53 protein-coding genes and 5 tRNA genes (2 of these 58 only partly in view) are annotated in these 57,671 nt (G+C 32.4%); 30 read left to right on the forward strand and 28 right to left on the reverse strand.

Features of this window, described 5'->3' with window-relative positions:
• From VRU49_RS06810 to VRU49_RS06905, 20 genes are all read left to right on the forward strand, one after another.
• Positions 1-307: the 3' portion of an adenine phosphoribosyltransferase gene (locus VRU49_RS06810; RefSeq protein ID WP_330146034.1), read on the forward strand. 224 nt of this gene lie to the left of the window's left edge; 307 of the gene's 531 nt are visible here — the last part of the coding sequence; its start codon lies beyond the left edge, outside the window; its stop codon occupies positions 305-307.
• Positions 308-465: 158 nt separating this feature from the next.
• Positions 466-1,638 carry an acyl-CoA dehydrogenase gene (locus tag VRU49_RS06815; RefSeq protein WP_330146035.1) on the forward strand — a complete coding sequence of 391 codons (1,173 nt, stop codon included), beginning with the start codon at positions 466-468 and terminating at the stop codon, positions 1,636-1,638.
• A gap of 92 nt (positions 1,639-1,730) precedes the next feature.
• Positions 1,731-1,925 carry a 30S ribosomal protein S21 gene (rpsU, locus tag VRU49_RS06820; protein ID WP_330146036.1) on the forward strand — a complete coding sequence of 65 codons (195 nt, stop codon included), beginning with the start codon at positions 1,731-1,733 and terminating at the stop codon, positions 1,923-1,925.
• Between the two features lie 100 nt (positions 1,926-2,025).
• Complete coding sequence (locus VRU49_RS06825; RefSeq protein WP_330146037.1) at positions 2,026-2,910, forward strand: phage lytic cycle repressor MrpR family protein; 885 nt, start codon at positions 2,026-2,028, stop codon at positions 2,908-2,910.
• Positions 2,911-2,923: 13 nt separating this feature from the next.
• Positions 2,924-3,247, forward strand: a complete 324-nt coding sequence (hpf, locus tag VRU49_RS06830; protein ID WP_330146038.1) for a ribosome hibernation-promoting factor, HPF/YfiA family — start codon at positions 2,924-2,926, stop codon at positions 3,245-3,247.
• A 436-nt stretch (positions 3,248-3,683) separates the two neighbouring features.
• A tRNA-Thr gene (locus VRU49_RS06835) sits at positions 3,684-3,756 on the forward strand.
• A 39-nt stretch (positions 3,757-3,795) separates the two neighbouring features.
• A tRNA-Tyr gene (locus tag VRU49_RS06840) sits at positions 3,796-3,878 on the forward strand.
• A gap of 61 nt (positions 3,879-3,939) precedes the next feature.
• Positions 3,940-4,012 (forward strand) — tRNA-Gly (locus tag VRU49_RS06845).
• A gap of 5 nt (positions 4,013-4,017) precedes the next feature.
• Positions 4,018-4,089, forward strand: a tRNA-Thr gene (locus VRU49_RS06850).
• Between the two features lie 100 nt (positions 4,090-4,189).
• Positions 4,190-5,377, forward strand: a complete 1,188-nt coding sequence (tuf, locus tag VRU49_RS06855) for an elongation factor Tu (RefSeq protein ID WP_330146039.1) — start codon at positions 4,190-4,192, stop codon at positions 5,375-5,377.
• 110 nt (positions 5,378-5,487) lie between these two features.
• Positions 5,488-5,558 (forward strand) — tRNA-Trp (locus VRU49_RS06860).
• A 13-nt stretch (positions 5,559-5,571) separates the two neighbouring features.
• Positions 5,572-5,769, forward strand: coding sequence for a preprotein translocase subunit SecE (gene secE, locus VRU49_RS06865; RefSeq protein WP_330146040.1), 198 nt, complete (start codon positions 5,572-5,574; stop codon positions 5,767-5,769).
• 9 nt (positions 5,770-5,778) lie between these two features.
• Entirely contained in the window at positions 5,779-6,321 is a 543-nt protein-coding gene (gene nusG, locus VRU49_RS06870) for a transcription termination/antitermination protein NusG (RefSeq protein WP_330146041.1), read from the forward strand.
• A gap of 279 nt (positions 6,322-6,600) precedes the next feature.
• Entirely contained in the window at positions 6,601-7,044 is a 444-nt protein-coding gene (rplK, locus tag VRU49_RS06875; RefSeq protein WP_330146042.1) for a 50S ribosomal protein L11, read from the forward strand.
• Between the two features lie 22 nt (positions 7,045-7,066).
• Positions 7,067-7,765, forward strand: a complete 699-nt coding sequence (rplA, locus tag VRU49_RS06880; protein ID WP_330146043.1) for a 50S ribosomal protein L1 — start codon at positions 7,067-7,069, stop codon at positions 7,763-7,765.
• A gap of 2 nt (positions 7,766-7,767) precedes the next feature.
• Positions 7,768-8,283 carry a 50S ribosomal protein L10 gene (gene rplJ / locus VRU49_RS06885; RefSeq protein WP_330146044.1) on the forward strand — a complete coding sequence of 172 codons (516 nt, stop codon included), beginning with the start codon at positions 7,768-7,770 and terminating at the stop codon, positions 8,281-8,283.
• A gap of 66 nt (positions 8,284-8,349) precedes the next feature.
• Positions 8,350-8,727 (forward strand): 50S ribosomal protein L7/L12, encoded by a 378-nt coding sequence (gene rplL / locus VRU49_RS06890; protein ID WP_330146045.1) that lies wholly within the window; start codon positions 8,350-8,352, stop codon positions 8,725-8,727.
• Between the two features lie 153 nt (positions 8,728-8,880).
• Positions 8,881-12,684 (forward strand): DNA-directed RNA polymerase subunit beta, encoded by a 3,804-nt coding sequence (rpoB, locus tag VRU49_RS06895; protein WP_330146046.1) that lies wholly within the window; start codon positions 8,881-8,883, stop codon positions 12,682-12,684.
• Positions 12,685-12,780: 96 nt separating this feature from the next.
• Positions 12,781-17,070, forward strand: coding sequence for a DNA-directed RNA polymerase subunit beta' (rpoC, locus tag VRU49_RS06900; RefSeq protein ID WP_330146047.1), 4,290 nt, complete (start codon positions 12,781-12,783; stop codon positions 17,068-17,070).
• Positions 17,071-17,282: 212 nt separating this feature from the next.
• Complete coding sequence (locus VRU49_RS06905; protein WP_330146048.1) at positions 17,283-17,597, forward strand: DUF3467 domain-containing protein; 315 nt, start codon at positions 17,283-17,285, stop codon at positions 17,595-17,597.
• Positions 17,598-17,615: 18 nt separating this feature from the next.
• Here the strand turns inward: VRU49_RS06905 and VRU49_RS06910 are convergent, their stop codons facing one another.
• The 8 genes from VRU49_RS06910 to VRU49_RS06945 all read right to left on the reverse strand — a co-directional run bounded on the left by VRU49_RS06910 (position 17,616) and on the right by VRU49_RS06945 (position 25,343).
• The gene (locus VRU49_RS06910; protein ID WP_330146049.1) at positions 17,616-18,902 is read right to left on the reverse strand and encodes an alkaline phosphatase family protein; all 1,287 of its coding nucleotides are present in this window, start codon (positions 18,900-18,902) and stop codon (positions 17,616-17,618) included.
• Between the two features lie 20 nt (positions 18,903-18,922).
• Positions 18,923-19,828 carry a tRNA (adenosine(37)-N6)-dimethylallyltransferase MiaA gene (gene miaA, locus VRU49_RS06915; protein ID WP_330146050.1) on the reverse strand — a complete coding sequence of 302 codons (906 nt, stop codon included), beginning with the start codon at positions 19,826-19,828 and terminating at the stop codon, positions 18,923-18,925.
• Positions 19,829-19,853: 25 nt separating this feature from the next.
• Positions 19,854-20,507, reverse strand: a complete 654-nt coding sequence (locus VRU49_RS06920) for an IS1096 element passenger TnpR family protein (RefSeq protein WP_330146051.1) — start codon at positions 20,505-20,507, stop codon at positions 19,854-19,856.
• A 20-nt stretch (positions 20,508-20,527) separates the two neighbouring features.
• Positions 20,528-21,937: a CCA tRNA nucleotidyltransferase gene (locus VRU49_RS06925; RefSeq protein WP_330146052.1), complete on the reverse strand. Its 1,410-nt coding sequence runs from the start codon at positions 21,935-21,937 to the stop codon at positions 20,528-20,530.
• Positions 21,938-22,004: 67 nt separating this feature from the next.
• Positions 22,005-22,571: an L-threonylcarbamoyladenylate synthase gene (locus VRU49_RS06930; protein WP_330146918.1), complete on the reverse strand. Its 567-nt coding sequence runs from the start codon at positions 22,569-22,571 to the stop codon at positions 22,005-22,007.
• Positions 22,558-23,349 (reverse strand): DUF5672 family protein, encoded by a 792-nt coding sequence (locus VRU49_RS06935; protein WP_330146053.1) that lies wholly within the window; start codon positions 23,347-23,349, stop codon positions 22,558-22,560. Before VRU49_RS06935 ends, VRU49_RS06930 begins: the two co-directional genes overlap by 14 nt.
• 17 nt (positions 23,350-23,366) lie before the next feature.
• Positions 23,367-24,485: a glycosyltransferase family 4 protein gene (locus tag VRU49_RS06940; RefSeq protein WP_330146054.1), complete on the reverse strand. Its 1,119-nt coding sequence runs from the start codon at positions 24,483-24,485 to the stop codon at positions 23,367-23,369.
• A gap of 39 nt (positions 24,486-24,524) precedes the next feature.
• Complete coding sequence (locus VRU49_RS06945; protein WP_330146055.1) at positions 24,525-25,343, reverse strand: 2,3,4,5-tetrahydropyridine-2,6-dicarboxylate N-succinyltransferase; 819 nt, start codon at positions 25,341-25,343, stop codon at positions 24,525-24,527.
• A 70-nt stretch (positions 25,344-25,413) separates the two neighbouring features.
• Here VRU49_RS06945 and VRU49_RS06950 point away from each other — a divergent pair, with 70 nt between their 5' ends.
• Positions 25,414-25,806 (forward strand): RNA-binding S4 domain-containing protein, encoded by a 393-nt coding sequence (locus tag VRU49_RS06950; protein WP_330146056.1) that lies wholly within the window; start codon positions 25,414-25,416, stop codon positions 25,804-25,806.
• A gap of 1 nt (position 25,807) precedes the next feature.
• On the opposite strand, the gene VRU49_RS06955 is transcribed toward VRU49_RS06950, so the two are convergent.
• Genes VRU49_RS06955 through VRU49_RS06965 form a run of 3 tightly spaced genes read right to left on the reverse strand, consistent with a single transcriptional unit; the run spans position 25,808 to position 27,680 of the window.
• Positions 25,808-26,539: an EcsC family protein gene (locus tag VRU49_RS06955; protein ID WP_330146057.1), complete on the reverse strand. Its 732-nt coding sequence runs from the start codon at positions 26,537-26,539 to the stop codon at positions 25,808-25,810.
• 3 nt (positions 26,540-26,542) lie between these two features.
• A complete protein-coding gene (locus VRU49_RS06960) occupies positions 26,543-27,019 on the reverse strand; it encodes a nucleoside deaminase (protein ID WP_330146058.1) in 477 nt (158 codons plus the stop codon).
• Between the two features lie 58 nt (positions 27,020-27,077).
• Entirely contained in the window at positions 27,078-27,680 is a 603-nt protein-coding gene (locus VRU49_RS06965) for an OmpH/Skp family outer membrane protein (protein ID WP_330146059.1), read from the reverse strand.
• 244 nt (positions 27,681-27,924) lie between these two features.
• Between VRU49_RS06965 and gyrB the strand changes: the two genes are divergently transcribed.
• Positions 27,925-29,883 (forward strand): DNA topoisomerase (ATP-hydrolyzing) subunit B, encoded by a 1,959-nt coding sequence (gene gyrB / locus VRU49_RS06970; RefSeq protein ID WP_330146060.1) that lies wholly within the window; start codon positions 27,925-27,927, stop codon positions 29,881-29,883.
• Between the two features lie 112 nt (positions 29,884-29,995).
• Here gyrB and VRU49_RS06975 read toward each other — a convergent pair whose 3' ends face one another.
• Together VRU49_RS06975 and mdh are read right to left on the reverse strand one after the other, a co-directional pair.
• A complete protein-coding gene (locus tag VRU49_RS06975; protein WP_330146061.1) occupies positions 29,996-30,418 on the reverse strand; it encodes a retropepsin-like aspartic protease in 423 nt (140 codons plus the stop codon).
• Positions 30,419-30,463: 45 nt separating this feature from the next.
• The gene (gene mdh / locus VRU49_RS06980; RefSeq protein ID WP_330146062.1) at positions 30,464-31,402 is read right to left on the reverse strand and encodes a malate dehydrogenase; all 939 of its coding nucleotides are present in this window, start codon (positions 31,400-31,402) and stop codon (positions 30,464-30,466) included.
• Positions 31,403-31,874: 472 nt separating this feature from the next.
• Here mdh and dnaE point away from each other — a divergent pair, with 472 nt between their 5' ends.
• Positions 31,875-36,299, forward strand: coding sequence for a DNA polymerase III subunit alpha (gene dnaE / locus VRU49_RS06985; RefSeq protein ID WP_330146063.1), 4,425 nt, complete (start codon positions 31,875-31,877; stop codon positions 36,297-36,299).
• A gap of 68 nt (positions 36,300-36,367) precedes the next feature.
• Positions 36,368-36,685 carry a thioredoxin gene (gene trxA / locus VRU49_RS06990; RefSeq protein ID WP_330146064.1) on the forward strand — a complete coding sequence of 106 codons (318 nt, stop codon included), beginning with the start codon at positions 36,368-36,370 and terminating at the stop codon, positions 36,683-36,685.
• 73 nt (positions 36,686-36,758) lie between these two features.
• On the opposite strand, the gene VRU49_RS06995 is transcribed toward trxA, so the two are convergent.
• Together VRU49_RS06995 and VRU49_RS07000 are read right to left on the reverse strand one after the other, a co-directional pair.
• Positions 36,759-37,946 carry an aspartate aminotransferase family protein gene (locus VRU49_RS06995; protein WP_330146065.1) on the reverse strand — a complete coding sequence of 396 codons (1,188 nt, stop codon included), beginning with the start codon at positions 37,944-37,946 and terminating at the stop codon, positions 36,759-36,761.
• A gap of 41 nt (positions 37,947-37,987) precedes the next feature.
• Positions 37,988-38,317, reverse strand: a complete 330-nt coding sequence (locus VRU49_RS07000) for a LytR/AlgR family response regulator transcription factor (protein WP_330146066.1) — start codon at positions 38,315-38,317, stop codon at positions 37,988-37,990.
• 128 nt (positions 38,318-38,445) lie between these two features.
• On the opposite strand from VRU49_RS07000, the gene VRU49_RS07005 reads away from it, so the two are divergent.
• Genes VRU49_RS07005 through VRU49_RS07015 form a run of 3 tightly spaced genes read left to right on the forward strand, consistent with a single transcriptional unit; the run spans position 38,446 to position 42,156 of the window.
• Positions 38,446-38,820 (forward strand): hypothetical protein, encoded by a 375-nt coding sequence (locus VRU49_RS07005; protein WP_330146067.1) that lies wholly within the window; start codon positions 38,446-38,448, stop codon positions 38,818-38,820.
• On the forward strand, positions 38,817-39,620 hold the full coding sequence (locus VRU49_RS07010; protein ID WP_330146068.1) for a GLPGLI family protein: 804 nt from the start codon (positions 38,817-38,819) through the stop codon (positions 39,618-39,620). The genes VRU49_RS07005 and VRU49_RS07010 overlap by 4 nt, the downstream gene beginning before the upstream one ends.
• Positions 39,621-39,672: 52 nt before the next feature.
• Positions 39,673-42,156: a hypothetical protein gene (locus tag VRU49_RS07015; protein ID WP_330146069.1), complete on the forward strand. Its 2,484-nt coding sequence runs from the start codon at positions 39,673-39,675 to the stop codon at positions 42,154-42,156.
• Here VRU49_RS07015 and VRU49_RS07020 read toward each other — a convergent pair.
• The 9 genes from VRU49_RS07020 to VRU49_RS07060 are packed head-to-tail and all read right to left on the reverse strand — an operon-like array spanning position 42,153 to position 49,072.
• Positions 42,153-42,590, reverse strand: coding sequence for a hypothetical protein (locus VRU49_RS07020; protein ID WP_330146070.1), 438 nt, complete (start codon positions 42,588-42,590; stop codon positions 42,153-42,155). The genes VRU49_RS07015 and VRU49_RS07020 overlap by 4 nt on opposite strands.
• Positions 42,591-42,618: 28 nt before the next feature.
• Complete coding sequence (locus tag VRU49_RS07025) at positions 42,619-43,251, reverse strand: hypothetical protein (protein WP_330146071.1); 633 nt, start codon at positions 43,249-43,251, stop codon at positions 42,619-42,621.
• A 34-nt stretch (positions 43,252-43,285) separates the two neighbouring features.
• Positions 43,286-43,837 (reverse strand): RNA polymerase sigma factor, encoded by a 552-nt coding sequence (locus tag VRU49_RS07030; RefSeq protein ID WP_330146919.1) that lies wholly within the window; start codon positions 43,835-43,837, stop codon positions 43,286-43,288.
• Positions 43,838-43,859: 22 nt separating this feature from the next.
• On the reverse strand, positions 43,860-44,816 hold the full coding sequence (locus tag VRU49_RS07035) for a transketolase family protein (protein ID WP_330146072.1): 957 nt from the start codon (positions 44,814-44,816) through the stop codon (positions 43,860-43,862).
• 21 nt (positions 44,817-44,837) lie between these two features.
• The gene (locus tag VRU49_RS07040) at positions 44,838-45,683 is read right to left on the reverse strand and encodes a transketolase (protein WP_330146073.1); all 846 of its coding nucleotides are present in this window, start codon (positions 45,681-45,683) and stop codon (positions 44,838-44,840) included.
• 1 nt (position 45,684) lies between these two features.
• Positions 45,685-46,155: a thioredoxin-dependent thiol peroxidase gene (gene bcp, locus VRU49_RS07045; protein ID WP_330146074.1), complete on the reverse strand. Its 471-nt coding sequence runs from the start codon at positions 46,153-46,155 to the stop codon at positions 45,685-45,687.
• 17 nt (positions 46,156-46,172) lie between these two features.
• Positions 46,173-47,897 carry a M23 family metallopeptidase gene (locus tag VRU49_RS07050; RefSeq protein ID WP_330146075.1) on the reverse strand — a complete coding sequence of 575 codons (1,725 nt, stop codon included), beginning with the start codon at positions 47,895-47,897 and terminating at the stop codon, positions 46,173-46,175.
• Positions 47,897-48,508 (reverse strand): fumarylacetoacetate hydrolase family protein, encoded by a 612-nt coding sequence (locus tag VRU49_RS07055; RefSeq protein ID WP_330146076.1) that lies wholly within the window; start codon positions 48,506-48,508, stop codon positions 47,897-47,899. The genes VRU49_RS07050 and VRU49_RS07055 overlap by 1 nt, the downstream gene beginning before the upstream one ends.
• A 51-nt stretch (positions 48,509-48,559) precedes the next feature.
• On the reverse strand, positions 48,560-49,072 hold the full coding sequence (locus VRU49_RS07060; protein ID WP_330146077.1) for a T9SS type A sorting domain-containing protein: 513 nt from the start codon (positions 49,070-49,072) through the stop codon (positions 48,560-48,562).
• 185 nt (positions 49,073-49,257) lie between these two features.
• Here VRU49_RS07060 and VRU49_RS07065 point away from each other — a divergent pair, with 185 nt between their 5' ends.
• Entirely contained in the window at positions 49,258-51,216 is a 1,959-nt protein-coding gene (locus VRU49_RS07065) for a KUP/HAK/KT family potassium transporter (protein ID WP_330146078.1), read from the forward strand.
• A gap of 87 nt (positions 51,217-51,303) precedes the next feature.
• On the opposite strand, the gene VRU49_RS07070 is transcribed toward VRU49_RS07065, so the two are convergent.
• From VRU49_RS07070 to yihA, 4 genes are read right to left on the reverse strand one after another with little or no spacing between them, the layout of a single operon-like run.
• Complete coding sequence (locus tag VRU49_RS07070) at positions 51,304-53,247, reverse strand: amino acid permease (protein WP_330146079.1); 1,944 nt, start codon at positions 53,245-53,247, stop codon at positions 51,304-51,306.
• A gap of 49 nt (positions 53,248-53,296) precedes the next feature.
• Positions 53,297-55,015, reverse strand: coding sequence for a M3 family oligoendopeptidase (locus VRU49_RS07075; RefSeq protein WP_330146080.1), 1,719 nt, complete (start codon positions 55,013-55,015; stop codon positions 53,297-53,299).
• Between the two features lie 2 nt (positions 55,016-55,017).
• Entirely contained in the window at positions 55,018-55,878 is an 861-nt protein-coding gene (locus tag VRU49_RS07080; RefSeq protein ID WP_330146081.1) for a UbiA-like polyprenyltransferase, read from the reverse strand.
• 35 nt (positions 55,879-55,913) lie between these two features.
• Positions 55,914-56,546: a ribosome biogenesis GTP-binding protein YihA/YsxC gene (yihA, locus tag VRU49_RS07085; protein WP_330146082.1), complete on the reverse strand. Its 633-nt coding sequence runs from the start codon at positions 56,544-56,546 to the stop codon at positions 55,914-55,916.
• Positions 56,547-56,635: 89 nt separating this feature from the next.
• Between yihA and ubiE the strand changes: the two genes are divergently transcribed.
• Positions 56,636-57,367 (forward strand): bifunctional demethylmenaquinone methyltransferase/2-methoxy-6-polyprenyl-1,4-benzoquinol methylase UbiE, encoded by a 732-nt coding sequence (gene ubiE / locus VRU49_RS07090; RefSeq protein ID WP_330146083.1) that lies wholly within the window; start codon positions 56,636-56,638, stop codon positions 57,365-57,367.
• Positions 57,364-57,671: the start of a type IX secretion/gliding motility protein PorT/SprT gene (gene porT / locus VRU49_RS07095; RefSeq protein WP_330146084.1), read on the forward strand. It continues 436 nt past the right edge of the window; the window shows 308 of its 744 coding nt (coding positions 1-308); the start codon lies at positions 57,364-57,366; its stop codon lies off the right edge, out of view. Before ubiE ends, porT begins: the two co-directional genes overlap by 4 nt.

The raw sequence follows: 57,671 nt of genomic DNA on the forward strand, positions 1-57,671 counted from the left end.
TCCATTTGTTTTAATTAGGAAAGAAGGCAAACTTCCAGGGAAATGTATTCACGAAACCTACGATTTGGAATATGGAACAGCAACCATAGAAATTCAAGAGAATGCATTGGCTAGTGGTAAAAAAGTAATTATTCACGACGATTTATTAGCTACCGGAGGCACTGTTTTGGCGGCTTCCAATTTATTGCATAAATTAAACATAGAAGTGGTTGGTTATGCATTTATTATTGAATTAAGTGCTTTGTTAGGTCGCGCTAAACTTGAAGAAAATAAAACGCCTGTAATATCTTTAGCTTCTTATACTTAGTTAAAATTGAATTCTTAAAATTTTAATAAAATCTGGTTTAAGTTAAGCAGTCAAATATTTTGTACTAAATACTGAAGTGTTCTATAAAAAAGCTTCTTAATTACTCTAATTCAGATATTTTTATCGGTATCTTTGTGCATAAAAACACTAAACTAATAATGAATTTATCTGAAAATAACACGAATGGTTTTGATTCTAGAATTTCCGAGAATCAAGTAATGATTCGTAAAATGGTTAAGGATTTTGCTGAAAAGAATATTCGCAAAAATGTGATGGAGTGGGATGAAGCCCAAATTTTTCCAATTGAAATTTTTAAAGAATTAGGAAAATTAGGATTAATGGGTGTCTTGGTTCCAGAAGAATATGGAGGTTCTGGATTAGGCTATCAAGAATATGTTGATGTTATAGTTGAAATTTCTAGAGTTTGCGGTTCAATTGGATTATCTGTTGCTGCGCATAATTCGCTATGTACAGGACATATCTTGGCTTTTGGGAATGAAGAACAAAAGAAGAAATGGTTACCTAAATTAGCTACTGCAGAGTGGATAGGTGCTTGGGGTTTAACTGAAGCTAATACCGGATCGGATGCATTAAGAATGATGACAACTGCGGTTAAAGACGGCGATCATTATGTTTTAAATGGAGCGAAAAACTGGATCACCCATGGTAAATCAGGCGATGTGGCTGTAGTGATGGTAAGAACTGGCGAAAGCGGAAGCTCTAAAGGTATATCTGCAATTGTGGTTGAAAGAGGTACACCAGGATTTACTGCAGGAAAAAAGGAAAATAAATTAGGGATGCGTGCTTCTGAAACTACAGAAATGATTTTCGATAATTGTAGAGTACCAGTAGAAAATTTATTGGGACAAGAGGGTGATGGATTTAAGCAAGCAATGAAAATATTAGATGGTGGTAGAATTTCTATTGCAGCCTTATCATTAGGTATAGCAAAGGGTGCATTTGATGCTGCTTTAGCTTATTCTAAAGAAAGAAAACAATTTGGTCAACCAATCTCTAGTTTCCAAGGAATAAGCTTTAAACTTGCAGATATGGCTACTGAAATTGAAGGAGCAGAACTTTTAATTCGTCAAGCAGCGGATTTAAAAAATAGACATCAGCCGGTAACCAAAGTTTCAGCGATGGCTAAATACTTTGCATCTGAAGTATGTGTAAGAGTTTCTACTGAAGCTGTTCAGATATTTGGTGGATATGGTTATACTAAGGATTTTCCGGTTGAGAAATTCTATAGAGATAGTAAACTTTGTACAATTGGAGAAGGGACTTCTGAAATTCAAAAACTGGTAATCTCAAGGGAGTTATTAAAAGAATAATATTTTTCATTCTTTATTGATTTATAATATATTAATTCTTACCTTTGCAATCCCAAATAAGAGGGAAACCACGAAAGGAGGTATTTTTAGCTATGATCATCATCAATATTAAAGAAGGCGAATCACTTGATAAGGCCCTAAAACGTTTCAAAAAGAAATTTGAGAAAACAGGAGTTTTGAGAGAATTACGTAGTCGTCAGGCATACGAGAAAAAATCTGTAGCCAGAAGGATGGAAGTTAAACATGCTAAATACATTCAGACTTTGCAACAAGAAGGAACAATTTAGTCTCAATAAAGTAATATAAAAAACCCTTTCAATTATTTGAAAGGGTTTTTTTGTTTTTATTAAAAATCATTTTGTATATTCACTTTCATACTTGAATACTATGGTGGGAGATGAATTTTTACAATATCTAAAAAATGAAAAGCGATATTCTTCACATACGCTTTTAGCCTATTCAAACGATATTCAGGTATTTAGTAATTACCTACAGGATTTAGGTATTAATGATTTGCTGAAAGCAGATACCTCATCAATAAGGACCTATATTGTCTTTTTAATGGAGCAAGGATTAGATCCTTCATCAACTAGCAGGAAATTATCGGCATTGCGAAGCCTATATAAATTTGCTTTAAAAACTGGTAAAATTAAAAAGGATCCTATTCAAGCTATAAAAGCACCCAAGTTAAAAAAGAAACTACCTGTATTTATTGAAGATGATAAACTTATCTCCTTATTAAATTCTCCAGTAATATTTGCTGAGGATTTTGAAGGGTTAAGGGATCGATTGGTAGTAGAATTACTTTTTGGAACTGGGATGCGTTTATCCGAATTAATAAAATTAAAAGATAGCGACATTGACAATTATCAACAGCAATTAAAAGTAATTGGTAAACGTAACAAAGAGCGTTTAATTCCAATTCCTTTGTCGGTATTAAACTTGGCTAATAATTTTATTAAATATAAATCGTTACACAAAATAAACAATCAAACTGATAAGTTAATTGTTACCTCGAAAGGGGAAGAAGCTTATCCAGGATTAATTTATAGGATTGTGAAGCGCTATTTATCATTAATATCTACGCAGGAAAAGAAGAGTCCGCATGTATTACGACATTCTTATGCTACCAGTTTATTAAATAATGGGGCAGATTTAAATGCGATAAAGGAATTATTGGGGCATGCTAGTTTAGCGGCCACACAGGTTTATGTGCATAATAGTATTGAAAGATTAAAAACAGTTTATAAACAAGCCCATCCAAAGGCATAAAAAAGGAGGAAAAATGAAAATCAGTGTACAGTCTATCCATTTCAATGCAGACAAAAAATTATTAGATTTTATTCAGAAAAAGGTGGATAAATTAGACCAGTTTTTTGATCAAATTATAAGTGGGATGGTTTATTTGAAGTTGGAAAATGTGGAGGATGAAGAAAATAAGATAGTAGAGATTAAATTAAATGTTCCGGGGGTAACGTTATTTGCAAAAGAGCAATGTAAAAGTTTTGAAGAAGCCACAGATTTGGCGATTGATTCATTAAGAAGACAAGTTAATAAGCATAAAGATAAATCGAGAGCACATTTAAGTGAGCATAAATCGTTGCTGTAAAATAGCCAAAACGCTGGTTATTAATAGCAATACAGATATAACGATATAATGGCAGGAAAAATCCTGCCATTTTTTTGCAAAAATATTTTTTTTAGAAAGATAAATATGTAGATTTGCATTCCATTTCAAAAAGGCCTTGCCTAAGTGGAATGAAAGTTCTAATAAAAGCTAGAAAAAATTTAAGTCCTCAAGTTCAATGGATTGGCTCCTAATAAGGGGTTAAGAATGAAAAAGGTGTTAAAAACCTTAAAAAAAACTTGTCGATTTAAATAAATAAAACTAATTTTGGCGCATCGTTAAAAATAACGATCACCTAATGGAAACATTAGAGCTTAAATGAAAACTACTACTCCTTAAATGTCAATTGGCAAAAAAGGGTCATCTTTTAGAGATAAAAATTTCTAAAAAAAGAAAGTAGAAAGATCACATAAAATTAGCCTCCTTAGCTCAGCTGGTAGAGCAACTGACTTGTAATCAGTAGGTCATTGGTTCGATCCCGATAGGAGGCTCTTTTTTTAAATAGAGCTTTTGGTTTTGTTTAAGAAAGGGGGGAGATACCAGAGTGGCCAAATGGGACAGACTGTAACTCTGTTGTCGCAAGACTTCGAAGGTTCGAATCCTTCTCTCCCCACACCAAGCAGTCGGCACAAATATATTTTGTATTTGTCGATTTCAGTTAAAACTGAAAATAAGCGGAAGTAGCTCAGTTGGTAGAGCGATAGCCTTCCAAGCTATAGGTCGCGAGTTCGAACCTCGTCTTCCGCTCAAAAGCCGAAGTAGCTCAGCGGTAGAGCACTTCCTTGGTAAGGAAGAGGTCGTGGGTTCAAGTCCCATCTTTGGCTCTAAGTTACTTTGTTATTGCTGTGAAGGCATTAGCAGGGCTTTTGTATTTAAGAATAAAATAATTAAAATAAAATTTAACCTACTAATAATTAATAAAACATGGCAAAAGAAAAGTTTGACCGCAGTAAGCCGCACTTGAATATCGGCACGATCGGTCACGTTGACCACGGTAAAACAACCTTAACAGCAGCTATCACTAAAGTGTTATCTGATGCTGGTTTATCTGAGGCACGTTCATTTGATTCTATTGACTCTGCTCCAGAGGAAAAAGAAAGAGGTATCACTATCAATACATCTCACGTTGAGTATTCAACAGCTAACCGTCACTACGCACACGTTGACTGTCCAGGTCACGCGGATTACGTAAAGAACATGGTAACTGGTGCTGCTCAGATGGATGGTGCAATTATCGTTGTTGCTGCTACAGATGGTCCGATGCCACAAACTCGCGAGCACATTCTATTAGCTCGTCAGGTAGGTGTACCTTCATTAGTTGTATTCATGAACAAAGTGGATATGGTTGATGATCCTGAATTATTAGAGCTTGTTGAAATGGAAATTCGTGAATTACTATCATTCTATGAGTTCCCAGGTGATGAAATTCCTGTAATTCAAGGTTCTGCATTAGGTGGATTAAACGGTGATCCAAAATGGGTTGCTAAAATTATGGAATTAATGGATGCTGTAGATAACTACGTACCAATTCCTCCACGTTTAACTGACCTTCCATTCTTAATGCCTGTTGAGGACGTATTCTCGATCACTGGTCGTGGTACTGTTGCAACTGGTCGTATTGAGCGTGGTGTAATCAACTCTGGTGATCCAGTTGAGATTCTAGGTATGGGTGCTGAGAACTTAAAATCTACAGTAACTGGTGTAGAGATGTTCCGTAAAATTTTAGATTACGGTGAAGCTGGTGATAACGTAGGTTTATTATTACGTGGTATTGAGAAAACTGATATCCGTCGTGGTATGGTAATCTGTAAACCAGGTTCAGTTACTCCTCACACTGATTTCAAAGCTGAGATCTATGTATTATCAAAAGCAGAAGGTGGTCGTCACACTCCATTCTTCAACAAATATCGTCCTCAATTCTATTTCCGTACCACAGACGTAACTGGAGAAATCTCGTTAGCAGAAGGAACTGAAATGGTTATGCCAGGTGATAACGTTACAATTACTGTTAAATTAATTAACGCTATCGCAATGGAAAAAGGTCTACGTTTTGCTATCCGTGAAGGTGGTAGAACAGTAGGTGCTGGACAGGTAACTGAAATTTTAAAATAATTACTAAATACTTAGTATAAAGTAGTTAGTATTAAGACAAATTGTTTAGTACTTAGAGAAGGTCATACGACTGATACTAAGTACTAAATACTTTATACTAACTACTAATTACGGGAATAGTTCAATGGTAGAATAGAGGTCTCCAAAACCTTTGATCAGGGTTCGAATCCTTGTTCCCGTGCAAATAAATGAATATGGCTAAAGTAGTTCAATTTTTTAAGGAATCGTATGAAGAGATGACCCAAAAGGTTACTTGGCCAACTTGGAAAAGTCTTCAAAATTCAGCGGTTCTAGTGCTAGTAGCTTCTTTGATTATTGCATTTTTAATATTCGCAATGGATCAAGGTTCTACCTTTATAGTAGATCAAATTTACAGAACAATATCTAATTAATACTGTCTTATGAGTAATCAATTAAAATGGTATGTTGTTAGAGCTGTTAGCGGTAAAGAGAAAAAGGTAAAACAATATATCGATTCTGAAATCAGTCGTTTGGGAATTACTCATCTAGTTCCTCAGGTATTAATCCCTATGGAGAAATACTACCAGATGAAAGATGGTAAAAAAATTGCTAAAGAACGTAATTTTTATCCTGGATATGTTTTAATAGAAGCTGTATTAGATGGTGAATTAGAACACGTTATTAAAAATATTAATAGTGTGATTGGTTTCTTAGGTGATAAAGCTGGAAACGCTATTCCAATGCGCCAAGCAGAAGTTAATCGTATTTTAGGTAAAGTGGATGAGATGAGTCAACAAGCAGAAACTATGAGTGTTTCTTATTATGTTGGCGAGAATGTAAAAGTTATGGATGGACCATTCAATGGCTTTACAGGTGTGATTGAAGAGATTAATGAAGAGAAGAAAAAATTAAAAGTAATGGTTAAGATATTTGGTCGTAAGACTCCTTTAGAACTTAACTATATGCAGGTAGAAAAAGAATAATTTCAGCCTCTTAAAAAAATATTAAACCGTGTAATTTCTTAAAATAAATTACACGGTTTTTTTTGTGGGTGATAAATTGTTCTAAAATTAATTAACAATAAAATATTCAATTCATATTTCAGAAATAGGGTATTAAATATTTTTTACAATTATCTTGATTTCAATTATTTTATTGCTTATCTTTGCAATCCTTTTAGCTATGTATATAGTGAAAAGGGATCTTAAATGTTACATGCTTCCAATATTTAACATTAAGTATTACAATTAATATAACAGAAAATGGCAAAAGAAGTCAGTGCACTTGTTAAATTACAAATCAAAGGTGGTGCTGCAAATCCATCTCCTCCTGTAGGGCCTGCATTAGGTGCTAAGGGTGTGAATATTATGGATTTTTGCAAGCAATTTAACGCACGTACCCAAGATAAGCCCGGTAAAGTGTTACCAGTTGTAATTACTGTATTTGCTGACAAGTCATTCGATTTTATCATTAAAACTCCGCCAGTTGCTATCCAATTAAAGGAAGCTACTAAATTGCAGAGTGGATCAGCTGAGCCAAACCGTAAAAAAGTTGGATCGGTTACCTGGGATCAGGTAAAGCAAATTGCTCAAGATAAAATGACTGACCTGAATGCATTTACCATTGAATCAGCAATGAACATGGTTGCTGGTACAGCACGCAGTATGGGGATTACCGTTAGTGGTGAGCGCCCTTATTCTAATTAATTACATTTAACAGTTTACAAAAGTGGCTAAATTAACAAAAAATCAAAAAAAGGCTCATGCTAAATTAGAACAGGGTAAAACCTATTCGTTGCAAGATGCTTCTGCTTTGGTAAAAGAGATCACTACAACAAAATTCGATGCATCAGTTGATATCGATGTTTGTTTAGGTGTTGATCCACGTAAAGCCAATCAAATGGTTCGTGGTATCGCTACTTTACCTCATGGTACAGGTAAAACTGTACGTGTTTTAGCTTTAGTTGGTCCTGATAAGGAAGAAGAAGCTAAAGCGGCAGGTGCAGACTTTGTAGGTTTAGATGAATATGTAGCTAAAATTGAAGGTGGCTGGACCGATGTAGACATTATTATCACTACTCCATCAAATATGGCAAAAGTTGGTAAACTTGGACGAGTTTTAGGTCCAAGAAACTTAATGCCAAACCCTAAATCTGGAACAGTTACTAACGAAGTTGGTAAAGCGGTTGCGGATGTTAAGGGTGGAAAGATCGATTTTAAAGTTGACAAAAACGGTATTATTCACGCTTCAGTAGGGAAAGTATCTTTTTCTCCAGAGAAAATTTATGAAAATGCGTTAGAAGTTCTTCAAACGATTTCAAAGTTAAAACCTTCAGCTGCTAAAGGAACATATTTTAAGAGCATTCATGTTTCTTCTACTATGAGTCCGAGTATTGCAATTGAAACAAAATCAGTAGCGGGGATCTAATTATGAACAGAGAAGAAAAACAAGAAGTAGTTTTATCGCTTCAGGAAAAAATGCAGGAATATGGCAATTTTTATATTGCTGATACTTCAGGCTTAACTGTAGAAAAAATTAACGCTATTCGTCGTAAATGTTTTGAAAGTGGTATTGAGATGAAGGTTGCTAAAAATACTTTAATCCGCAAAGCGGTTGAAGGATTAGAAGGCGATTCATCTGAGTTGTTTCAATCATTAAAAGGTTCATCATCTATCTTGTTTTCAAAAACAGGAAATGCTCCAGCAAAGCTTATTAAAGCTTTACGTAAAGGAAGTGATAAACCATTATTGAAAGCAGCTTATATTGATACTGCAATATTTATTGGCGATAATCAATTAGATAATTTAGTAAGTCTTAAATCAAGAGAAGAACTTATTGGAGATATCATTGGATTATTACAATCGCCTGCTAAAAATGTTGTATCTGCTCTTAAATCGGGTGGTTCTACAATTGCAGGTTTAGTTAAAACCCTACAGGAAAGATAAGGAGAATGAACCCTTTAAGTTCATAACAAAATAATTAAACAAGTAAAATTTTAAAAATCTATAAAAATGGCAGATTTAAAATCGTTTGCTGAGCAATTGGTAAACTTAACAGTTAAAGAAGTTAATGAATTAGCTCAAATATTAAAAGATGAGTATGGTATTGAGCCTGCTGCTGCTGCAGTAGCTGTTGCTGGTCCTGCTGCAGGCGGTGACGCTCCTGCTGCTGAAGAAAAAACATCTTTTGATGTAATTCTTAAAGACGCTGGTGGTCAGAAATTAGCTGTAGTTAAATTAGTAAAAGATTTAACTGGTCTTGGCTTAAAAGAAGCTAAAGATTTAGTTGATGGTGCACCTAAAGAATTAAAAGCTGGTGTTGCTAAAGACGAAGCTGAAGCTCTTAAAAAACAATTAGAAGAAGCTGGAGCAGTAGTTGAGATTAAGTAATAACTTAATTTAAACAGATATTGGGGGAGACTCCGGCAGAATTTTGTCGGAGTCTATTCCTGTTTATAAACCTATCATTTTGTTTGGTCGATGATTGGGTTTTCTTAAGGCCAAACAAATAGTTTATTCTTAAACTAAAATAACTTTAGTCCCTTGGCAAATAAAGTAGAGCAAAGAGTAAATTTTGCGCGCAGTAAACACATCATAGATTATCCTGATTTTCTGGATGTACAGTTGCAATCTTTCAGAGAATTTTTCCAAATCGAAACGACATCAGATAATCGTCATACAGAAGGATTGTTTAAAGTGTTCGCGGAAAATTTTCCAATCACAGATTCAAGAAACATATTCGTACTTGAGTTTTTAGATTATTTTATCGACCCACCTCGTTATGACATTCCAGAATGTATCGATCGTGGATTGACTTATAGTGTACCGTTGAAAGCTAAATTAAAGCTTTCTTGTAATGATGCGGAACACGAGGATTTTGAAACCATTATTCAGGATGTATACCTGGGTACTATTCCTTACATGACTCCTAAAGGAACATTTGTAATTAATGGTGCTGAACGTGTAATTGTTTCTCAGTTACATAGATCTCCTGGTGTGTTTTTCGGCCAAAGTCGCCATACCAATGGTACAAAACTTTATTCGGCTCGTGTAATTCCTTTTAAAGGTTCATGGATTGAGTTTGCTACAGACGTTAATAACGTAATGTATGCATATATTGATCGTAAAAAGAAATTCCCAGTTACCACTTTACTTCGTGCAATCGGATACGATTCTGATAAAGATATCTTAGAATTGTTTGATTTAGCAGATGAAGTTAAAGCTAGTAAATCTGGTTTAAAAAAATATATCGGTAGAAAATTAGCAGCCAGAGTTCTTAGATCTTGGGTTGAAGATTTCGTAGATGAGGATACTGGTGAGGTGGTTTCTATTCCACGTAACGAGGTAATCTTAGATCGCGATACCGTTTTAGAAGACGAACATATTGATCAAATCATCGAAGCTGGTGTAAAAACTGTTATCTTATCTAAAGATGATGGTGCTAGTCAAGCTGATTATACTATTATATACAATACGTTGCAGAAAGATACATCCAATTCTGAAAAAGAAGCGGTTGAAAATATCTATCGTGCATTACGTAATGCAGAACCACCTGATGAGGAAACTGCAAGGGGTATTATTGAGCGTTTATTCTTCTCAGATAAACGTTATGACTTAGGAGATGTTGGTCGTTACCGCATCAACCGTAAGTTGAAAATGGATACTCCAGATCATGTTAAAGTATTAACTAAAGCAGATATTATTGCTATCGTTAAATACTTAATTAAGTTGATCAACTCTAAAGAAGAGGTGGATGATATCGATCACTTATCTAATCGTCGTGTACGTACAGTAGGTGAGCAATTATATGCTCAATTTGGTGTAGGTTTAGCTCGTATGGCTAGAACTATTCGTGAGCGTATGAATATTCGTGATAATGAGGTGTTTACTCCAACAGACTTAATTAACGCAAGAACTTTATCTTCTGTTATTAATTCATTCTTTGGAACTAACCAGTTGTCACAGTTTATGGATCAAACCAACCCGCTAGCTGAGATTACACATAAACGTCGTTTATCAGCTTTAGGTCCAGGTGGTTTATCGCGTGAGAGAGCAGGTTTCGAGGTGCGTGACGTTCACTATACACATTATGGTCGTTTATGTACAATTGAAACTCCAGAGGGACCAAACATTGGTTTGATTTCATCTCTTTGTGTTCACGCAAAAATTAATAGTTTAGGTTTCATTGAAACTCCATATAAAAAAGTAACAGATGGTAAAGTAGCTGTAGACGAACCAGTGATTTATTTATCTGCTGAAGATGAAGATGGAAAAACTATCGCGCAAGCAAATGCTCAATATGACGATAAAGGAAACTTTATAACTCCACGTGTAAAAGCGCGTTATGAAGGCGATTTCCCGATCATTGAGCCAGAGAAATTAGATTTAATGGATATTGCTCCAAATCAAATTACCTCTATTGCAGCATCATTAATTCCTTTCTTAGAACATGATGATGCTAACCGTGCGTTGATGGGTTCAAACATGCAACGTCAAGCTGTACCTTTATTAAGACCAGAAGCGCCAATCGTTGGTACTGGGTTAGAAGGTAGAGTTGCTCGCGATTCTCGTACTTTAATTAATGCTGAAGGCGATGGTATTGTAGAGTATGTTGATGCTAATGAAATTACTATCAAATATGAAAGAAATGATCAAGATAGATTGCTTTCATTTGAAGGAGATAGCAAAACTTATAAATTAACTAAGTTTAAAAAGACCAACCAAAATACTTGTATTAACTTAAAACCAATTGTTAAGAAAGGTCAGAAAGTTACTAAAGGACAAGTACTTTGTGAAGGTTATGCTACTCAAGATGGTGAACTGGCATTAGGAAGAAACTTAAAAGTTGCTTTCATGCCTTGGCAAGGATATAACTTTGAGGATGCGATTGTAATTAATGAACGTATCGTTAGAGAAGATATCTTCACTTCACTTCATATTGAAGAGTTTGAATTAGAAGTTAGAGATACAAAACGTGGTGAAGAAGAATTAACACCAGATATTCCTAACGTTTCTGAAGAAGCTACAAAAGATTTGGATGAGAATGGTATAATCAGAATTGGTGCAGAAGTTAAAGAAGGTGATATTTTAATTGGTAAGATTACTCCAAAAGGAGAATCTGATCCTTCACCTGAAGAAAAATTATTACGCGCTATTTTTGGTGATAAAGCAGGTGATGTAAAAGACGCTTCTTTAAAAACTCCTCCATCTATTAAAGGTGTAGTTATTGATACTAAATTGTTCTCTAGAGCAAAGAAAACTACCAAAGCAGAAGAGAAAGCGGCAATTGAAAAATTAGATAAAAATTATGCTATTGTAAGTGAAAACTTAAAAGCAGAATTAATTGATAAATTATTCACTATTGTAAATGGTAAAACTTCTCAAGGTGTATTTAACGTTTATAAAGAGCAATTAATTCCTAAAGGTGCTAAGTTTACTCAAAAGATTTTAGCTGATTTAGAATATGCACATATTAATCCATATAAATGGACAACTGATGATGATAAAAATGATCAAATCAGATTGTTATTACACAACTATGGTATTCGTGTAAACGAAGAATTAGGTGCTTATAAACGTGATAAGTTTGCGATTTCTGTTGGAGATGAACTTCCATCTGGAATTGTTCAAATGGCTAAAGTTTACGTAGCTAAGAAACGTAAATTGAAAGTAGGTGATAAGATGGCTGGTCGTCACGGTAATAAGGGTATTGTTGCTCGTATTGTACGTGATGAAGATATGCCGTTCTTAGAAGATGGAACGCCAGTAGATATCGTTTTAAATCCACTTGGTGTACCTTCGAGGATGAACTTAGGTCAGATTTACGAAACTGTATTGGCTTGGGCTGGTAAAGAGTTAGGTGTAAAATTTGCTACTCCAATTTTCGATGGTGCTAAACACGACGAAGTAGAAGAGTATATTGCTAAGGCAGGATTACCAGCTTCTGGACGTACGTATTTATACAATGGTTTAACGGGTGATAAATTTGATCAACCTACTACAGTTGGTATCATTTACATGTTGAAATTAGGACACATGGTTGATGATAAGATGCACGCTCGTTCTATTGGACCATACTCATTAATTACACAACAACCATTGGGTGGTAAAGCTCAGTTCGGTGGTCAGCGTTTTGGTGAGATGGAGGTTTGGGCATTAGAAGCATTTGGTGCTGCTAATATTCTTCAAGAGATCTTAACCGTTAAATCGGATGATGTTATTGGAAGAGCCAAAACTTATGAAGCCATTGTTAAAGGAGAGAACCTTCCAACACCAGGTGTTCCAGAATCATTTAATGTATTGGTTCACGAATTACGTGGTTTAGGTTTAGATATTACGTTAGACTAATAGTATTTAGTACACAGTATTTAGTAGTTAGGTAGGGGCGTTGAGTCTCATCTAACAACTAAATACTAACTACTAACTGCTCAAAACAAAAGAACTATGTCTTACAAAAAGGATAATAAATTAAAAAGCAATTTCACAAGTATTACCATCAGTTTAGCTTCACCAGAAGCTATTCTTGAGCGTTCTAGTGGTGAAGTTTTGAAACCAGAGACTATTAACTATCGTACTTACAAACCTGAAAGAGACGGTTTGTTTTGTGAGCGTATTTTTGGTCCGGTAAAAGATTATGAATGTCATTGCGGAAAATACAAACGTATTCGTTATAAAGGTATCGTTTGTGACCGTTGTGGTGTTGAAGTAACTGAAAAGAAAGTACGTCGTGAGCGTATGGGACACATTAACTTGGTGGTTCCAGTTGCGCACATTTGGTATTTCCGTTCTCTTCCAAATAAAATCGGTTATTTATTAGGATTACCTACTAAAAAATTAGATTTGATTATTTACTACGAGCGTTATGTAGTAATTCAACCAGGTTTAATGCAAGAGGAAGGTATCAACTTTATGGACTTCTTAACAGAAGAAGAATATTTAGATATCTTAGATAAATTACCAAAAGAAAATCAATATTTAGACGATAAAGATCCTAATAAATTTGTTGCCAAAATGGGAGCAGAGGCTTTAGAAGATTTATTAAAACGTATTGATTTAGATTCTTTGTCTTATAATTTAAGACACCAAGCTGCAAACGAAACTTCTCAGCAACGTAAAAATGAAGCGTTAAAGCGTCTTCAAGTTGTAGAAGCGTTCCGTGGTTCTAGAACAAGAATTGAGAATAATCCGGAGTGGATGATTGTTAAAATTGTTCCGGTTATTCCACCTGAGTTACGTCCATTAGTTCCTTTAGAAGGTGGTCGTTTCGCAACTTCAGATTTGAATGATTTATATCGTCGTGTAATTATTCGTAACAACCGTTTAAAGCGTTTAATTGAAATTAAAGCGCCAGAGGTTATTTTACGTAATGAGAAACGTATGTTACAGGAAGCTGTAGATTCGTTATTCGATAACTCACGTAAAGTAAATGCAGTTAAAACTGAAGGTAATAGAGCATTAAAATCATTATCTGATATATTAAAAGGTAAGCAAGGTCGTTTCCGTCAAAACTTATTAGGTAAACGTGTCGATTATTCAGCACGTTCGGTAATTGTTGTTGGACCAAACCTTAAATTACACGAATGCGGATTGCCAAAAGATATGGCAGCAGAATTATACAAACCATTTATCATCCGTAAGATGATTGAGCGTGGTGTTGTTAAAACTGTAAAATCTGCTAAGAAAATTGTAGATAGAAAAGATCCATTGGTTTGGGATATCTTGGAAAATGTATTAAAAGGACATCCAGTATTATTAAACCGTGCACCTACGCTACACAGATTGGGTATTCAATCTTTCCAACCTAGATTGGTTGAAGGAAAAGCTATCCAATTACACCCATTAGTGTGTACAGCATTCAACGCCGATTTCGACGGTGACCAGATGGCAGTTCACTTACCATTAGGTAATGCTGCAATTTTGGAAGCCCAAGTATTAATGTTGGCTGCACATAACATTTTAAACCCAGCAAACGGAACGCCAATTACTGTACCTTCACAGGATATGGTTTTGGGTCTATACTATATCACAAAAGGACGTAGAACTGATGAAACTAGAGTTGTAAAAGGTCAAGATTCAATTTTCTACTCTGCTGAAGAGGTAATCATTGCTTATAATGAGAAACGTATAGATCTACACGCATTTATTAAAGTAAAAGTAAATGTTAAAGAAAACGGTGTTATTGTAAATAAATTAATTGATACTACTGTAGGTCGTGTGTTGTTCAACCAACATGTTCCTGAAGAAGTAGGTTATATTAATGAATTATTAACCAAAAAATCACTTCGTGATATTATTGGTGAAGTAGTTAAAATGACTGGTATGGCTCGTTCTGCTAAATTCTTAGATGATATCAAAGAATTAGGTTTTGCGATGGCATTTAGAGGTGGTTTATCTTTCAACTTACAGGATGTTAACATTCCTGCAGAGAAAGAAACTTTATTAAATCAAGCTGCAGCTGAAGTAGAAGAGGTAAGGAATAACTATAACATGGGATTCATTACTAATAACGAGCGTTATAACCAGATTATTGATATCTGGACACGTATTAACAACCGTTTAACTTCATTTGTAATGAACCAATTGTCTAGCGATAATCAAGGTTTCAACTCAGTATATATGATGTTGGATTCTGGAGCTAGGGGTTCTAAAGAGCAGATTCGTCAGTTATGCGGAATGCGTGGTTTGATGGCTAAGCCTCAAAAATCTGGTTCAGGTGGTGAGATTATTGAAAACCCAATTTTATCTAACTTTAAAGAAGGTTTATCAGTATTAGAATACTTTATTTCTACTCACGGTGCTCGTAAAGGTCTTGCCGATACAGCATTAAAAACTGCCGATGCGGGTTATTTAACTCGTCGTTTACATGATGTTGCTCAAGATATGATTGTAAATGATGAAGATTGTGGTACTTTAAGAGGTATTTATACAACAGCATTAAAAGATAATGAAGATATAGTTGAACCATTATTCGATAGAATTTTAGGTAGAACTTCACTTCATGATGTTTATAATCCAATAGATAATACTTTATTGGTTGAAGCAGGGGCTGATATTACAGAAGAAATTGCAGCTGCAATTGAACAATCTCCACTTGATGGTATTGAAATTCGTTCTGTATTAACTTGCGAAACTCAAAGAGGAGTATGTGCATTATGTTATGGTAGAAACTTAGCGACCGGTAAACGTGTTCAAAGAGGTGAAGCTGTAGGTGTAATTGCTGCTCAGTCTATCGGGGAGCCAGGAACACAGCTTACATTAAGAACCTTCCACGTTGGGGGTACTGCATCTAATATTGCAGCAGAATCTCAGATTACTGCAAAATTTGATGGTCGTATTGAATTTGAAAACGTTCGTACGGTTGAAACCAAAACTGATGAGGGTGATGTTGATATCGTATTAGGTCGTTCAGGAGAATTCAAAATTGTTGATGAAACAACTGGACGTGTTATTATGACTAATAACATTCCTTATGGTGCTAACTTATATGTAAAAGATGGTGCTTCTGTAAGTAAAGGTGATAAAATTTGTTCGTGGGATCCATATAACGCAGTTATTATTTCTGAGTTTGCTGGTAAAGTTGAATTTGATGCTATCGTTGAAGGTGTAACTTTCCGTGAAGAATCTGATGAACAAACCGGTCACCGTGAAAAAGTTATTATCGATTCAAGAGATAAGACTAAGAACCCATCAATTCGTATTGTAGATAATAAAGGTAATTTAATTAGAGGATACAACATTCCTGTTGGAGCACACATTGCTATTGATGAGAATGAAACAGTAAAATCTGGTCAAATTTTAGTTAAGATCCCTCGTGCAACTGGAAAAACTCGAGATATTACGGGTGGTTTACCAAGAGTAACGGAGCTTTTCGAGGCACGTAACCCTTCTAACCCAGCAGTAGTAACTGAGATAGACGGAGTTGTAACATTAGGTGGTGTTAAACGTGGTAACCGTGAGATTACTATTGAATCTAAAGATGGAGAGGTTAAAAAGTATTTAGTTCCTCTTTCTAAACATATTCTTGTTCAAGATAATGACTTCGTGAAAGCTGGTATGCCACTTTCAGACGGTTCAATTTCTCCAGCAGATATCCTAGCTATTAAAGGTCCTGCAGCAGTTCAAGAATATTTAGTAAATGGTATTCAAGAGGTTTACCGTCTACAAGGTGTGAAGATCAATGATAAACACTTTGAAGTAATTGTACACCAAATGATGCAAAAAGTTCATATTGAAGATCCAGGTGATACTATTTTCTTAGAAAATAATGCGGTAGATCGTTGGGATTTCATGATTGAAAATGATAACATCTATGATAAAAAAGTTGTTGTAGATCCAGGAGATTCTACTACTGTTAAAGCAGGTCAGATTTTATCTCTTCGTAAATTAAGAGACGAAAATTCTCAGTTGAAACGTCAAGATTTAAAACAAATCGAAGTTCGTGATGCAAGACCAGCAACAGCTAGTTCAATCCTTCAAGGTATTACGCGTGCATCTTTAGGTACTAAATCATTTATCTCTGCAGCTTCTTTCCAAGAAACTACAAAAGTATTAAATGAAGCAGCTATTGCGGGTAAACGTGATAATATGCTTGGACTAAAAGAAAACGTAATCGTTGGACACTTAATTCCTTCTGGAACAGGTGTTCGTGGATACGAACGTATTATAGTAGGTTCACAAGAAGAATATGATAAACTTTTAGCTTCTAAAGCAGAAGACGAAGAAGTAGAAGCATAAACTTCAGATTAATAAAATAAAACCCCTTCAAATTTATTTGGAGGGGTTTTTTGTTTTATTAGAATTAATGAATTTTATTTTTCCTGCTTACTTATATTTTTATAAGTTATTTGTTAAAAGAGTTAAAATAACTAGTTTTCTTTACGCCTTATTCATTAAAAATTGATTTTATATAAAGAGAATATATCAAAATTTAGGCTTATTTTTGAATTATGGAAGAGCAACAAAACGAAAATCAAATAAATATAGAATTGACTGAGGATATTGCAGAAGGTATATTCTCTAATTTGGCTATCATTACGCACTCTAATACAGAATTTGTTTTAGATTTTATAAGAGTAATGCCAGGTGTACCTAAAGCAAAAGTAAAGTCAAGAATTATATTAACTCCAGAACATGCTAAGCGGTTAATGTTAGCTATGCAAGATAATATTGAAAAGTATGAAGCTGTGCATGGAAGAATTAAAACTCATGATGAAAATCCAGGTTTTCCAATGGGTTTTGGAGGTCCAACCGCTCAAGCTTAAAAAATTTAAGAAGCTAAATTATTCTTTATTTTGTTTTAGAATAGGTTCTAATACTTTTAATTCCCCATCTATTTTATCCGTTATTTGTAAACCTAGAAGCTTTGCAACTAATGGATATATATGAATGTTCTTAAATGTATTAATTCGTATTCCTTCTTTGAAGGATGGCCCCCATGCTAAAAATGTAGCTTCCATATCTTTTACCTTTAGAGGATCGTAACCATGGGCTCCTGGCGAAGGAGTAGTGCTTGCAAAGACTTTTGGCCACTCAGCAACTAGTATTATGTCGCCAATTCTATTATCCGCATCATTTGATCCAGCAAAGTTAAATTCATTTATAAAGTCTTTCTTTAAATATGTCTTATAATACTGGCCTTTATTTTTAAACTTATTGTAGATTTCTGTTGTATCCATTAAATCATCAACAAAAATATTGGTTATAAATCCAGTACTAACACTATATAATCCAGTTTGACTTAATTCTTTTGATAAGTTTATTGGTGCTTCGCGATCTATTTCAGTCAATCCATGGTCAGATACAAAAATAAAATCGACAGGAAGCCCTGTTTTTTTTACCGCTTCTGTTAATCTATTTATTTCTTCATCAATTTGTTTAACCACATTGGTTATGGTCTGAGCATTTGGTCCAAATGCATGTCCGCTTGCATCAGGCTCGTCAATATAGAAAGTAATTAAATGTGGTCTTCTATCTTCAGGTAAATTAAGCCAATCTAATACAGTATTAATTCTTTCATTTAGTGGAGTTCCTTTTTTATAATGATATGAATAAGTTGGTTTTATGTTTTTTATAGCAGCTTCAGAACCAATCCAAAAATAAGATGCACTAAGCATATTTTGCTGTTCAGCTAATACCCATAAAGGAGTTCCTCCATAGATATTCCCATTTCTTACTAAAGAGGTATCTGATGGACTGTACTTAACTTTTAATTTTTTATCGTAAAAATTGTTATTCACAATTCCATGGTTTTGAGGCAATAAACCCGTTGCTAAGGTATAATGGTTAGGGAAGGTAAGGCTGGGGAAGGAAGGTGACATTGAATTAGCGCGAACCCCTTTTTCGCTCAAACGTTTTAAATTTATAGCATTATGCTTTTCTATAAAGTCGTGCCTAAAACCATCTGCTGAAATCAATATTACATAAGGCTTTTTTTGTTGCTCCTTACTATTGATTTTGTTTTTTACAATGTACTGGGTTATTTTATCTTGAGCATTGGTCTGTGAAATTCCTAAGAAAATGAATGCAATTAATAGTGATATACGAAGGAAATGCATTTTAATAGCCATACTCGTGAAATTGATATTTATTATTTTATTTTTTGGTCCAAGAATTCTTTAATTTCATTGAACTGATTTGGATTAAACCAAGTTATTTGAGGATCTCTATTGAACCAAGTTAATTGCCTTTTTGCGAATCTTCTGGTGTTTTGCTTTATTTTGGCAATAGCCTCATCGAAAGAGATTTTATGATCTAGGAAATCAAATAATTCAGTATAACCTACAGTTTTTAAACCATTCAGATGTTTATATGGTAATAAAGACTTCACTTCTTCTAAAAGTCCTTGTTTTACCATTTCATCAACTCTTAAATTTATTCTATTATAGAGCTCACTTCGTTCCATGTTTAGCCCTATTTTAATAATATTAAAGTTTCTTTCTTTCTTTTGATGCGTTAAAAGGGAGCTTAATTGGATACCCGTAGATAAAAACATTTCTAAACCCCTTATCATTCTTTGTGGGTTGTTTTGATCTACTGAATCAAAGTACTTTGGATCTACTTTTTGAAGTTGTAATCGAATGCTTTCAATCCCTTCTTCTGCCAGTTGTTGGTTTAACTGCTCCCTTATTTTTAAATCGGTTTCAGGTAACTCATCAAGCCCTTCGCATAATGCATTTACATATAATCCAGAACCACCAACAGCTATGGCAATATCATTTTTAGAAAAAATAGCTTCCAATACTTTTAAAGATTCTATTTCGAAGTCGCCCGTACTAAAAAATTGATGAATAGAATGTGAATCTATAAAATGATGTTTAGCGGCATTTTGCTCCGTAATAGTTGGTTTTGCTGTGCCAATATTCATTTCCTTGAAAAATTGCCTACTATCTGCAGATACAATCTCGGTATTAAAATATTGAGCCAGCCCAATCGCTAAATTAGTTTTGCCAATTGCAGTAGGACCAACAATAACTATAAGCGTTTTTTTAGCCATTAAATAGGAAATTAATTAATGCGTATTAATAATCATCATTACGATCATCATTTTCATACTCATCATATCCATTTTCATCCTCATCTTCAGTACCAAATTCATCCTCATCATGGTCGTCGTCCGATTCTTTTTCATTTATACCAGAACTGGTTAATGCTTCTAATTCATCCGTATCTTCTGGTACAAAATCTAATTCGTTTAAGAAATCGAATTCGTCAGATTTTTTTGATCTTGAAACCGCTTCACTAGAACCTGACGTTTTGTTGTCATAAATTTTAGGAGCTTCTCCAATTGTTTTGAAAATATATGGGTATTCTAATGCTTCATTAGCATCTAGAATGATTTTTATTAGTTCGACATGAAAATCAAAAGGGCGATTAAAATCGTAGATATAATAGAACTTTTGATGAGGATCTTCAATGTATTTTTTAATTTTTGAGTTAGCCATTAAAGCTACTCCTCTTTCTATTTTTCGCTCAGAAGGAAGGTGGGTAATTTCTTCGCCTTTCAACCAATTATCAGTACTTACATAGAAAGAAGAAGATTTATTTGGGTTATATCCAGTAGTTTTATGGATTGCCAAATGCAGATCTTCAAAGGTTTGTGTAGTTTTAATATCTATTTCACGAACTACATCGTCGAAATCTTCAAAACTAACTCTAAATCTATATGTAACCATTTTATATATTCCTAAAATTTTTATTTAATTGGTTTAATTCCTAATTCAATTGCTTTTTTCAGCATAAAAACCGAAGCATCTTCGAAATTGTTTTGAATTTCGCCTTCTAAAATCGCTTCTCTGATTAGATTTTTTAAAATCCCAACTTCCTTACCTGCTTTAAGTCCGAAAGTTTCCATTATATATTCACCATTAATTGGTGGTTGCCAGTTTCTAATCTGATCTCTTTCTTCAACACTTTTTAGTTTTGCCTTTACAAGTTCAAAATTATTTCTGTATTTACGAATCTTATATTCATTTTTAGTGGTAATATCGGCATTGCAAAGTATCATTAATGCTTCTATATCTTCACCTGCATCGAATAATAATCTTCTTACAGCACTATCTGTAACCACATCTTTTGCTAAAACTATAGGTCTTAAATGAAGTTGTACAAGTTTTTGCACAAATTTCATTTTTTCATTTAAGGGAAGTTTTAATTGGTTAAAGATTACTGGAACCATTCTGGCACCTTTATCTTCGTGGCCGTGGAAAGTCCACCCACTTTTAGCTTCAAAGCGTTTAGTTGCTGGTTTTGCAATATCGTGTAAAATAGCTGCCCACCTTAACCACAAATCGCCAGTATGCTTACTAATATTATCAAGTACTTGAAGGGTATGATAAAAATTATCTTTATGTCCTTTTCCATCTTTAAAATCTACTCCATGCAGATGATGCATTTGTGGAAATATTAACTTTAATAAGCCTGTGTCGAATAAATAATTAAATCCGATTGAGGGTTTTGGAGATAAGATAATTTTATTTAATTCATCCGTTATTCTTTCTTTAGAAATTATGCTTATTCTTTCCTTCTGACTACATATTGCATTAAAAGCAGCTTCATCAATTTTGAATTTTAATTGAGTGGCAAATCTTATTGCTCTCATCATTCTCAAAGGATCGTCTGAGAATGTGATTTCTGGATCTAAAGGTGTTCTTATTAATTTATTTTCTAAATCTTGAATCCCATTAAATGGATCTAATAGTTTGCCATAATCTTTCTTGTTTAAAGAAATGGCTAATGCATTAATAGAGAAATCTCGTCTTAATTGATCGTCTTCTAAAGTTCCATTCTCTACAATTGGCTTTCTTGAATTAGATCTGTAAGATTCTTTTCTGGCGCCTACAAATTCTACTTCTATTCCTTCAAATTTCAGCATTGCAGTCCCAAAGTTTTTAAATACTGAAACTGTAGTTCCAATTTTTAAACCTACTTTTTCTGCGAACTCTATACCATTTCCTATTACTACAATGTCTATATCTTTAACCGATTGTAATCGCTTTAACATAATATCGCGGACATAACCGCCTACAACATATATTTCTATGTTTGAAGTTTGAGCAACTTCTGCTAAAGTTTTAAAAATTTTATGGTCGAGATGTTCAGTCAAAATATAGAAATGCGTTTACGAAGGTTATATTAACCCCGATGCTAAAGTGCTACAAAATTAAGAAAACTTATTTGCGTATAAAATGAAACTCACCATTTGGTGATAATTTCATTATTGTTGATGATTTTTTAGGAGTAGTAATATTTTGATCAACATTAACCACATAATCTACAGCTTCTAAAATTTCAGGAGAGATTTCTTGAAAAGTTGCCGGTGTGGGTTGTCCAGAAATATTTGCTGATGTGGAAGTTATGGCTTTTCTGAATCTCTGAATTAAGGTTTCACAAAAGGGATGTTTAACCACTCTTATGCCAACACTTCCATCTTTATTAATTACATTTTTGGCTAAATTTTTTGCGCCAGAAAAAATTATTGTAAGTGGATTTTCAGTGTATTCTATTAAATCATAGGCTAATTCTGGGACATCTTGAACATAACCAGCAATTCTATGGTCATTATCAACCAAAATTATAAAACTTTGATTGTCTGATCTACCTTTAATTTTCTTGATTTTTTCTACAGCTTCTTCATTTGTTGCATCGCAACCTAAACCCCAAACAGTATCTGTTGGATATAGAATTACACCACCATTACGGATAACTTCTAAAGCTTTTTCAATTTCATTTTTCATCAGACTGAATTAAATAATGGTTATTTAAAATTGGAATATGTTTTTTCCAAAAATGCAAATCATGAACTGCAGGTGCATGACATCCAAATGGAAGTTGATTTTGATTAATTTTATATGCTTTTTGAGGTTCAAACTCTACGCCAAATTCTAATGCATCTAAATAATTTGGAATCTTAAATAATGGATTAATATTTTTTGAAACAATAGACCAAAAAACATCTTCATTGTATAAATGATGCGTTTTGTTTTTATATTCTTCCAAAATATTTGTTGGTGCCATATTCAAAATTTCTAAAAAATCTGAAACATTTCTTAATGAAAACCCACCATTTCCTACTTTATTATGCTTTAAACCATATTTTGGTTGTGCAATTTTTCTAAGTGAATTTACGAATTCTTTTAATTTAGAATCGTCTTTTCTTAACCAAGGGGCGCCTATGTAAGAATAATTTTTTGAACACCAATATTTAAGTTCATCTTTAAAAATAAACACATCAGGTTGATGAATTAATATATATTCATAATTAATGAACGATTTATAAAAATCGGTATTCAACATTAATTTATTATAACCCTTTATGTTCTCAAAATACGAACAATCAAACCTTACAATAGGTAATTTAGTTAAATTACCAAAAGATTTATCTATATCCAGTTTATTAGAACAAACAATAACTTGATCATAATTGCTTAATTTTCTAGAGCCATTTTCTAAAAAATTAAGTTCTAATTCAGTAGGTTTTTTGTAAACTGGAAAAACTACAATACAAGGACGCTTCATTAATTCTCTAAATTAATTTAATCTATAATGCTATTATAGCAATCCATTAATTGTTTACAAAGGTTTGTAGTGTCGAATTTTTCTACGAATAATCGTCCTTTTTGAATCATGTTTTCCCTAATTTCTTTATTGTGTGTTATTAAATTAATGTTTAAAACTATTCCATCAACATCATTGGGATCAACATATTTGCTGTCTGGACCACCTGCCTCTTCCAGGCATGATCCTAATGATGTGATTACTGGAATGTTCGAATATAATGCTTCTATAATTGGAATTCCAAATCCCTCATAAAAAGATGGTAAAACAAAAACCTCAGCATTCTGATAAAACCCTGGTAAATCAATAAATTCTAGATTTTCAAAAAATAAAATTCTTGAATCTAAGTTTAATTTATTGATAAGGGGCTCGATAATTTTATAGAAGTATTTTTTCTTTTTGCCTACTACAACTAACTTTAAATCTTCATCAACTTTTGAAAGTGCTTTAACTAGAGCGGCGAGATTTTTTCTGCTTTCAACTGTTCCAACATAAAGAATATACTTATTAGGTAGATTATATTTGTTTTTAATGTTATTTAACTCATCTTCATGTAACATGATCTTAAACTGATCATGACAACTTTGATAAATTACCTCTATTTTATCTGGATTGATTTTATAAAACTTTATTATATCGTTCTTGGTATTTTCGCTAATTGCAATAATCTTAGTTGCGGCATCACAAGAGCTTTTAGATTTCCAATTGTATAATTTCGCATCAAGCCAACCATAATGTTTAGGGTAATTTAAAAACATCAAATCGTGAATAGTAACCACCGTTTTAATCTTAGAATGTTGGATTCCGAACGGTATTTCATTACTTAAGCCATGATATATTTTTATTCTATCTTTTATTAAATCCTTAATAATTCCCATTCTTCTCCAAAGGAATTTATTATGCACAGGCGTTTTTATTTTAATATTTTCAGAACCTATAAAATTTTTTACTCTAGGCGAGTCATTTATAGTTTTAGTATATACTAAATATTCATGATTAGGATAAAGATTTGAAATGGATTCAATAAGCCATCGACTATAATTTCCTAGTCCAGTAAGATTTTTAGTTGCTCTTTTACCGTCGTAACCAATTTTCATATAGATAGATGCAATATAATATAGTTATTTGATATTTGTTTAAACAGCTACATTGTTTTCTCTTAATGCATCATTTAATGAAGTTTTTTTATCTGTACTTTCTTTTCTTTTTCCAATAATTATAGCACAAGGTACTTGATAATCTCCGGCAGGAAAACTTTTAGTATAACTTCCTGGAATTACTACCGATCTAGCTGGAACAATTCCTTTATACTCTATTGGTTCTGGTCCGGTTACATCAATAATTTTAGTAGAAGCAGTTAACACAACATTTGCTCCTAAAACAGCTTCTTTTTCTACTTTTACACCTTCAACAACAATTGCTCTTGAACCTATAAAACAATTATCCTCAATAATTACAGGCGCTGCTTGAATAGGTTCTAAAACTCCCCCAATACCTACACCTCCACTTAGATGCACATTCTTTCCAATTTGAGCACATGATCCTACAGTTGCCCAGGTATCCACCATAGTTCCTTCGTCAACAAAAGCCCCTATGTTAACATAACTTGGCATTAAAATTACACCAGGAGCAAGGAAAGAACCATAACGAGCAACAGCTGGAGGAACAACTCTAACACCTTTTTCTTGGTAATCTTTTTTTAGCTTCATTTTATCGTGGTAAACATATGGACCTAATTCAATTACTTCCATTGTTCTGATTGGGAAATAAAGAATTACTGCTTTTTTTACCCATTCATTTATACCCCAACCATTTAGGACTGGCTCGGCAACCCTTAATTTTCCATTATCTAATAATTGTATTACTTGTTCAATTGCTTCGCAATACTCAGGATAAGCTAATAGCTTGCGGTCTTCCCACGCAGCTTCTACTTGATTTCTTAATTCGGTTAACATTGTCTAAAAATTTCTCCAATTTACTTAAAATTATGTGCTTTTAAATCAATTAATGATTATTTTTGGATGAATGGCGGATGATAATAAAGTTAGGATAGATAAATATTTATGGGCGATACGAATTTATAAAACTCGTTCGATGGCTGCTGATGCCTGTAAAGGTGGAAAAGTAAAGATGAATGGGCAAGCTGTTAAGCCTTCTTATTTTTCTAAAATTGGAGATGAATATCATATTCATAAGGGAATAGAAAGAAAAGTAATTAAGGTTTTGGCCTTACAGGCAAATAGAACAGATGCAAAAACGGCAGTATTAAATTATCAAGATATAACTCCAGTTGAAGAAACTACCTCATTTAAATCTATGTTTAATGCGCCCATTTTAAAAAGGGAAAGAGGAGCGGGCCGACCAACTAAAAAAGATAGAAGAGAGATAGGTGAATTGTTAGATAAAAAACACAATTAGATTAATTTTTTAAAATTCTTAATCTATAGCACATCATAGCTGTAGTTCCTAGTTTTTGAATTAATTTGTAATTCGCAATCGCTCCTACAGCAGAACCTATTATTGGGATTAACTGAGCCAATTTAGCCAAATCTATGTAATCTCTGTATTCCTGCTGAAAAGTTTTCCAATCAAAATCTTGTTCATTTATAGGTAAATCCTGATTTATATCACCCCAATTTTGAATAATTTCGAAGGTTTTATTTCTACCTTGTTGACTAGAAAAAGCGAGTTGAAAAATATATAATATGAAAACTCTTTCCTTATAATTTTTGACATCAAACCCGTAAATATTTGCTATTTCGAACAATAGTTTAATTTTTATGGCAATTAAAACAGGGAAATCTGCAACACTCATTAAAAAGCCACCTGCACCAGTAATTCCTCCTTCTACTGCACCAGTATTTCGGTAGCTTTCAATTTTTGATTTTACTAATGCTTCTTTGTGAATGAAACTGGTTTCAATGGGTAATGGGGTTGATGTGGTGTGTTGGGAGCCAAAAAGAACCGATTGAACCATTGATTTAATCACTTTGGTAATTCCATCGTGGACTTTTTGAGGGATATAACTGTTTATTTTATTCTGAACGGAGTGGGTCATCTTATTAAAAAATGAAGGTTTGACCTTTTGTTCATTTATCCATTTGTTCAGATCAGATTTAACATTCGCTAAATACTTTTCGTTTATATCCATCAACTAATATTCGATTTTATTCACATCTTTTTCCCATAATTTAAATGCATTTAAAGCTTCATTTCTCATAATTTGATGAACTTTAAGCTTTCTTTTTTCTTGAGGTAATTCTAATTCATCATAAATAAATTGATCATCAAAACCTATCGCGGCTGCGTCGTATTTTGAATTTCCATAATAAATTTTGGCTACTCTAGCCCAATATAAAGCAGAAAGGCACATTGGGCACGGCTCACAACTTGTATAAACAATACAGCCTGATAAGTCGAAAGTGTTTAATTTTTTACAAGCTAGTCTAATTGCGGCAACTTCAGCATGTGCAGTTGGGTCATTAGATTGGGTAACTAAATTTCCACTTTTGGCAATTAATACCCCATCTTTTACAATTACGGCACCAAAAGGACCGCCAATTTTTTTCGTAACATTTTCTTCCGCAAGTAGAATAGCCTCGCGCATAAATTTTTCTTCAAAATCTTCCATATATAAAAAAATGCTTCTATTTAAGGTAGAAGCATTTTTAAAAATAAGTATTTAGAGGTTATTTTTTAGGATTTTTTTTATATTCCTCATTTAAGCCTTTAATTACTTCAGAAGTAACGTCTAATTTTTCATCAGCGAATAAAATAGAACTATTTCCTTTAGTATAGGTTAGTACCATTTTAAACCCTTTTTCTTTAGCATAAACTTTTAAATAATCAGCAACGCGATTGTATAATTTAACTTGTTCTGTTCCTTGCTCATTTTGAAGCGCAAGGCCTGCGTTTTGTTGATAAGATTGAAGTTCTTGTTGTTTGCGGGCTAATCGTTGCTCTGTAGCAGCGCGTTGATCAGCTGGCATTGAATTTTGTTGTTGTTGGTATTGGTTTACTTCTCTTTGGAAAGCTTGGGTTTTAGATCTTAAATCATTTTCTGCAGCACTGGTACTTGCATCTAATTTTGTTTGAAGATCTTTAAAGTATGCATAGTTATTCAGTAAAGAGTCTGAGTTTACGAACACGATTTCTTCTTGGTCTGCTTTTACTGAAGAAGAATCTTTTGAGTTAGAAGCTGAATTAGATCCATTGTCTTTGCATGATACAAAGGCAGTTGTAAGCGCAAGAGTGCTTACCATTAACGAAGTTTTTAAGAAATTAAATTTCATGAATTTATTGTTAGTTAGTTTTTTAAATGTAAAAAGTAAGGCTGGTTGATAAATGTAAAATCTGATCTCAAGATAGATTTTATAAATTATAATTTTAACAAATATAAAATCAATTTTTAGTATCCTAAAATGTAAGCGATACAATTTCAAATATTATCATTTTTAACATTCAATTATTTATCAACAACTGCCATTTTTCCATAAAAAATGAGTATTTTTATACTTTACAGCTATTACAAAATATATGAATGAAGAAAAAGAGCTGAAGTCGAATTATTCAGCAGATAATATCCAGGTTTTGGAGGGTTTGGAGGCAGTAAGAAAGCGTCCATCCATGTATATTGGGGATACTGGAGTTAAAGGTTTGCATCATCTTGTTTACGAGGTTGTAGATAACTCAATTGATGAGGCTTTAGCGGGTCACGCAAATACAATTGATGTAAAGATTTTAGCAGACAATTCAATTAGAGTAGAGGATAATGGTAGAGGTATTCCTACAGGTATAAATAAAAAGGAAAATAAATCGGCATTAGAAATTGTAATGACGGTGCTTCACGCTGGTGGAAAATTTGATAAGGATACATATAAAGTATCTGGAGGATTACACGGTGTTGGGGTAAGTTGTGTTAACGCGCTTTCTACGCATTTAAAAGCAGAGGTTCATAGAGAAGGAAGAATTTGGGTACAAGAATATAATATAGGAAAGCCTCTTTACGATGTTAAGGAAATTGGTGATACCGATAAGCGAGGAACTATTGTTACATTTAAGCCCGATGAAACTATTTTCACGCAAACAACCGAATATAAATACGATACGCTTGCTGGCAGATTAAGAGAATTAGCCTTTTTAAATAAAGGGATTACACTTAAATTAACCGATGAGCGAGAAGTTTTAGAAGACGGATCATTTTTGTCTGAAACTTTCTATTCTGAAGGCGGATTAAAAGAATTTGTTGCGTATTTAGATGGAAGTAGAGCTTCGTTTTTACCAGATCCAATTTATATTGAAGGAATTAAACAAGGCGTGCCGGTTGAATTAGCTTTCCAATATAATGATGGCTATTCTGAAAATGTGCATTCTTATGTGAATAATATTAATACACATGAAGGTGGAACTCATATTGCTGGTTTCCGTCGTGGTTTAACACGTACCTTAAAAGCATATGCTGATAAGTCTGGTTTATTGAAAAATGTAAAATTTGAAATAACTGGAGATGACTTTAGAGAAGGATTAACAGCAGTAGTTTCTGTTAAAGTTCAAGAACCTCAATTTGAAGGGCAAACCAAAACTAAATTGGGTAACTCTGAGGTTATGGGAGCGGTAGATGTTGCTGTAGGTGAAGCATTGAGTATATTTCTTGAAGAAAATCCTAAAGAAGCAAAGCTAATTATCAACAAAGTAATATTAGCAGCAACTGCTCGTGCAGCCGCAAGAAAAGCCAGAGAAATGGTTCAAAGAAAATCGGTTATGGGAGGTTCTGGTTTACCAGGAAAATTGGCCGATTGCTCTGATAATGATCCAGAAAAATGTGAATTGTTTTTAGTCGAGGGTGATTCTGCAGGTGGTACTGCAAAACAAGGTAGAGATAGAAATTATCAAGCAATTTTACCTTTGAAAGGTAAAATCTTGAACGTTGAAAAAGCAATGGAACATAAAATCTACGATAACGACGAGATTAAAAATATGTTTACTGCATTGGGCGTAAGTATTGGTACCGAAGAAGATGATAAAGCTTTAAATTTAACCAAGCTACGTTACCATAAAATTGTAATTATGACCGATGCGGATATCGACGGATCACACATTACAACGCTAATTTTAACTTTCTTCTATAAATATATGCGTGCTTTAATTGAAGCTGGATATGTTTATATTGCATCTCCACCATTGTATTTAGTGAAAAAAGGTAAAGATCAAGAATATTGCTGGACAGAAACCCAACGCGATATTGCTGTTCAAAGATTAAAAGGTGCTGGTAAAGAAGATAGTGTTCATGTTCAACGTTACAAAGGTTTGGGAGAGATGAATGCTGAGCAACTTTGGGATACAACGCTTAACCCAGCAAATAGAACTTTAATGCAAGTTTCAATAGAAAGTACCGCAGAATGCGATTTAACTTTCTCTATGTTAATGGGTGATGAAGTTGCCCCTCGTAGAGAATTTATTGAGCGAAATGCTAAGTATGCGAAAATTGATGCTTAAATAAAAAAAATCCCAACTCTAAAAGTTGGGATTTTTTTTGACTTATTGTTGCTTACTAAATATTCATTCTAATAATTTGTGCTATATTTTTTAAGTTAAGCTTTGTAAAAGGCTATTTCTTAAGTTTTAGCTCTGCTTTAGCATAATTGATTACAGCTTGATAATCATTTAAAATATCTCCACCAATAATTGCTGCAATAGGTGGGTGACCCAATAAGGCATAGGTTTCGGTAACTGGATCTAAATCAATGCCAATAGCTTGATAATTATTAATGAAAAATCTTCCAATTTTAAATTTGGGTATTTCAGCAATAACGGTATCTGTAGTACTAAAAATTGTATTGGCTTGTAAATTAGAATTATTGGAAATTGAATTTGAAAACTCTTCTAATATATTTCTATGAATTACTGTTCTGGATGCCCCAGTGTCTAAAACAGCAGTAAATTCCTTTTTAAAAATATTGATTTTAACCAGTAAATGGATTCCTTTGTCGTCTAAAGGAATAATAGAAATTGGTATTTTGAAGATTGGCATATTGAGAAATCTGCGGATAGGTTAAACTATCCGCAGATTATAAAATTATACTAATTTCATATCGTGAAGAACAGCATTCATATTTCTTACTGCTTCTGCACTTTTATTGAATTTTGCTTGCTCAGCATCATTTAATTTATAATTAACGATTTTTTCCCATCCGTTTTTCCCAATCACAACAGGAACGCCTAAGCAAATGTCTTTTTGACCATATTCTCCGTCTAAAGCAACGCAGCAAGTAAAGACTTTCTTTTCATCGAGAACAATTGCTTCTACTAATGCAGCTCCAGCAGCACCTGGTGCATACCAAGCAGAAGTGCCTAACAAGCCAGTTAAAGTTGCACCACCAACCATTGTGTCGGCTGCTACTTTCTCTAATTGAGCCTCATCTAATAAATTGCTAACTGGTAATCCTTGGTAAGTAGCTAATCTTGTTAAAGGAATCATTGTTGTATCACCATGACCGCCAATTACAAAACCTTGTAAATCTGAAGCATTGCAATTTAAAGCAACACTTAAATAATATTTAAAACGAGCGCTATCTAAGATTCCACCCATTCCAATGATTCTGTTTTTAGGTAAACCTAAAGATTTTAATGCTAAATAGGTCATAGTATCCATTGGGTTAGATATAACTATGATAATAGCATTTGGAGAAAATTTCAAAATATTCTCAGCAACTCCTTTAACAATACCAGCGTTAATACCAATTAACTCTTCTCTAGTCATTCCTGGTTTGCGCGGTAATCCAGAAGTAATAACAGCAACATCCGATCCTGCTGTTTGTGCATAATCGTTGGTAACACCTTTAATTTTAGTGTCGAAACCTAATAAAGTCATGGTTTGCATCATGTCCATTGCCTTTCCTTCAGCAAATCCTTCTTTGATGTCTAATAAAACCAATTCTTCAGCTAATTCTTTTCTTGCAATATTGTCTGCACAAGTGGCGCCAACCGCTCCAGCTCCAACTACTGTAATTTTCATATTTATTTTAAATTATGTTCGTCTATTTGTTAAAATAGAAATTTGTTATAAAATTATTATGCTGACTAAGTTAGATATTTATGCTTGTTTAGTAAAATGGTTTTTGAAGTTTATTTTCATAAAAATAGATTGTGATAAAAAAATTATATAAAACCAATTATCGACATTTATTTTTCTTCAATTATTTCAAAATATATTGTAACATTCTTTATAATTGAGTGTCATATTAATAGTTCAAATTAGATAGTTAAAGTGCATCTGCGTTTTAAAAAATAGTCCAAATTAAGACTTAGAAAATTATTTTCTCAAAGTGTTAATTATAATTTTTAGTAAATCCTTATTCAAATAAAATTGAGTAAGGATTTTTTGTTTTATATTACTATTTGTTGATAAAATTCTACGGACTAAAATCGGTTCTAGAATCCAAATTCATTAAATTTGAGATTCGTTGAACTTCACATAATACACCATAATGTTTTTAATATTTGATACTGAGACCACTGGATTACCTAGAAACTGGAATGCACCAATAAGTGATCTAGATAACTGGCCTAGATGTATTCAAATTGCTTGGCAATTACATGATGCCAATGGTAAATTAATTGATCATAAAGATTTTTTGGTTAAGCCAGAGGGATTTGATATTCCTTATGATTCTGAGCGAGTACATGGTATTTCTACTGAGTTGGCTATGGCTGAGGGACAATCTTTAAATCAAGTAATTGTTGAATTTCAAAAAGCTTTGGCTCAGTCTAAATATATAGTTGGACAAAATATTAAGTTCGATTTAAATATTATGGGTGCAGAGTTTTTAAGAAATAGTTTAGGCGACCCATTCGAAGGCAAAATTGTATTAGATACCTGTACAGAGGTTACCGCTTCATTATTGAAATTACCAGGAGGAAAGGGTGGTAAATTTAAACTTCCTACCTTAACTGAGCTTCATTCGTATTTATTTAATCAACCTTTTAATGAGGCTCACAATGCAACGGCCGATGTTGAAGCAACTGCAAGATGCTTTTTTGAATTATTGCGCCAGAACACTTATTCTGTAGAGGAGTTACAAGTAGATACTTCATTTTTAGAAGGCTATTTAGAAAATAATCCTACGGTTATAGCAGCAGTTGGATTAAAACATGTTAACTTAAAATCAGCCTCAGAAAAATATAAGAAAAAGGCAAGTCAGCAATTTTCTGGAGATTATGTAGAGAGCGATGAAATAAAGGCAGCGTTTGAAAATGCAGCTTTTGCTCATTTACATAATCATACACAGTTTTCGGTATTACAATCAACGATTTCTGTTCCAGCCTTGGTAAAAGCGGCGGCTGATTTAAAAATGCCTGCAGTTGCAATTACAGACCATGCAAATATGATGGGGGCATTTCATTTTGTTAGTCAGGTAAATGCTTTTAATAAGAAAATTGAAGCTAAAAATAATGAGCTAATTGCGAGTGGAGGTGTTGCAGAGGAAAAACCAATTAAACCTATAATTGGGTGTGAATTTTTTGTTTGTACAAATCACTTAGATAAATCCAGAAAAGATGATGGTTACCAAATTGTATTTCTTGCCAAGAATAAAAATGGATATCATAATTTAGCTAAACTATCATCAATAGCTTATACAAAAGGATTTTATTATGTACCTCGTATAGATAGAGCTTTAATAGAGCAATATAAAGATGATCTAATTGTTTTAACCGGGAATTTATATGGCGAAGTGCCTTCTAAAATATTAAATCTTGGTGAACGTCAGGCCGAGGAAGCTTTACTATGGTGGAAAGAACAATTTAAGGACGATTTATATATTGAAATTATCCGTCATGAGCAAGAAGATGAGGATAGAGTAAATGCAACATTGCTTAATTTTTCAAAGAAGCATAATGTTAAAATAGTAGCCACAAATAATACTTACTATGTAAATAAAAAAGATGCTTATGCTCATGATATTTTACTTTGTGTTAAGGATGGTGAAAAATTAGCAACTCCAGTAGGCCGAGGAAGAGGCTATAGATACGGATTACCAAACCACGAATATTATTTTAAGGATGCTTCCGAAATGAAGAAAATCTTTAAAGATATTCCAGAATCAATTATAAACATTCAGGAGGTTTTAGATAAGGTAGAGCCTTATCAATTAGCAAGAGAGGTGTTGCTTCCTAAATTTGATATTCCTGAAGTGTTTAAAGTGGAGGAAGATTTATTAGATGGCGGTAAGCGTGGTGAAAATGCTTATTTGCGACATTTAACTTACGAAGGAGCAAAGGAGAGGTACAATGATTTAACTCCAGAAATTATCGAAAGAATAGATTTTGAGTTAAATACCATTGAACGGACAGGTTATCCTGGCTATTTTCTAATTGTACAAGATTTTATAGCAGAAGCTAGAAAGATGGATGTCTCTGTTGGCCCTGGAAGGGGTTCTGCTGCGGGTTCTGTGGTTGCTTATTGCTTAAAAATTACCAATATAGATCCTTTAAAATATGATCTTCTATTTGAGCGTTTTTTAAATCCAGATAGGGTTTCTATGCCCGATATTGATATCGATTTCGACGACGAGGGAAGAAGTAGGGTAATGGATTATGTTATTCAAAAATATGGGTCCAATCAAGTAGCTCAAATTATTACTTATGGAACTATGGCTGCAAAATCTTCAATAAGAGATACAGCTAGGGTTTTAGATTTGCCATTGTTTGAAGCGGATAAGATAGCCAAGCTTATTCCGAATATGAAATTGGCAAAGATTTTTTCATTGGATGAAAAGGAATTAAAATCGTCTTTACGACCAGATGAACATGAAAAGGTTTTAGAATTAAAATCATTATCAAAGGCAGGAAACTTAGGTTCTGAAATTATTGAAAAGGCAATTGTTCTAGAAGGTTCCTTGAGAAATACAGGAATTCATGCTTGTGGCGTTATTATAACACCAGATGATATTACAAATTTTGTTCCTATTGCAACGGCAAAGGATTCTGATTTATTTGTAACTCAGTTTGATAACTCTGTGGTAGAAAGTGCGGGCTTACTAAAGATGGACTTTTTGGGGTTAAAAACGCTAACCCTTATTAAAGATACAGTAAGCTTGGTAAAACTAAGGCACGGAATTCAGTTAAATCCGGATTTATTTCCAATAGATGATCAAAAAACATACGAATTATTCCAAAGAGGAGAAACAGTAGGTATTTTCCAATATGAGTCGCCCGGAATGCAAAAATACATGAAGGAACTTAAACCTACTGTGTTCGATGATCTTATTGCCATGAATGCGCTTTATAGACCAGGACCTATAGAATATATTCCTTCATTTATTAGAAGAAAAAATGGCGAAGAGGAGATTAAATATGATTTAGATGCTTGTGAGGAATATCTAAAGGATACATATGGTATTACCGTTTATCAAGAGCAGGTAATGCTTTTATCTCAAAAACTGGCTAATTTTACAAAGGGTGAAGCCGATCAATTGCGTAAGGCAATGGGTAAAAAGCAAAAGGATGTACTCGATAAAATGAAACCAAAGTTTATTGAGCAAGCAATAAATAACGGGCATTCTAAAACTGCTTTGGAAAAAATTTGGAAAGATTGGGAAGCATTCGCTTCTTATGCTTTTAATAAATCGCACTCTACTTGTTATGCATGGATAGCCTATCAAACGGCCTATTTAAAAGCCAATTATCCGGCAGAATATATGGCAGCTGTATTATCCAATAATATGAGCGACATTAAGCAAGTGGCTTTCTTTATGGAAGAGTGTAGGCAAATGGGCGTTAAGGTATTGGGGCCAGATGTAAATGAATCTGATTTGAAATTCTCTGTAAATAGCAATGGAGAAGTAAGATTTGGACTTTCTGCAGTAAAAGGAGTAGGAGATAAGGCGGTTGAAAGTATAATAAGTGAACGCGAAAATGGTAATTATAAAAATTTATTCGATTTCGCTAAGCGATCAAATACGAGGATTGTAAATAAAAAGGCATACGAGAGTTTTGTTTATAGTGGAGCTTTTGATGCATTTGGATTCCATAGGGCTCAATATTTTTATGTTGGCCCAAATGATAAATTAAATGGTATTGAAAAACTGATTAAATATTCTAATGACTTTCAAAATAATGATGCCACATCTCAAGGATCTCTATTTGGAGGCTCTAAGGCCGATTTAATTTTGGAGCCTCAAATGCCAGTTTGTCCTGAATGGGGGTTACTAGATAGATTGAAATATGAAAAAGATGCGATTGGAATATTTTTGTCAGGCCACCCTTTAGATAATTATAGATTTGAACTTCTTCACTATTGCGCTAATTCTGTAAAGCACCTAAATATTATAAATAAAGTAAGGTCTGGAGATCAGGATGAAGAGTTAATGTTGGAGTTTGAACAACTTAAAAACAAAGAACTAGTAGTCGGCGGATTAGTGGTATCAGCATCACAAAGAATAACAAAAACAGGAAAACCTTTTGGTACTTTTGTTTTTGAGGATTACGATGATTCTTGCGAATTGGCCTTGTTTGGGGATGATTTTATTAAGTTTAAACAATACTTAACAGAAGGGTATTTTTTAAGAATAACCGGTCGAGTAGGTGAAAGATTTGGTAAAACTGGAGATTGGGAATTTAAAATTTCAACCATCAACTTATTATCTGAATTAAGAGATAAGATGACAAAAAGCATTACTATCCAAGTTCAAATTGAGGATATTAATGATGAGTTTATGACTGCTATTCATGAAATTTTGGAGGAGAATAAGGAAAACACTGAAAAGCAAGATTGTAGATTAGATTTTGAGGTTTATGACAGAGAAAATTCCTTGAAGTTGGAACTTCCATCTAAAGGGTTGAAGATTAACCCAAATAATCAATTTTTAGATTCATTGGGTAAACTAAATTTTGTAAATTACAAGTTAAATTAATGTAAAAATGACACCATTTGTAAAGTGGTATTAGATTTGATTATATATTTGAAGATAAATTAAAAATTATGGCTTTAGAAATTACAGACGCAAACTTCGAGGAAGTTGTATTAAAATCAGATAAACCTGTCCTAGTTGATTTTTGGGCAGAATGGTGTGGTCCATGTAGAATGGTAGGTCCAATTGTTGATGATCTTTCAAAAGAGTATGAAGGCAAAGCTATTATAGGTAAAGTTAACGTAGATAACAACCCTCAAATTTCTACTCAATTTGGAATTCGTAATATCCCTGCTTTATTATATTTTAAGAATGGTGAAGTTGTAGATAAACAAGTTGGTGCAGTACCTAAATCTGTTTTAGCTGGTAAATTAGATCAACAATTATAATCTTTAGTAAGATTTAGATTGATAAATATTATCCCTGATAGTTTTTACTATCAGGGATTTTTTATGGATAAAATTAATTTATGGAATCAATATGCTTCAATATAATGTTGCATGCATATTTTATTTCTTCTTCAGTAATGATAAGTGGAGGGGCAATCCTTAATGAATTGTCGCAATGTAAGAACCAATCTGTAATAACTCCATCTTCAATACATAAATCAATGATGCGTTTATTGGTTTTAAAATCATTAAACTCTATTGCCATCATTAAGCCAGATCTTCTAAATGAAATAATATTAGGGTGTTTAAGTAATGATTCAAATAAAGCACCCTTTTCTTCCACCGTATCAACTATTTGCTCAGATAATAAGGTTTTTAAAGTAGCTAAACCAGCTGCGCATGAAACTGGATGCCCCCCAAAAGTGGTGATATGTCCTAAAATAGGATTGGATGTGAAAGTATCCATATTGGTTTTAGACGATATAAATGCGCCTATTGGCATACCTCCACCAATTCCTTTTGCTAATAAGAGTATATCGGGAATTACATTGTATTTTTGAAAACAGAATAAATGTCCTGTTCTTCCATATCCAGTTTGAATTTCATCAAAAACCAATAAGGTTCCTGTTTCGTTACATTTTTTTCTTAATGCCACTAAATAGTCCTGTTTTGCTGGTCTAATTCCAGCTTCTCCTTGTACTGGCTCAATAAATACGGCCGCTGTTTCTTCAGTTATTTTATCTAAATCGTTAAAATCATTGAAAGTAATATGATTTATATTTGGAAGAAGTGGATTGAAATTAGTTTTAAAATAGTCAGTAGACATTAAACTTAATGCCCCTTGTGTGCTACCATGATAGGCATTTTTACAAGAAATTATTTCCTTTCTACCTGTAACACGCTTTGCTAACTTCATGGCCCCTTCAACTGCTTCTGCTCCTGAATTAACAAAATAACACGAATCTAAATTTGAGGGTAGTTGAGCAGTTAAAAGGGTCGCTAATTGTACTTGCGGATTTTGTATATATTCGCCATAAACCATTAAATGCATATAAGTCTCAGCTTGGTTTTTAACAGCATTAACTACATTTGGATGGCAATGACCTAGGTTGCTTACACCTATTCCAGCAATTAAATCCATGTAGGGTTTTTCATTTATATCATAAATCCAAACTCCAGATGCTCTTTTAAATTCAAGTAATAAAGGTGAATCACTCGTTTGAGCATTATGATGTAGAAACAATTGTCTATTAGTAAGCATATGCAAATTTACGTATTATCTAATGGCATTGAATATAAAGTTTAATGCTGATTTAAAATTCTACTTAAAAATGAAGATCTATATGTTTTGCCAATCGGTATTTTAATATCATTTTTTAATTGAACATTATATTGGTCTATAAACAAAATAAAACGTTCTGAAATAATATAAGATCGGTGAATGCGGTGGAAATAAGTAAATGAATTAAGTATTTCAAGTAGATCTTTTATACTTTTTAAAATTGAAATTGTGCCTTCAGTATAGGTGATTTTCAAAAAATGACCATCGCTTTCTATAAATATGATCTCTTCGGGGTCTATTTTCCATAATCTTCTTGTTGATAAGCTCTCTTTTAAGTAAAGTGTATTCATGTTAATTAATAATTAATGCTTAAAAGCAGCCTTTTCAGGCTGAATTTATAGTTGTTTAAGAATATAATCGTTTTTAAAAAACAATTATAGTAATTTTAGATTAATAAATTTAATTTAAAATAAAAATTATGAAAAAAGTTGTAATGATGTTAATTGCAATAGTTGCAATTACGGTGAGTGAAGGAAGTGCAAAAACTTTAACAAGTAATTTGGGTTTAGAAAAACTTAAAAGCCAAACAGAATTTATCTTGGATTTAGGAAGTATTGATGCATTAACCACTGCGGAAATTGAGCAGAAGGTAGAAGAATTCATCCAGAATAATGTACCAAATGTTCAGTTGAATTGTACAATTACTGTAAAGGGGTCAGTAAATGTAGGAATTGTTGAGTTTGAAATTGAGGTTAGTGTTACTGGATCTTGTGCAGAAATTGCTAAATCTGGTAAAAAGATAGCCAATCAAATTCTTAGTGATGTTACCAGTGCAATAAAGGGAGTTAAGTGAAATCGTTAAACTTGAAGTATGCTATTGAAACAATAGCATACTTAACTTATTCTTGTAGGTTTAAGTTCATAATTCCGTGCCTATTTATGGTTGGCTGGTACTCGCCAATTTTAGCCCAAAATAGGGTTGTAAAATACCTTCAAATAACAAATTTCAATAATCAATTGGACACTAATTATGCTGAATTATTAATTAATGGTCAACACACTCTTTATAAATATGGTCAAACTAAAGCTACGGATCAATCTCCCATTACCGATCTTAACTTTGAAAGGGTAAAGCTTAGGGACGAGAAGGGATTCTTGTATTATGGCGATTATGAAAAGGGTTTTTATTATAACCGCGAGTTTTTATTAACTCAACCAGTATTAGTTATCGACGAGATGTTAAGTATAAACTGGGTTATCGATTTCAATACAACCAAATTAATATTGGGCTATGAGTGCCATAAAGCAGTTGGCGAATTTAGAGGAAGAGTTTATACAGCCTGGTTTGCAAATCAATTACCAGAGGGTTATGGTCCATGGAAATTATCTGGATTACCAGGATTAATTCTTGAGGTATTGGAACATGATAATGAGCTACAAATTATTGCTCAAGAGATTGTAGAATCCCAAGTTGATTTTCAAAAGCCCGATGAAAAAACCAAGCTTACTCAAATGAATTATGTCAATAAGTTTAAAAAGAAATTAAACCAATTGACTAAATATTTGGCGTCGAATTCTGGTGGGTCAAAATTGTTTCAAATAAGTTCTAAATCAAAATTTCATGTGCTTGAACGATCATTATTTGAAAATTAGATGTTTTTCAGTTTTATTTTTTTGTTGTTTCCAATTGAATGCGCAACAATCAATGAATTTAAATAATAAGGTTTTAAATGGAATTGTGATTGATGAATACAACAATCGAATATCCGCAGTGGATATTTATTTTAAGGACATAAATGGGGGAGGTTCAGAAAAAGTCAATACTAACCTAAAAGGCGAGTTTAAATTAATTTTGGCAGAATTAAAGGATAAAGTTATAGAAGCTAAAGCTATCGACTTTTTTGACACCTCCTTTATTTTAAGTTTTAAGGAATATGATTTTAAAGATACTTTAATCATAAGATTGAGATCAATTATTATAAAGATTGACTCAATTATTTATTCTAAACCAAATATGATTCAAATTAAGGGCGATTCAACTATATATAATTTAGATGGTTTATTATATGGATCTGATCGATTAGAATCAGTCATTAATAAATTGCCAGGGTTGAGTTTACAAAACGGAAAGGTTTATTTTAAAGGTAAAAGTGTTTCAAAAATCTTAATTGAAGGTGATGATATTTTCAATTCCAATATGGAAATGGCTTTAAAAAAGATTCCAGCGAATTATTTTAATGAATTAATAGTTTCAGAAAATTATATTGAAAATCCAATATTAAAAGGCTTTTTGAACTCTAAGGATGTAGTAATTGATTTACAAATAAAAGAGGATTACAAGAATAAATTCATTCATGCTGGTGCATTGGATATTGGAAATTTAAGCAAGATCGGTTTAGATTATGAAAACATGAGTTTTGGATCTAATAAATATGTAAATATTGTTGGATGGGATAGCCAACCTCATTTTGATGAATCTCATTTGAAAGTTTCTGAAAAAAATCATCTCTATGTTAATCCAATTTTTTCAAAATCCACATTTGAAAATTATGCACAAGATAATCTCTCTCTATTAAAAAGCAATTTGGTTTCAAGCAACTCAATATTAAACATGAAAAATGGTGGTAAATTGAGTTTGAATCTTGATGGTAGATTATTAAAGGAAATGAATTCTATTTCTATGGAAATTGAAGATTTAAAAAGTTCAGCGTTCAATTTGTTAAATAGAAGAGATAATGTTAATAATAATTTATCTCTAATAAATTCTCTTAAATATAAACGAATTCAAAATAACTTTTCTAGTATAGAAATGAATATAGATGGAGGAATATTTAAAGACAATTACAATCAATTGATATCATCTAGGAATACGTTTACAGAAATAAAACTTAAAAATCATGATTTTTATATGAATTCAAATATGGAATGGATCTATAAAAATAAAGATGCTCAGATTTGGACAATAAAGGGTGAAGCAAATTATTCTGAGAATAGGGGTAGATTTACATTAATTGATTCAGGTCAAAATTATTCACAAAGTGTTTATTTGAATAGTGTTGATTTAAAGAACATTAAAAAATGGAGTAATCAGCATCAGACAATAGGATATAATTTCCGCAGTTCTAGCCATAACACATTTTTTTATTTTGATAATTTAAATGGAAAGTCTTCATTTCAATTAAACAGAATTATTCATACGTTAAATTATTACAGAAATATAAAGTTCTCTAAGATTATTGCAGAAAGCAACTTGGACCTTAAGTATTTTCTAAGTAGTAGAAGATTAAATATAGATAAAAAATTGGGATTTAATGGGTTTAGAGCAAATTTCAATATAGATCTTGTTTATAAGCCTCATTTAAATCATAAGTTCCAAGCTGGCTTTTATACTGAAAATTCTCCGTACGAAAATTTAGATATAATGCCAATTCCGTATAGGATTGATTTTAACATGAATACCTCTGGATGGGAAGGCGATGGCTTACAAAATTTTTCTGGTTGGAAGTTTAATTATTTATATTCCAATTTATATAATCAATTTATAGTGTTTTTTAATCTCCTTTACTCTAATAAAAAGCAAACTTTAAGGGAGGAAGTCATTTATAGTAATGCTGAATTTTTTATGAATAAAAGCATTAATCCACCTCTAGGTTCACTTTATATTAATAGTAGTTTAAGTAAATATCTACAGCCTTTAAATGGAACTTTAATATTGGATTTTAACTATAATAAAGGAAATTATATTTTGAGTTTTAATAATAAATCGGATTTATACACTATTAGTAATAAACAGCAGAAAATAACTTATAAAAGTACTTTCAATAGCTTTATTCAATTTCAATCGAGTGTTTTATTCAGGACAGTAAGCGCGGTTTCCAATCACAATAAAAATTCTAATTTAAATATAGATAACAATATCAAAATTCATTTAAAACTGAATAAAGTTTCATCAATTGCTATTGAAAGCTCATTGTATAAAATTAGCCGAGACAAGAATAGAGTTAGGCCTTTGATAAATTTAATAGGTCGCTCTCAAATAAATAAGCGATTGGATTTTACATTTAAAACCTTTAATATTTTAAATGGAACTGAATATGTTTATTGGGATATTCAGGAGTTTATGAAACGAAAAATACAATATCAAATTCCGCCTAGAGCATTTAATATTATATTAAGTTATCGATTCTAATTTCTAGGGCGATATCTGTTTAAGAGTTCTTTTTTGAAAGTTTCTTGAGCTCTATAAAATTTTGCTAAAGTTTTTATTGGAAGAGAAGACTTAAATTTTTCGTAGTATCTTTTTTCGATATTTACTTCTCTTTGTTTATAATCTAATTCACTGGTGATCAGGATTTGAACTTCTGCATCTGATAACTCATTAATTTCAGTAATCTTTCTAAAACTGATTAATTTATTTGCGTGATTTTTTCTAAGAGTATTCAACTCTCGATTATAGTCATTATAAATTGGCCAAAATATTTTAGCTTCTTCAGCAGACAAATCTAATTTTTCTGTAATCCAAGCAATTTTAAAAGATTCAACATCACCATTTCTAGAAGAATGTTGAGCACCTGCCAATAGTGGTAACGCTATTACAGCAAATATTAATATTAATTTTTTCATGGGACCTATTCCTTCAATTTGTGTGTTACTAATGATATTCTTCAATGAGTTCACTCGTAGAGTAATTATTTAAAATGTAATTTTCAGCATCTGCTGAAGATAAATTATTACTTAAGTCTTCACTTGAAGATAAATCTATATGATCTATAATCATTTGCTCATCTATATAATAAAGATCATTATCTGAAAAATAAGCTGCTGATTGTTTAGTGTTAATAACTTCATATTCTTTATTATCGTAAAGTAGAGCAGTGGCCGTAATTAAGATGAAACAAGCTGCGGCTGCGTACTTCATGAAATCTGAAGTCCAAATTCTTAATAGTTTGTTTTTTGAAGGTTTAGTGTTTTCTACTTTATTGATTAAAGTAGAGCTTAATTCGTCAAAATAGTTTGAAGGAACTTTAAAACCGCCCACATTTAATGGGGATTCCAACATTTCTATTTTTCTTTCTATATTTTCTTTTTGTGAATTAAAAAATCCAGCTGGTGTTTTAAAAGCATCCATAGGATTCGAATGATAATTTAAAATAGTTTGTTGAGTAATTATTTGCTCAGCACTATCTTTGAAGAAATTATCAGGCGTTACAAAAGAATTGTTTTTAGGCATTTTTGCTAAAAAATCAAATTCAATTTCCCAATCCTTATGTTCTTGATTATCCATTATGTTTCTTTTGATAGAATTAAATCAAAAAGGTTTAAAAAGTAATTTCATCATTTAATAAAATACTCTCGATTTTTTTTGAAGCAATATGATAAGAGGCTTTTAAAGCACCTACACTCGTACCTGTTACATCTGCAATTTCTTCGTATTTTAAATCATCAAAATATTTCATGTTAAAAATTAGACGCTGTTTTTCTGGTAAAGTTAAAATGGCATATTGTAATTTCCTTTGAAGTTTATCGCCATCAAAGTATTCTGAACTTTTTAAATTATCCATTAATTCAGTACTTACTTCATCCAGAGAAGTACTGCCTTTCATTTTCTTTCGATTTAAGAAAGTGATACATTCATTAGTTGCAATCCTATAAATCCAAGTGTATAGCTGTGAATCGCTTCTGAATTTCTCTATATTCTTCCAAACTTTAATGAATGTATCTTGAACAAGGTCGTCGGCATCATCATGATTGATCACCATACGACGAATATGCCAATAAATTTTTTGCTGATATTTTTCTAAAAGCAATTTGAACCCATTACTTTTAGTTTTTTCATCTAGAAATTGATTTAAAATGTCTGAGTCTTCCATTGCCATTCCGAAAATTAAGAAATTAATTTTTACGATTAATTACTTTTTTTACTGCATCAACAATGTTACTAGACTCAAGTCCGTACTTTGCCATTAACTGATCTGGCGTTCCACTTTCACCAAAACTATCATTAACTGCTACAAATTCTTGCGGAGCTGGGTATTCAGTAGTTAATAATCGAGCTACACTTTCACCCAAACCACCAAACTTGTTATGTTCTTCACAAGTTACCACACAGCCAGTTTTTTTCACAGATTTAAGAATACCTTCTTCATCTAATGGTTTTATGGTATGAATATTAATTATTTCTGCATCGATCCCCATTTTTTCTAATTCTTCACCTGCTTCAATTGCTTTCCAAACCATATGTCCTGTAGCGATTATAGTTACATCTTTGCCTTCATTTACCATCCATGCTTTTCCTATTTCAAACTTCTGATTAGGGTCTGTAAAAACTGGAATTGCTGGTCTTCCAAATCTTAAATAAACGGGTCCATCGTAATCTGCAATCGCAATTGTAGCAGCTTTAGTCTGATTAAAATCACATGGATTAATTACTACCATGTGAGGTAGCATTTTCATCAGACCTATGTCTTCCAAGATTTGATGTGTTGCACCATCTTCACCTAACGTTAGTCCGGCATGAGAAGCGCAAATCTTCACATTTTTGCCTGAATAGGCTACAGATTGTCTTATTTGATCATAAACTCTACCAGTAGAAAAATTTGCAAATGTTCCGGTATAAGGAATCTTATCTGCAATGCTTAATCCAGCAGCAATACCAATCATATTTGCTTCAGCAATACCAACTTGTACAAATCTCTCAGGGAACTCTTTAATAAATGCATCCATTTTTAAAGATCCTACCAAATCAGCACATAGTGCTACTACTTTTTCGTTCTTTTTGGCAACTTCATGTAGTCCTTCTCCAAAACCTGAACGTGTATCTTTTTTTTCTGTATATGTATATTTTTTCACAAATTCTATGTTAAGGATTTCTTAATAATCGTTTTCTGTTGATGTTAATTGATTTAAAGCTGCTTGTAGCTGCTCATCATTAGGAGCAACTCCATGCCATTTGTGTGAACCAACCATAAAATCAACTCCATATCCCATTTCAGTACTCATGATATTCATTATTGGCTTTCCTTTAAAAGCTAATGATTTTGCATAATGAAGTGCTTTCACAATGTCGTCCATATTATTACCATTCGAAGTAATAACATGCCATCCAAAAGATTTAAATTTTTCTTCAAGGTTTCCTAATGATAAAACTCTTTCGGTTGGGCCATCTATTTGTTGTCCATTATAATCTATTGTACAGATTAAATTATCCACACTATTGTGTGGTGCAAACATTGCAGCTTCCCAATTCTGGCCTTCCTGTAATTCTCCATCACCTAATAAGGCGAAAACCAAGTTAGATTCATTATCCATTTTTTTTGCTATCGCCATCCCTATTGCAACCGATAATCCTTGTCCGAGAGACCCTGATGCTACTCTAATTCCTGGCAGTTTCTCATGAGTGGTTGGATGACCTTGTAATCTCGAATTTAACTTTCTAAAAGTAGCTAATTCTTTTACTGGGAAATAACCGCTTCTCGCTAAAACACTATACCATACAGGCGAAATATGACCATTTGAAAGAAAAAATACATCTTCACCTTTTCCATCCATTTTAAACTCCGGATTATGGTTCATCACATCAAAATATAATGCTGTCATGAAATCGGTACAACCTAATGAACCACCTGGATGTCCAGATTGACATCCATGTACCATACGGACAATATCTCTTCTAACTACGGTAGCTATATTTTCTAATTCTTTTATACTATGTTTCATTTTATTTAAGCAAATCTAAAACTTGAGCACTTGCATTTTTTGTGTCCACTTTATCTATTATTTGTTCAATATAGCCATTTTCATTTATAAGGAATGATTTTCTCGTAATACCCATATACTTTTTTCCATACATAGATTTTTCTCCCCAAACTTCATAAGCTTCTACTATTTCATGATTAACATCTGCTAATAATGGAAATGGAAGACTGAATTTATCGATAAATTTTTTATGTGATTTTTCGTCATCTACACTCACACCTAATACAACAATTCCTTTAGCAATTAATTCTGCGTAATTGTCTCGGAAACTGCAAGCCTCGGCAGTACATCCTGGTGTATTATCTTTTGGATAAAAATACAATAATACCTTCTTACCCTGATAATCTTTAAGATTTATAACATTCCCATCCTGATCGTTAACCGAGAAGCCAGGAGCTTTATCGCCAATTTTTAAATTTATCTTTTCACTCATATTATATTTTTATAAACTTATCTAATAAAATTTACTGTGTAAAATTTGATGTTCCCCTTCATATCTTCTACAACTAATTCGAATTTATGTTTTCCTGGACTTAATTTGTCGAATACGTGCCAAATATTAGTTGATTTTGCGTCATATTCCATTAAAACCCAATTCCCGTCAATATACCCATTATAGTTTTTAATACCTGATAAATTATCCTTAATTTTTAAGGAAATTTTTGAAATTCCTTTCATGTTTTTCCCTTCAGAAATATTTAAAGGTGTAACTGTAGGTGCTATGGTGTCTATTTTAATGGCGAAATCATCAAATAATTTTACGCTAGCTTTTATAAATTCTCCTTCAATAGTGCCACCTTGACTAACCCCTTTCGAATTAACAATTACTGCTTTATTTAAAAATTCACCAATGGATGCATCAGGTTTAATTGATAAGTCGAATGCTTTAAACACAGGTGTAAGCAGATTATGAATAGAATGTATAACTGAGAAAAAGGAGTTGTTTGGTATTGACTTGGTTTTATATTGAAAATTTATATTGTCGAAAAGTGAATTTTCACTTAATTGAACTTTAACATTTGGTGTTATAAACTCATTTTTTTTATCGAAATAAAATATTCTTTCTTCAGAATCTGGAGTAATCTTCTTTAAAGGTTGATTTGATTGTTTTGCATTAATTTTAAAGTTTAATGTGCTTTTATTACCTGATGCATCTAATACAGTATATTTTATTTGATGAATTTTACCATCGGTAAAATTTAATCTTCCATTATTAATTAAATTACCGAATATTTCTGCAGGATTTCCTGGGTCTTTAAAGCTTTTTTGTACCGTTATCCCAGATTTTATTTTTAACGGATAATCAATGTAAGAAAAGAGAGATCGACTGTAATTGAAATTTAATCGTTCGAAAATTGATTTGAATACAATTTCATTGTCCACCTCTAAAATTACAGAGTAAACACCATTTAATCCTGATATTCCAGAATGTTTATCAGTAGCAATTATTCCAAAACCTATTTCGCCGAAAATGTTAATTTCTGAATTAGATTTTAGCGTATAAACTCCATTTTGACCAATAACTGAATATGCTATTTTGGGTGTTGCTTCGGTAAATGGCTTCCCGTTTAATTCATAAATGTATAATCCTGAAATGGTAGGTTTGACATTGTCGGCTACCTTAATTCCGAAAAAATTAGGGTTTATAGGTTCTTCCGATTTTGTATCTCTAATTTCGAAATGCAAATGAGGTCCCACAGAACTGCCAGTATTTCCAGAATAACCAATTAAAGTTCCTTTGGTAATTTGGAGTTCATGAGCTTTAGGCTTTAAATCGACCTCATAACTTTTAATTTTATATTGCTCAGATTTTACTCTGGAGTTTAAAGAAGGAGTAAACTTTTGTAAATGAGCATAAACTGATGTGTATCCATTAGGGTGATTAATATATATAGAATAACCTAAACCTCCACTTTGAATTCTAATTCTGGAAATATAACCATCTTCTACAGCGAAAACAGGATGGCCTTCGACTTTATTTGTTCCAAAATCTACTCCAGTATGAAAATGTTGAGCCCTCAATTCTCCAAAACTTCCAGCATTTGAAGGGGGATTGATATTTAAAGGGGACCTGAAATTTGGAAATGGGTATTGAGTTCCAGAAATTATTTCTTGACCAAATGAAATATTTAAGATTATTATATTAATTAAAACACTTAAATAGATTTTTATCATCAGCGAATTTCAATGTTTAACATTTCTTCATTCTCCAAATAACATTGGAGTATATCGCCAATATTTACTTTGCCAACACCTGCAGGAGTACCTGTAAATATTAAGTCGCCTTTCTTTAAAGTTATATATTTAGAAACGAAAGAAATGATTTTTTCAAATGAAAATATTAAATCTTTTGTATTTCCATTTTGTTTTAATTCACCATTTTGTTTTAGTTGAAAATTTAAGTCGTAAAGATTAGGGAAATCTGTGATAGGTTTAAATTTACTAATGGCTGCAGACCCATCAAAAGCTTTTGCTAATTCCCAAGGTAAACCGGCATTCTTTTGTTTAGTTTGTATGTCTCTGGCAGTATAATCAATACCAAGCCCAATTTCTTCGAAATATTTATGAGCAAACTTTTCAGAGATCGATTTCCCTTCCTTGCACACTTTCAATACAATTTCTAATTCGAAGTGAATATCTTGACTAAAATCTGGAATATAAAATGGTTTATTATCTTTAGTAACTGCGGTATCTGGTTTTAAAAATATTACTGGAGATTCTGGGATTGCATTATTTAGCTCTTTAGCATGTTCTGCATAATTCCTTCCTATTGCTATTACTTTCATTTTTATAAATTGGCTTATTGCTTAGCCAAATCTACAAAAACAAACAAGGGATTACAATACTGAAATACGTTTAGCTATACTTTCAGGACCAGCAATAACACGTAAATAATACATGCCTGTGTTTAATTTTTTTGGAAGTCTAAAATTCTTGGTTAAATCACCTGCTGAAAGCTTTTCATCCATCAATGTTACTACATTATTACCTAGCTGATCCATAATTCTAATAGAAACTTGAACATCTTTCTCTAGTTTAAAATTTATACTTACTTGATCTGTAATAGGATTAGGAAAAATTTTAACAATACTAAGAATTTTATCAGATTTGGCAACAGTTTTTGTAGGTGTAATTGTGCTAAAACTTTTATATTGAGAAGGCGCTTTATAAACTGGAATATTAGCTTTAATCTCAGGGGCTCTTGAAACTGGTTTTAGTTTAGATTTTACAGGTAAAATAATGGTGTCAGATTTTTGTGCAAAACCGTTAAAACTACACAATAAAATACCTACAGCCATAATTGACATGCAGATAATTTTAATAAATTTTTGTGTAGAGGTTTTTACCATAAGCCTAACAAAAATAAAAATATTTAAATAAAGAATTTAATGTTAAACGCAACAATTCTATATTTAACACAATTTAACACATAAGTCAAGAAAAACAACAAACTTTTAAAAAAATAATTAAAAGTATTTTTTGTCATTTTATTGTAAGTTACAATTAATAATTACTTTTATCTAAAATTTCTAAAGTGTCTTCACAAAACAAATTAAATTCTTTATCTGGTGCCGGTCTATTAATTAGCCTAGGTATCGTTTATGGTGATATAGGTACCTCACCATTATATACTTTAAAGGCCATTTTTAACACTGTTTTTACTGGTGGTGGAAATATTTCGGAAGATTTGGTTCTTGGGGCTTTATCGTGTATTATTTGGACATTAACCCTGCAAACCACGTTAAAGTATGTTATAATAACACTTCGTGCTGATAATAAAGGGGAGGGTGGTATTTTATCACTTTATTCGCTGGTTAGAAAAAGAGCAAAATGGTTGGTAATTCCTGCAATGGTAGGTGCCTGCGCCTTATTAGCTGATGGAATCATAACACCCAGTATTACAGTTACTTCGGCAGTAGAAGGGTTACAATTACGTTTCCCTGATGTACAGGTAATTCCAATTGTGATTTCCATTATTGCATTTTTATTTATTATTCAGCAGTTCGGGACTAATTTGGTAGGTAAGTTATTCGGTCCTTTAATGTTTTTATGGTTTTTAGTGTTGGGCATTATCGGGTTTAATTACATTTTAGAAGATCCTAGCATATTTAAAGCATTAAACCCTTATTACGCTATTAAGTTAATTACAACACACCCTATGGCTTTATTAATATTAGGAGGTGTTTTCTTATGTACAACAGGTGCCGAAGCTTTGTATTCTGATTTAGGTCATTGTGGGAAGAAAAATATACGTGTAAGTTGGGTTTTTGTAAAGTTGATGTTGATCTTAAATTACTTAGGTCAAGGTGTTTATATGTTGAACAGAACCAAAGATTATACAACATCGATTAATCCATTTTTTGATATTGTACCTGATCAATATTTGTTATGGATGGTAGGCTTAGCTACTATAGCTGCAGTAATTGCCAGTCAGGCAATGATTACAGGTTCTTTCACATTAATTTCTGAAGCTGTAAGATTAAATTTATGGCCTAAGGTTAGAATTAATTATCCAAGCGAGCAAAAGGGGCAAATTTATGTACCATCTATAAATTGGATTCTTTGTGTAGGTTGTATAATCATCGTGTTAATATTTAAAGGGAATTCCGGAAATATGGAAGGTGCTTATGGTTTAGCCATTAATGCAACATTTATAGCAACAACAATCTTAATCACTGTATTTATGTTGCGTAGAAAGTTCCCATTATATTCAATTATAATATTTGTAGTTGTATTTGGAACAATAGAAATATCCTTCCTATTCGCAAACATGTTAAAATTTATTCACGGAGGTTTTGTAACTGTTTTAATTGGTATTATTTTATTCACGGTAATGTGGAGTTGGTATGCAGCAAGAAAAATTAAAAATAGGTTTGTAAAATATGTTGAAATAGAAGATTATTATCAAATAATAAGTGAATTAAGTGATGATGTTACGGTTCCAAAATATTCTAGTCAGCTAGTTTACCTAACAAGTGCAAATTTTAAAACAGAGATAGAAAACAAAATAATTTATTCAATCATTCAAAAGGAACCAAAAAGAGCTGATATATATTGGTTGGTACATGTTGATGTTGTAGATGAACCATATACTAGAGAATATAAAGTTGAGTTTTTAATTCCTGGGAAATTAATTAGAATAGATTTTAGATTAGGATTTAGAGTTGAGCAAAGTGTTAATTTGTTGTATAGAAAGGTAGTAGAAGATTTAGTTAGAAATAATGAAGTTGATATAACTAGTCAATATACTTCATTAAATAAACATAAAATTGCTGGCGACTTTAGGTTTGTATTATTAGAAAAGCATCTTGCCAAATTTACCAGACTTAGTTTTTATGAAAAGTTTATAATGGATTATTATTTCATATTAAAGAAGTTATCCTTATCAGAAGAACGTTCATTTGGACTAGACAGTAGTTATGTTGATGTAGAAAAAGTTCCATTAATCTTTGTTACTCCAGATGATATAGAGTTAAAAAGATTACCAGTTTAAGGGATAAATCCTTAATAATTTAGCATTAAAAAAGCCCCAAAAATATTTTTTTGGGGCTTTTTTATTCTCGGTAATAAATTTTATTACTTATTCTTGAGTAGCTAATTTACTTTTCTTGTAACCATAGAAGAAGTAAATAATTAATCCCACGATTAACCAAATTCCAAATCCTATCCAATTGCTAATTCCTAATTCACACATCATGTAAAAACAGCTTAACAAGCCCAATACAGGGATTAATGATAAGTTTTTAGTAATACAATAAAAGGTAATAATTAAGGTTACAAGTATAAAAATCCACATTGGGATTTTATGTTGAAATAAATCCCAACCTGAGCTTATTTTTTTTGAATTATCAATAGCTGACTGTTCAATAAAATTATGATATTCTTCTGGTGATAAGCTACTTAGAAATGCTTCAGTATCTAATACATTAATGTCTACTTCTCCATTAGAAAAAACTGAAATTTCTTGTTTAATTGTGTTTAATTCTTGGTCGTTTAGGCTGGTTACTAAATCAACGGGTTGAACATTTACTGGAGTATTAAAAATAAATGCATTTGTTTCTTCTTTAAATTGAGTAAATGCTAATATTAGTGAACCAATAAGTAAAATGGGAATAACGTATTTACTATTTACATAAGGTATTTTGAATTTTCCTCTTTTAACATCTGGTCTGTTTTGTAAAACCAATACACCAGCACAAACTACTACAAAAGCGAATAGAGTACCTATAGAACATAAATCAGTAACGATAGTTAGATTCATGAATAATGAAGGAACAGCAACTACAAAACCAACTACAATAGTAGCGAAAGAAGGTGTTTTATATTTAGGATGTATTTTAGAGAATTTTTTAGGAAGTAATCCATCTCTACTCATGCTCATCCAAATACGTGGTTGTCCCATTTGGAATACTAATAAAACACTAGCCATGGCAAAAACTGCACTTACAGCAATAATTCCGCTCATTATTTTTAAATCGATCTTATCGAAAACAAAAGCAAGTGGATCACCAACAGCTAAGGTATGATAAGGCACAATTCCTGTTAAAACTAAGGCAATGGCTATATATAAGATTGTACAGATTACAATTGCCCACATCATTCCGCGCGGTAAATCTCTCTGAGGGTCTTTACATTCTTCAGCTGTTGTAGAAATAGCATCAAAACCTATATAAGCAAAGAAAACTGCCGATACGCCTTTTAGAATGCCTGAAATGCCGTTTGGTGCAAATGGATCCCAGTTTGCAGTATCAATATAGAAAACGCCAACAGCAAGAACCAATAGAATTACTGCTAATTTTACAATAACCATGGCATTACTTGCATTTCTACTTTCTTTCATTCCCCTATAAACTAGCCAGGTAATTAAAATTATAATACCTAATGCAGGAAGATCGGCAACGATATGAAAATTACCAATTTGAGGAGCTGTAACCCAAGCGTTATTTGCAATTCTTGTTGCATCATCTAAGTTCGAGATATCTTTTCCAGCGCTTATTAAAGCTTCAGCATGTTTATGACCATTATAAGCTGTTAAATAATCCATGGTCATCCAATCAGGTAAATGAATACCTTCTATCCCCAAAGGGGGGATGTGTATGGAGGAGAGTAAACTGGTAAAATAATCAGACCATGAAATGGCAACAGTGATATTACCAATGCTGTATTCCATAATCAGGGACCAGCCAATAATCCAGGCTATTAATTCGCCAAATGCAACGTAAGAATAAGTATAAGCACTTCCAGAAACAGGAACCATAGATGCAAATTCAGCATAAGCAAAAGCAGCGAAACTACAAGCAATGGCAGTAAATATGAATAGAAATACTACTGCTGGCCCTCCGTCTGCACTCGCTTTTCCTATGGTACTAAATATTCCTGCACCAATAATTGCAGCAATTCCAAAAGTTGTTAAATCTCTAACACCAAGTGTTTTTTTTAATGAATGCTCATGATCGCCATGGCCACCTTCAGCATCTTGAAGAATTTTGGAAATGGATTTTTTTCTGAATAGGTTATTTAACATCGTGCTTATTTCTATTTTTCAAACATAAAAAAAATACTTGGAACTGAAATTATGCTTCTAGTTTATCTAATTCGGATGTTACAAAACTTGATAACTCTTTTACATAATCAGCTTTAAAATTAAATTCAATTCCAGCTGTTTCATAAATTTTGTTCATAGGCTTCGTATAACCTAATGCTAAGGCATTTAGATAATTTTGTAATCCTGTTGTTGGGTCGTTTTTGTAATTTTTCCAAACAGCAATTGCGCCTAATTGTGCGATAGCATATTCAATATAATAAAATGGAACTTCAAATAAATGAAGTTGCTTTTGCCAAATATTTGAAAATTGTAAATCCAATCCTTCCCAATCTGCGAAACCTCCGCCAAATCGGGTATAAATTTGTTTAAAAGCTACGGCTCTATCTGCTGCGGTATGACCATGGTTTGTATAAATCCAATGTTGAAATTGATCAATTACCGCCACCCACGGTAAAGTTTTAAGCACATCTGCTAATTGTTCTTTTTTTGCTCTAATTAAATCTTCTTGAGTAGAGAAAAATTTATCCCAATTATCCATTGAAATTAATTCCATACTCATAGAGGCTAATTCTGCGACTTCAGAAGGACAATGTTTAAAATCGTTTAGTTCTAAATTAGAAGTTAGAAAAGTATGAATGGCATGTCCACCTTCATGAACCATAGTAGTTAAATCTCTAAATGAATTTGCAGAGTTCATGAAAATAAATGGGGCGCCAGTTTCTGCTAGTGGGTAATTATAGCCTCCAGGTGCTTTGCCTAATCTGCTTTCAACATCAAAAAGATTATTGGCCTTCATTATTTCTAATTTCTCACCTAAGGAAGCATCAATTGCTTTAAAACAAGCGATACTTTTATCAATTAAATCTTCACCATTAGAAAATGGCTTTAAAGCAGGTTTACCATCCACATTTACTTCTGTATCCCAAGGTTTTAATTTATCTAAATTTAAAGCCTTTGTTCTTTCTTCTGCTTTTTTTCTTAAAATTGGAACAATTTCATGCTCAATAGCGTTTGCGAAATCATAGCAGTCTTGAGGTGTATAATCAAATCTACCTAATGATTGAAATGCGTAATCTCTATAGTTTTCAAATCCAGCATTTAGGGCTACTTGATGCCTTAATTCAATGAGCTCATCAAATAAAATATTTAACTCATCTTTATCAGCTAATCTTCTATCCTGAATTAGTTTCCAAACTTCTTCTCTAACGCCTCTATCTGTATCTTTAAGAAAATTAGAAGCTTGTTCTAATGTGTATTCTTTTTCTTTGTAAACGATACTCATTGCTCCAGTTATGGCTTGATATTTTTGTTGAGCAATTTGAAGCTTTGTAAAAAGTTCTATGTTTTCTGGTCTATATAATTCCAAGGATTTTTTTATTCCTCTTAAATAAACAAAGTATTTATCCTCGTCTAATTTGTCAATAAAAGGACTTTCGATCAGTTTTAAATTTAGATCATTAACGATTGGAGCAATTTTGGGCTCAATTTCTGTGGCAAAATATTGGAAATCTTTAACAAGTATTTCATTATTCGTATCACAAGTCATTTTGATGTATCTCCATGCAAAATTCTCTTCTAATAAAGCTTCAACTTCACTTTTATCGAGTAACCATTGTTCCAACTCTTCAACAGAATTTATTTTTCTGTTTTTTAGTTCGTTAAAAATAGGTTCAAGAAAAGACCAAGTTATTTCTGGGTCTCCTTTAATATAATTTCTTTTTTTTGCTGGTATGATAAGATCTTTCATGTTTAAATATAATAACGGATAATAATGTCGAGTAAAAAACAAACGGCAAAAACAACAGAAGCATAGCCATTTGTTGTTGCAAAAGCGCGGTTAACTCGACTAATATCGCTAGGTTTAACTAATAAATGTTGGTAAATTAGCATAGTATAGAAGAAAATTAAACCTATGTAATACATCCAACCTACTTCAATATAAAAAACGGGTAAGGTAACCGCAATTGCCGAAACAACATGTAGAACACTTGATAACCTTAACGCATTTTTTTTGCCTAATAATACTGGAATTGAATGTAATTTGTTTTCGCGGTCGAACTCTTCATCTTGTAAAGCATAAATAATATCGAATCCACTAACCCAAAATAAAACAGTAATAGAATAAAAAATTGGTACTATATTGAAATGGCCTGTTACAGCTAAATAAGCTCCTATTGGAGCTAAAGCTAATCCTAGTCCTAATACAAAATGACAAAGTGGGGTAAATCGTTTGGTATAGCTGTAAAATAAAACAACAAATAGCGCTATTGGCGATAAATAAAAGCAAAGGGTATTTATAAAAAAGGTAGCTGCAACGAATAAAATGCAATTAATAATGGTGAAAATTAATGCTTCTGAAGGCATAATTTTGCCCGCAGGAATATCTCTATCCCTAGTTCTGTCATTAATAGCATCAATATCTCTATCTAAATACCGATTAAAAGCCATTGCCGAATTTCTGGCAAAAACCATACAAAGAACGACCAAAATAAGTTTTAGCCAATTAAAGCTTTCTTGGGTAGTATTAATTGCAAGGAAAAACCCGATTAAAGCAAAAGGCATTGCAAAAATTGAATGCGAAAATAATACTAGCGAAAAATATTTTTTCATTATTTAGATACTTAAAAATAACCTTTAAGTTTTAATTAATCTTCATTTTGTTGTTGTGAAATCACGGGCTCAACAAAATCCTGATTTACATGATCTATAAAGTTTAAAACTTCATCTTTACCCAATCCACTATCTGCGGAAGTTATAAAAGTTGTTGGCGCTTCTTCAAACCATTCAGCTAAGGCTTTTTTAAAAAGGCTAACATTTTGATTCGTTTTAGTTAAACTTTGTTTGTCGGCTTTAGTGAAAATTAAAGAAAAAGGTAATCCCCATTCGCCTAACCAACAGCAAAATTCTAAATCAATTTTTTGAGGTTCTAATCTCCCATCAATTAAAACAAAAACACATTGTAAACTTTCTCTCTTGGTGAGATAATTTCTAATAAACTTCTCCCATTTTTCACGACTCGTTTTAGAAACTTTTGCATAGCCATATCCAGGTAAATCTACTATATACCATTTTTCGTTTATTAAAAAATGATTTATTAACTGCGTTTTTCCTGGTCTCTGAGAGGTTTTAGCTAAACCATGTTGGTTCACTAATTTATTAATCAATGAAGATTTGCCCACATTAGACCTACCTATAAATGCATATTCTGGAAGTTTTGGAGGTGGTAATGCCGAAACTTTAGTGTTACTGCAGACAAATGTGGCTGTTTTAATTATCATTTCACAAAGATAAGGTTTTACAATTAGTATGAGTATAATGCTTATTCTTCCATAAAAATGTTGATATTTTAGTATATTTGTTTTAGAAAATGAATAAACAAGTTACACCCTATAATTCAGCAGAAAGCTCTAAAAAAGAACAAGTTGCTGATATGTTTAATAATATTTCTGGTACTTATGATTTTTTAAATCATTTTTTGTCAATTGGAATTGATATAGTTTGGAGGAAGAAAGCAATAGGTAAATTAAAGCAACTTCAACCAAAAGTGCTATTAGATGTGGCAACGGGTACAGGAGATTTCGCCTTGCAAGCTATACAAACTTTAAAACCTGATCAGGTTATAGGCGTCGATATTTCGTCTGGGATGTTAGAAGTTGCCAAGAAAAAAATTACTGAAAAAAAATTAGATGGCGTTTTCTCTGTAGAACTTGGGGATTCGGAAAATTTAAGATTTCCAGATAATTATTTCGATGCTATTACTGTTGCATTTGGTGTGCGAAATTTTCAAAATTTGGGCGCTGGATTAAAAGAAATGCATAGAGTATTGAAACCAGGTGGCAAATTAGTTGTTTTAGAATTTTCTATGCCTAAAACGATTGGGATTAAACAACTTTATAATTTTTATTTTAGATATTTAACGCCATTTATAGGGAAAATATTCTCAAAAGATGGAAGAGCCTACTCTTATTTAAACGAATCGGTAGAAGCTTTTCCTGATAGAAATAATTTTACGAAAATTATGGATGAATCTGGGTTTAAAGAAACTAAATTCGAGCCTTTGACGTTTGGAATAAGTTCAATATATACAGGGACTAAATGAAAAAAGTAATTTTCATCTTCTTATTCTTACTAACAATTGGGAGTAGCTTTGCGCAAAACTGGGGAGGTGGAGTAGATGACGAAAAATATCATTTTGGTTTTGCCTTCCAATATATTCAATCGGAGTTCAAAATATTAAAATCTTCTGATTGGAGACTTCCTTTTGTAGATCCCCAAACTGGTTTAGAAGTTACAGATCCTCTTTCTTCAATATCTTCTGTTCCTACAGCTGGATTTGGTGTTGGGTTTGTTTTTAATTACCGAATAAATAATATTTCAGATTTAAGAATTACACCTACATTATT

The sequence above is a fragment of the Pedobacter flavus genome (assembly GCF_036324285.1).
Classification (GTDB): Bacteria; Bacteroidota; Bacteroidia; order Sphingobacteriales; family Sphingobacteriaceae; genus Pedobacter; species Pedobacter flavus.

Coding starts and splice junctions, on each gene's coding strand:
- VRU49_RS07075 (WP_330146080.1), bottom strand. CDS start 55,015: ATGAAAGATCTTATCATACCAGCAAAAAAAAGAAATTATATTAAAGGA.
- tuf (WP_330146039.1), top strand. CDS start 4,190: ATGGCAAAAGAAAAGTTTGACCGCAGTAAGCCGCACTTGAATATCGGC.
- VRU49_RS07005 (WP_330146067.1), top strand. CDS start 38,446: ATGAAAAAAGTTGTAATGATGTTAATTGCAATAGTTGCAATTACGGTG.
- miaA (WP_330146050.1), bottom strand. CDS start 19,828: ATGGCTAAAAAAACGCTTATAGTTATTGTTGGTCCTACTGCAATTGGC.
- VRU49_RS07055 (WP_330146076.1), bottom strand. CDS start 48,508: ATGAAAGTAATAGCAATAGGAAGGAATTATGCAGAACATGCTAAAGAG.
- VRU49_RS07000 (WP_330146066.1), bottom strand. CDS start 38,317: ATGAATACACTTTACTTAAAAGAGAGCTTATCAACAAGAAGATTATGG.
- secE (WP_330146040.1), top strand. CDS start 5,572: ATGGCTAAAGTAGTTCAATTTTTTAAGGAATCGTATGAAGAGATGACC.
- trxA (WP_330146064.1), top strand. CDS start 36,368: ATGGCTTTAGAAATTACAGACGCAAACTTCGAGGAAGTTGTATTAAAA.
- hpf (WP_330146038.1), top strand. CDS start 2,924: ATGAAAATCAGTGTACAGTCTATCCATTTCAATGCAGACAAAAAATTA.
- yihA (WP_330146082.1), bottom strand. CDS start 56,546: ATGATAATTAAAACAGCCACATTTGTCTGCAGTAACACTAAAGTTTCG.
- rpsU (WP_330146036.1), top strand. CDS start 1,731: ATGATCATCATCAATATTAAAGAAGGCGAATCACTTGATAAGGCCCTA.
- VRU49_RS06995 (WP_330146065.1), bottom strand. CDS start 37,946: ATGCTTACTAATAGACAATTGTTTCTACATCATAATGCTCAAACGAGT.
- VRU49_RS07025 (WP_330146071.1), bottom strand. CDS start 43,251: ATGGATAATCAAGAACATAAGGATTGGGAAATTGAATTTGATTTTTTA.
- VRU49_RS06905 (WP_330146048.1), top strand. CDS start 17,283: ATGGAAGAGCAACAAAACGAAAATCAAATAAATATAGAATTGACTGAG.
- nusG (WP_330146041.1), top strand. CDS start 5,779: ATGAGTAATCAATTAAAATGGTATGTTGTTAGAGCTGTTAGCGGTAAA.
- VRU49_RS07030 (WP_330146919.1), bottom strand. CDS start 43,837: ATGGAAGACTCAGACATTTTAAATCAATTTCTAGATGAAAAAACTAAA.
- VRU49_RS06960 (WP_330146058.1), bottom strand. CDS start 27,019: ATGGAAGATTTTGAAGAAAAATTTATGCGCGAGGCTATTCTACTTGCG.
- VRU49_RS07050 (WP_330146075.1), bottom strand. CDS start 47,897: ATGATAAAAATCTATTTAAGTGTTTTAATTAATATAATAATCTTAAAT.
- rplL (WP_330146045.1), top strand. CDS start 8,350: ATGGCAGATTTAAAATCGTTTGCTGAGCAATTGGTAAACTTAACAGTT.
- mdh (WP_330146062.1), bottom strand. CDS start 31,402: ATGAAAATTACAGTAGTTGGAGCTGGAGCGGTTGGCGCCACTTGTGCA.
- dnaE (WP_330146063.1), top strand. CDS start 31,875: ATGTTTTTAATATTTGATACTGAGACCACTGGATTACCTAGAAACTGG.
- VRU49_RS06950 (WP_330146056.1), top strand. CDS start 25,414: ATGGCGGATGATAATAAAGTTAGGATAGATAAATATTTATGGGCGATA.
- bcp (WP_330146074.1), bottom strand. CDS start 46,155: ATGAGTGAAAAGATAAATTTAAAAATTGGCGATAAAGCTCCTGGCTTC.
- rplJ (WP_330146044.1), top strand. CDS start 7,768: ATGAACAGAGAAGAAAAACAAGAAGTAGTTTTATCGCTTCAGGAAAAA.
- VRU49_RS07020 (WP_330146070.1), bottom strand. CDS start 42,590: ATGAAAAAATTAATATTAATATTTGCTGTAATAGCGTTACCACTATTG.
- VRU49_RS06935 (WP_330146053.1), bottom strand. CDS start 23,349: ATGAAGCGTCCTTGTATTGTAGTTTTTCCAGTTTACAAAAAACCTACT.
- rpoC (WP_330146047.1), top strand. CDS start 12,781: ATGTCTTACAAAAAGGATAATAAATTAAAAAGCAATTTCACAAGTATT.
- VRU49_RS06945 (WP_330146055.1), bottom strand. CDS start 25,343: ATGTTAACCGAATTAAGAAATCAAGTAGAAGCTGCGTGGGAAGACCGC.
- VRU49_RS06965 (WP_330146059.1), bottom strand. CDS start 27,680: ATGAAATTTAATTTCTTAAAAACTTCGTTAATGGTAAGCACTCTTGCG.
- VRU49_RS06975 (WP_330146061.1), bottom strand. CDS start 30,418: ATGCCAATCTTCAAAATACCAATTTCTATTATTCCTTTAGACGACAAA.
- VRU49_RS07060 (WP_330146077.1), bottom strand. CDS start 49,072: ATGGTAAAAACCTCTACACAAAAATTTATTAAAATTATCTGCATGTCA.
- rplK (WP_330146042.1), top strand. CDS start 6,601: ATGGCAAAAGAAGTCAGTGCACTTGTTAAATTACAAATCAAAGGTGGT.
- VRU49_RS06910 (WP_330146049.1), bottom strand. CDS start 18,902: ATGGCTATTAAAATGCATTTCCTTCGTATATCACTATTAATTGCATTC.
- VRU49_RS07080 (WP_330146081.1), bottom strand. CDS start 55,878: ATGAAAAAATATTTTTCGCTAGTATTATTTTCGCATTCAATTTTTGCA.
- VRU49_RS07040 (WP_330146073.1), bottom strand. CDS start 45,683: ATGAAACATAGTATAAAAGAATTAGAAAATATAGCTACCGTAGTTAGA.
- VRU49_RS06825 (WP_330146037.1), top strand. CDS start 2,026: ATGGTGGGAGATGAATTTTTACAATATCTAAAAAATGAAAAGCGATAT.
- ubiE (WP_330146083.1), top strand. CDS start 56,636: ATGAATAAACAAGTTACACCCTATAATTCAGCAGAAAGCTCTAAAAAA.
- VRU49_RS07070 (WP_330146079.1), bottom strand. CDS start 53,247: ATGTTAAATAACCTATTCAGAAAAAAATCCATTTCCAAAATTCTTCAA.
- VRU49_RS06815 (WP_330146035.1), top strand. CDS start 466: ATGAATTTATCTGAAAATAACACGAATGGTTTTGATTCTAGAATTTCC.
- VRU49_RS07015 (WP_330146069.1), top strand. CDS start 39,673: ATGAATTTAAATAATAAGGTTTTAAATGGAATTGTGATTGATGAATAC.
- gyrB (WP_330146060.1), top strand. CDS start 27,925: ATGAATGAAGAAAAAGAGCTGAAGTCGAATTATTCAGCAGATAATATC.
- VRU49_RS06940 (WP_330146054.1), bottom strand. CDS start 24,485: ATGAAAATTGGTTACGACGGTAAAAGAGCAACTAAAAATCTTACTGGA.
- VRU49_RS06955 (WP_330146057.1), bottom strand. CDS start 26,539: ATGGATATAAACGAAAAGTATTTAGCGAATGTTAAATCTGATCTGAAC.
- VRU49_RS06920 (WP_330146051.1), bottom strand. CDS start 20,507: ATGGTTACATATAGATTTAGAGTTAGTTTTGAAGATTTCGACGATGTA.